Origin of the sequence: Psychrobacter sp. UBA3483 (assembly GCF_002377905.1) — a bacterium.
Classification (GTDB): Bacteria; Pseudomonadota; Gammaproteobacteria; order Pseudomonadales; family Moraxellaceae; genus Psychrobacter.
Window position 1 is genome coordinate 1 of record NZ_DFQS01000005.1, and the last position, 57,671, is coordinate 57,671.

General features: G+C 44.1%; 48 protein-coding genes, 1 other RNA gene and 1 other annotated feature (1 of these 50 running past the window's edge). Of the genes, 25 read left to right on the forward strand and 24 right to left on the reverse strand.

Annotated elements, in window-relative coordinates:
- The first annotated feature begins 165 nt into the window (after window positions 1-165).
- From B2866_RS00775 to B2866_RS00805, 7 genes are all read left to right on the forward strand, one after another.
- A protein-coding gene (locus tag B2866_RS00775) for an IS3 family transposase (RefSeq protein ID WP_409520824.1) occupies window positions 166-1,385 on the forward strand; the annotation gives its coding sequence in 2 pieces (ribosomal slippage) (window positions 166-442 and window positions 442-1,385; 1,221 coding nt in all).
- Window positions 441-557 (forward strand) — a sequence feature (AL1L pseudoknot). Its footprint overlaps the gene before it by 117 nt.
- Window positions 1,386-1,506: 121 nt before the next feature.
- A complete protein-coding gene (locus B2866_RS00780; protein ID WP_296189595.1) occupies window positions 1,507-3,213 on the forward strand; it encodes a phosphoethanolamine transferase in 1,707 nt (568 codons plus the stop codon).
- Window positions 3,214-3,258: 45 nt separating this feature from the next.
- Entirely contained in the window at window positions 3,259-3,942 is a 684-nt protein-coding gene (locus B2866_RS00785) for a response regulator transcription factor (RefSeq protein WP_068406041.1), read from the forward strand.
- A 102-nt stretch (window positions 3,943-4,044) separates the two neighbouring features.
- Window positions 4,045-5,400, forward strand: coding sequence for a sensor histidine kinase (locus tag B2866_RS00790; RefSeq protein ID WP_296189605.1), 1,356 nt, complete (start codon window positions 4,045-4,047; stop codon window positions 5,398-5,400).
- Between the two features lie 184 nt (window positions 5,401-5,584).
- Window positions 5,585-6,052 carry a diacylglycerol kinase gene (locus tag B2866_RS00795; RefSeq protein WP_082894329.1) on the forward strand — a complete coding sequence of 156 codons (468 nt, stop codon included), beginning with the start codon at window positions 5,585-5,587 and terminating at the stop codon, window positions 6,050-6,052.
- 54 nt (window positions 6,053-6,106) lie between these two features.
- Window positions 6,107-6,868, forward strand: coding sequence for a PAP2 family lipid A phosphatase (locus B2866_RS00800; RefSeq protein ID WP_296189610.1), 762 nt, complete (start codon window positions 6,107-6,109; stop codon window positions 6,866-6,868).
- Window positions 6,869-7,088: 220 nt separating this feature from the next.
- Window positions 7,089-8,066 carry a glutathione S-transferase family protein gene (locus tag B2866_RS00805; protein ID WP_296189613.1) on the forward strand — a complete coding sequence of 326 codons (978 nt, stop codon included), beginning with the start codon at window positions 7,089-7,091 and terminating at the stop codon, window positions 8,064-8,066.
- 94 nt (window positions 8,067-8,160) lie between these two features.
- Here the strand turns inward: B2866_RS00805 and hemB are convergent, their stop codons facing one another.
- The 5 genes from hemB to B2866_RS00830 all read right to left on the reverse strand — a co-directional run bounded on the left by hemB (window position 8,161) and on the right by B2866_RS00830 (window position 17,518).
- Window positions 8,161-9,168, reverse strand: coding sequence for a porphobilinogen synthase (hemB, locus tag B2866_RS00810; protein ID WP_296189615.1), 1,008 nt, complete (start codon window positions 9,166-9,168; stop codon window positions 8,161-8,163).
- A gap of 251 nt (window positions 9,169-9,419) precedes the next feature.
- Window positions 9,420-11,231: an efflux transporter outer membrane subunit gene (locus B2866_RS00815; RefSeq protein ID WP_296189618.1), complete on the reverse strand. Its 1,812-nt coding sequence runs from the start codon at window positions 11,229-11,231 to the stop codon at window positions 9,420-9,422.
- Entirely contained in the window at window positions 11,228-14,476 is a 3,249-nt protein-coding gene (locus B2866_RS00820; RefSeq protein ID WP_296189620.1) for an efflux RND transporter permease subunit, read from the reverse strand. Before B2866_RS00820 ends, B2866_RS00815 begins: the two co-directional genes overlap by 4 nt.
- 34 nt (window positions 14,477-14,510) lie before the next feature.
- On the reverse strand, window positions 14,511-15,905 hold the full coding sequence (locus tag B2866_RS00825) for an efflux RND transporter periplasmic adaptor subunit (RefSeq protein WP_296189623.1): 1,395 nt from the start codon (window positions 15,903-15,905) through the stop codon (window positions 14,511-14,513).
- Between the two features lie 683 nt (window positions 15,906-16,588).
- Window positions 16,589-17,518, reverse strand: a complete 930-nt coding sequence (locus B2866_RS00830; protein WP_296189979.1) for a polyprenyl synthetase family protein — start codon at window positions 17,516-17,518, stop codon at window positions 16,589-16,591.
- Window positions 17,519-18,262: 744 nt separating this feature from the next.
- Here B2866_RS00830 and rplU point away from each other — a divergent pair.
- From rplU to lolA, 3 genes are all read left to right on the forward strand, one after another.
- Complete coding sequence (gene rplU, locus B2866_RS00835; RefSeq protein ID WP_144297745.1) at window positions 18,263-18,574, forward strand: 50S ribosomal protein L21; 312 nt, start codon at window positions 18,263-18,265, stop codon at window positions 18,572-18,574.
- Window positions 18,575-18,665: 91 nt separating this feature from the next.
- Window positions 18,666-18,923 carry a 50S ribosomal protein L27 gene (rpmA, locus tag B2866_RS00840; RefSeq protein WP_055123782.1) on the forward strand — a complete coding sequence of 86 codons (258 nt, stop codon included), beginning with the start codon at window positions 18,666-18,668 and terminating at the stop codon, window positions 18,921-18,923.
- A gap of 407 nt (window positions 18,924-19,330) precedes the next feature.
- A complete protein-coding gene (lolA, locus tag B2866_RS00845; protein WP_296189625.1) occupies window positions 19,331-20,017 on the forward strand; it encodes an outer membrane lipoprotein chaperone LolA in 687 nt (228 codons plus the stop codon).
- Window positions 20,018-20,130: 113 nt separating this feature from the next.
- On the opposite strand, the gene scpB is transcribed toward lolA, so the two are convergent.
- The 8 genes from scpB to mrdA all read right to left on the reverse strand — a co-directional run bounded on the left by scpB (window position 20,131) and on the right by mrdA (window position 28,103).
- A complete protein-coding gene (gene scpB / locus B2866_RS00850; RefSeq protein ID WP_296189626.1) occupies window positions 20,131-20,676 on the reverse strand; it encodes an SMC-Scp complex subunit ScpB in 546 nt (181 codons plus the stop codon).
- A gap of 23 nt (window positions 20,677-20,699) precedes the next feature.
- Complete coding sequence (locus tag B2866_RS00855) at window positions 20,700-21,548, reverse strand: segregation and condensation protein A (RefSeq protein ID WP_296189981.1); 849 nt, start codon at window positions 21,546-21,548, stop codon at window positions 20,700-20,702.
- 126 nt (window positions 21,549-21,674) lie between these two features.
- Window positions 21,675-22,754 carry a tryptophan--tRNA ligase gene (locus B2866_RS00860; RefSeq protein WP_296189629.1) on the reverse strand — a complete coding sequence of 360 codons (1,080 nt, stop codon included), beginning with the start codon at window positions 22,752-22,754 and terminating at the stop codon, window positions 21,675-21,677.
- A 164-nt stretch (window positions 22,755-22,918) separates the two neighbouring features.
- The gene (locus B2866_RS00865; RefSeq protein ID WP_296189632.1) at window positions 22,919-24,022 is read right to left on the reverse strand and encodes a lipid A biosynthesis acyltransferase; all 1,104 of its coding nucleotides are present in this window, start codon (window positions 24,020-24,022) and stop codon (window positions 22,919-22,921) included.
- Window positions 24,023-24,308: 286 nt separating this feature from the next.
- Entirely contained in the window at window positions 24,309-24,695 is a 387-nt protein-coding gene (gene rpsI, locus B2866_RS00870) for a 30S ribosomal protein S9 (protein WP_068407462.1), read from the reverse strand.
- Window positions 24,696-24,705: 10 nt separating this feature from the next.
- Entirely contained in the window at window positions 24,706-25,134 is a 429-nt protein-coding gene (rplM, locus tag B2866_RS00875) for a 50S ribosomal protein L13 (RefSeq protein WP_068407459.1), read from the reverse strand.
- Between the two features lie 211 nt (window positions 25,135-25,345).
- Window positions 25,346-26,032, reverse strand: a complete 687-nt coding sequence (rsmD, locus tag B2866_RS00880; RefSeq protein WP_313473802.1) for a 16S rRNA (guanine(966)-N(2))-methyltransferase RsmD — start codon at window positions 26,030-26,032, stop codon at window positions 25,346-25,348.
- Window positions 26,033-26,111: 79 nt separating this feature from the next.
- The gene (gene mrdA / locus B2866_RS00885) at window positions 26,112-28,103 is read right to left on the reverse strand and encodes a penicillin-binding protein 2 (RefSeq protein ID WP_296189643.1); all 1,992 of its coding nucleotides are present in this window, start codon (window positions 28,101-28,103) and stop codon (window positions 26,112-26,114) included.
- Window positions 28,104-28,708: 605 nt separating this feature from the next.
- Between mrdA and B2866_RS00890 the strand changes: the two genes are divergently transcribed.
- The 6 genes from B2866_RS00890 to adk all read left to right on the forward strand — a co-directional run bounded on the left by B2866_RS00890 (window position 28,709) and on the right by adk (window position 35,778).
- Window positions 28,709-30,043 (forward strand): hypothetical protein, encoded by a 1,335-nt coding sequence (locus tag B2866_RS00890; RefSeq protein WP_296189646.1) that lies wholly within the window; start codon window positions 28,709-28,711, stop codon window positions 30,041-30,043.
- A 252-nt stretch (window positions 30,044-30,295) separates the two neighbouring features.
- Window positions 30,296-32,305 (forward strand): heme lyase CcmF/NrfE family subunit, encoded by a 2,010-nt coding sequence (locus B2866_RS00895; protein WP_296189648.1) that lies wholly within the window; start codon window positions 30,296-30,298, stop codon window positions 32,303-32,305.
- 64 nt (window positions 32,306-32,369) lie between these two features.
- Window positions 32,370-32,975 (forward strand): DsbE family thiol:disulfide interchange protein, encoded by a 606-nt coding sequence (locus B2866_RS00900; protein WP_296189983.1) that lies wholly within the window; start codon window positions 32,370-32,372, stop codon window positions 32,973-32,975.
- 65 nt (window positions 32,976-33,040) lie between these two features.
- Window positions 33,041-33,616, forward strand: a complete 576-nt coding sequence (locus tag B2866_RS00905) for a cytochrome c-type biogenesis protein (protein ID WP_409520828.1) — start codon at window positions 33,041-33,043, stop codon at window positions 33,614-33,616.
- Complete coding sequence (gene ccmI, locus B2866_RS00910) at window positions 33,613-34,893, forward strand: c-type cytochrome biogenesis protein CcmI (RefSeq protein ID WP_296189651.1); 1,281 nt, start codon at window positions 33,613-33,615, stop codon at window positions 34,891-34,893. The genes B2866_RS00905 and ccmI overlap by 4 nt, the downstream gene beginning before the upstream one ends.
- A 228-nt stretch (window positions 34,894-35,121) precedes the next feature.
- Window positions 35,122-35,778: an adenylate kinase gene (gene adk, locus B2866_RS00915; RefSeq protein WP_296189652.1), complete on the forward strand. Its 657-nt coding sequence runs from the start codon at window positions 35,122-35,124 to the stop codon at window positions 35,776-35,778.
- A 204-nt stretch (window positions 35,779-35,982) separates the two neighbouring features.
- On the opposite strand, the gene secB is transcribed toward adk, so the two are convergent.
- The 4 genes from secB to rsgA all read right to left on the reverse strand — a co-directional run bounded on the left by secB (window position 35,983) and on the right by rsgA (window position 38,932).
- On the reverse strand, window positions 35,983-36,435 hold the full coding sequence (secB, locus tag B2866_RS00920; RefSeq protein ID WP_068407439.1) for a protein-export chaperone SecB: 453 nt from the start codon (window positions 36,433-36,435) through the stop codon (window positions 35,983-35,985).
- Window positions 36,436-36,642: 207 nt separating this feature from the next.
- Complete coding sequence (gene grxC, locus B2866_RS00925; RefSeq protein WP_296189656.1) at window positions 36,643-36,906, reverse strand: glutaredoxin 3; 264 nt, start codon at window positions 36,904-36,906, stop codon at window positions 36,643-36,645.
- Between the two features lie 319 nt (window positions 36,907-37,225).
- Complete coding sequence (locus B2866_RS00930; protein ID WP_296189659.1) at window positions 37,226-37,681, reverse strand: rhodanese-like domain-containing protein; 456 nt, start codon at window positions 37,679-37,681, stop codon at window positions 37,226-37,228.
- Window positions 37,682-37,828: 147 nt separating this feature from the next.
- Window positions 37,829-38,932 carry a ribosome small subunit-dependent GTPase A gene (gene rsgA, locus B2866_RS00935; RefSeq protein ID WP_296189661.1) on the reverse strand — a complete coding sequence of 368 codons (1,104 nt, stop codon included), beginning with the start codon at window positions 38,930-38,932 and terminating at the stop codon, window positions 37,829-37,831.
- A gap of 229 nt (window positions 38,933-39,161) precedes the next feature.
- Between rsgA and orn the strand changes: the two genes are divergently transcribed.
- A complete protein-coding gene (gene orn, locus B2866_RS00940; RefSeq protein WP_296189665.1) occupies window positions 39,162-39,749 on the forward strand; it encodes an oligoribonuclease in 588 nt (195 codons plus the stop codon).
- A 94-nt stretch (window positions 39,750-39,843) separates the two neighbouring features.
- Here the strand turns inward: orn and B2866_RS00945 are convergent, their stop codons facing one another.
- Together B2866_RS00945 and B2866_RS00950 are read right to left on the reverse strand one after the other, a co-directional pair.
- The gene (locus B2866_RS00945) at window positions 39,844-40,686 is read right to left on the reverse strand and encodes a UDP-2,3-diacylglucosamine diphosphatase (protein WP_296189666.1); all 843 of its coding nucleotides are present in this window, start codon (window positions 40,684-40,686) and stop codon (window positions 39,844-39,846) included.
- Window positions 40,687-40,764: 78 nt separating this feature from the next.
- Complete coding sequence (locus B2866_RS00950) at window positions 40,765-41,271, reverse strand: peptidylprolyl isomerase (protein ID WP_296189988.1); 507 nt, start codon at window positions 41,269-41,271, stop codon at window positions 40,765-40,767.
- Between the two features lie 283 nt (window positions 41,272-41,554).
- On the opposite strand from B2866_RS00950, the gene B2866_RS00955 reads away from it, so the two are divergent.
- From B2866_RS00955 to B2866_RS00970, 4 genes are all read left to right on the forward strand, one after another.
- Complete coding sequence (locus B2866_RS00955) at window positions 41,555-43,294, forward strand: glutamine--tRNA ligase/YqeY domain fusion protein (protein WP_296189669.1); 1,740 nt, start codon at window positions 41,555-41,557, stop codon at window positions 43,292-43,294.
- Window positions 43,295-43,716: 422 nt separating this feature from the next.
- A complete protein-coding gene (locus B2866_RS00960; protein ID WP_296189670.1) occupies window positions 43,717-44,355 on the forward strand; it encodes a peroxiredoxin in 639 nt (212 codons plus the stop codon).
- A gap of 258 nt (window positions 44,356-44,613) precedes the next feature.
- On the forward strand, window positions 44,614-45,273 hold the full coding sequence (locus B2866_RS00965; protein WP_296189673.1) for a glutathione S-transferase family protein: 660 nt from the start codon (window positions 44,614-44,616) through the stop codon (window positions 45,271-45,273).
- Between the two features lie 295 nt (window positions 45,274-45,568).
- Window positions 45,569-46,549 (forward strand): META domain-containing protein, encoded by a 981-nt coding sequence (locus B2866_RS00970; RefSeq protein ID WP_296189674.1) that lies wholly within the window; start codon window positions 45,569-45,571, stop codon window positions 46,547-46,549.
- 165 nt (window positions 46,550-46,714) lie between these two features.
- Here the strand turns inward: B2866_RS00970 and ruvC are convergent, their stop codons facing one another.
- Window positions 46,715-47,299: a crossover junction endodeoxyribonuclease RuvC gene (gene ruvC / locus B2866_RS00975; protein ID WP_296189677.1), complete on the reverse strand. Its 585-nt coding sequence runs from the start codon at window positions 47,297-47,299 to the stop codon at window positions 46,715-46,717.
- A gap of 153 nt (window positions 47,300-47,452) precedes the next feature.
- Between ruvC and B2866_RS00980 the strand changes: the two genes are divergently transcribed.
- On the forward strand, window positions 47,453-48,094 hold the full coding sequence (locus tag B2866_RS00980) for an FxsA family protein (protein ID WP_296189680.1): 642 nt from the start codon (window positions 47,453-47,455) through the stop codon (window positions 48,092-48,094).
- Window positions 48,095-48,211: 117 nt separating this feature from the next.
- Here B2866_RS00980 and ssrS read toward each other — a convergent pair.
- Window positions 48,212-48,407: non-coding RNA, 6S RNA (gene ssrS, locus B2866_RS00985), on the reverse strand.
- Between the two features lie 247 nt (window positions 48,408-48,654).
- Here ssrS and gpmI point away from each other — a divergent pair.
- Together gpmI and B2866_RS00995 are read left to right on the forward strand one after the other, a co-directional pair.
- The gene (gene gpmI / locus B2866_RS00990) at window positions 48,655-50,313 is read left to right on the forward strand and encodes a 2,3-bisphosphoglycerate-independent phosphoglycerate mutase (RefSeq protein WP_296189683.1); all 1,659 of its coding nucleotides are present in this window, start codon (window positions 48,655-48,657) and stop codon (window positions 50,311-50,313) included.
- A gap of 481 nt (window positions 50,314-50,794) precedes the next feature.
- The gene (locus B2866_RS00995) at window positions 50,795-52,276 is read left to right on the forward strand and encodes a S41 family peptidase (RefSeq protein ID WP_296189686.1); all 1,482 of its coding nucleotides are present in this window, start codon (window positions 50,795-50,797) and stop codon (window positions 52,274-52,276) included.
- A 64-nt stretch (window positions 52,277-52,340) separates the two neighbouring features.
- Here the strand turns inward: B2866_RS00995 and B2866_RS01000 are convergent, their stop codons facing one another.
- The 3 genes from B2866_RS01000 to B2866_RS01010 form a co-directional block, all read right to left on the reverse strand.
- Window positions 52,341-54,101: a sigma-54-dependent transcriptional regulator gene (locus B2866_RS01000; protein WP_296189688.1), complete on the reverse strand. Its 1,761-nt coding sequence runs from the start codon at window positions 54,099-54,101 to the stop codon at window positions 52,341-52,343.
- Between the two features lie 82 nt (window positions 54,102-54,183).
- Window positions 54,184-56,043, reverse strand: coding sequence for a sensor histidine kinase (locus B2866_RS01005; protein WP_296189690.1), 1,860 nt, complete (start codon window positions 56,041-56,043; stop codon window positions 54,184-54,186).
- A gap of 87 nt (window positions 56,044-56,130) precedes the next feature.
- Window positions 56,131-56,766, reverse strand: a complete 636-nt coding sequence (locus B2866_RS01010) for a response regulator (RefSeq protein ID WP_102076814.1) — start codon at window positions 56,764-56,766, stop codon at window positions 56,131-56,133.
- A gap of 487 nt (window positions 56,767-57,253) precedes the next feature.
- Between B2866_RS01010 and B2866_RS01015 the strand changes: the two genes are divergently transcribed.
- A protein-coding gene (locus tag B2866_RS01015) for a serine hydrolase (RefSeq protein ID WP_296189695.1) crosses the window boundary here: on the forward strand, window positions 57,254-57,671 show its 5' end (the start). 677 nt of this gene lie beyond the right edge of the window; the window shows 418 of its 1,095 coding nt (coding positions 1-418); the start codon lies at window positions 57,254-57,256; its stop codon lies off the right edge, out of view.

Below are 57,671 nucleotides of genomic sequence, written 5' to 3' on the forward strand. Positions count from 1 at the left end.
ATAATTCTTGTCATAAGTAGAGACATCAACAGCATTGATTAATATTTTCAATATTTTACGCCACACCTATGACTTTGCAATCAGGTGCTTTAACGGGCTCGGTATCTTAGTGAGGTGAACCGCCCCGGGATTGTCGGAGACTTAATATTCTGAGAGAATACGACAATGAAAAGACAAACCTACACTCCTGAGATCAAAGAACGCGCCGTTCGTATGCTGATAGAAGCAGCAAACGAATATCCTTCCACATGGTCAGCTATTCAAGCCATAGCGTCAAAGATTGGCTGTACGCCTGAGACACTGCGATCATGGCATAAAAAACACATTGATCAAACTATTCCTGCCTCAGTGCAAGCGCAAAGCGACAAAGAGCGCATCAAAGAGCTTGAACGCGAGAATAAAGAGCTTAAGCAGGCTAATGAAATCATCAGAAAGGCTGCCGCTTTTTTCGCCCAAGCGGAGCTCGACCGCTGACTAAGACAATGGTTAGGTTTATCGATGAGTATAAATATCAATACGGGATCGAGTCAATTTGTAGAGTCCTACCAATTGCCCCATCAACCTATTATGGTGCTAAAGACTTAGAGGGCTGTCCTGAGAAGCGCTCATTACGAAGTCAGCATGACGACTACTATATCAGTGAAATCAAACATATTTGGCAGGACAGCAAGTGCCGTTACGGTGTTCGTAAAGTCTGGCAGCAGATGAAGGCGGATGGTATTCATGTGGCTCGTTGCACCGTAGAGCGATTAATGAGACAGCATGGCTTACAAGGTGTCTGGCGTGGTAAGGGCAAAATCACCACCAACAGCCGTGACGACCAAAAGCGCGCTGATGACTTGGTGAATCGTAACTTTAATGCACGTCAACCCAATCAGCTATGGGTGGCTGACTTTACCTATATTAAGACATTGAGTGGCTGGGTATATACTGCTTTTATTATTGATGTGTTTGCTCGTGCTATTGTGGGCTGGAAGGTATCGAATCGCATGAACACCGATATGGTGATGGCGGCATTAAACCAAGCAATAGCGGATAGAAACCATCCCAAAGATGTGATTCATCACAGTGATCGTGGCTTTCAGTACTTATCCATTCGCTACACCGATAAGATGGCTGACTGCGGTATGATTGCTTCTGTCGGTACCACAGGCGATTCATACGACAATGCATTGGCTGAACCGGTCAATGGACTCTATAAATCTGAGGTAATTGACTATTTAAAGGAGAACTGGACTGGCGTTAATGATGTTGAACTGGCAACCCTTGAGTGGGTGGATTGGTTTAATAAAACACGACTGCATAGTACAATTGGTTATGTGTCACCTTTTGATTTTGAAAAGCGGTATTATGATAATTTGACCCTGTCGGGCATTGCTGCCTGACTCAAGTAGATCAGCCTCCGATATAGTCGGGGCGGTTCAGAACTGCCTTAACATCTTCTTAACAGCATAATTGGTATGGTAAGAAATCCCATTTCTTATCACCCTGTTGAGAAACCCGTCTATGTTCACTTCACAAGCACTTAGCGCTGACATTACGAAAGCCAAAATCAAGCAAAGATATCTTAGCAATATTGCGCATCATGAGATTAATCTACACTATTTGATGATAGTTGTAGCGCTCTACTTAGTCGCCACTGCCAATGTCAGTTTTTTTGCGCAAGTGCTAAGCATTTATCCTATTCGTAGTGATATAGGCTTTATAATTTCTATCACTGGCTTATTATCAGGTCTAATGTGGCTAGTATTGCAGTTGTTATGTTATCGGCCTATGGCCAAACCCCTGCTCATCACTATGCTGATGATAGCAGCGATATGCGGTTATTTCACTGACGCTTACGGCACGATATTTGATCGTAGTATGCTAATCAATGGTTTACAGACCGATCAACAAGAAGCAATGGGGCTGATGTCGTTAAGTTTTTTTATTCGGTTACTGATATTGGGCGTGATACCTGCTGTTATTATCGCCAAAATTCGTATCAAGCGCACTCCTTTACGTCGTGCTTTATGGCAAAGGGCGGTTGCTCTCTTTCTCTCTGTAGTCTTAATGGCGGTGTGTTTACTGCCATTTGGCGATCAATACGCTACTTTTTTTCGTCAACATAAAATGGTGCGCAGTTACGTCAATCCGATTACCTCTATCTACTCTGTCGTCAAATTAAGTAGCGATTACGTCGATGCATTGCGCCGTCCTGATACGCTATTGCTGCACGCGACAGATGCCAAACGCAGTGCCGCCAGTAGTAAAGCGGCGAAACCTAAGCTTATGGTATTTGTAGTAGGAGAAACCGCACGTGCGGATCATTTTGGTTTAAACGGTTATGTGCGTAACACCACGCCATTATTGGCTAAGCAAGACAACCTTTATAGCTTTAAACAGGCTGCCTCTTGTGGAACTTCAACCGCTTATTCAGTGCCGTGTATGTTCAGCTATGCCAATCGAGATAGTTTTGAGGTAGAGCATGCGGATTATAATGAAAACGTCCTTGATACCTTATATAAACAGGGCGTTAATGTCGTTTGGCGCGACAATAATTCCAGCTCTAAAGGCGTTGCAGATAGAGTCACGTTTGAGGACTTCAAAACCTCTACAACCAATCCAAATTGCGATAGCGAATGCCGCGATATCGGTATGCTTGATGACTTTGATAAGCTGGTAAAGCCAGACGCGCCTACTAAAGGTTCAAATAAAGCCTCTCCTAAAGCGAGAGACACGCTTATTTTATTGCATCAAATGGGTAATCATGGTCCCGCTTACTTTAAGCGTTACCCTGAAGCGTTTGAGGAATTCAAACCTGTGTGTATGACCAACGAGCTATCTAAATGCGACAATCAATCTGTGATTAACGGTTATGATAATGCCATTCGTTATACCGATTATTTTTTACATAACGTGATTGATACGCTAAAAGCATATGAACAAGATTATGATGTGGTCATGGTATATATCAGCGATCACGGCGAGAGTTTAGGCGAAAACAATATCTACTTGCACGGTTTGCCGTATGCTATTGCGCCCGATTCTCAAAAGCAAGTACCCGTTATTATTTGGTCGCCTGCTAGCAACAGCATTGACAAAAACAGCCTTCTTAAGGTAATTAATCAGCCTGTATCACATGATTTTATTACCCCGACGTTACTTAACTTTTTTAATATTACAACGGACGAAGTCGCGGGCGCGCCAACCTTTTTTAAAACCGCTCCTTAAGCGGATTAACCCAAGTAGAGATAGTATTTATGGCTGAGACAGTCTATGTATAAGATACTTATTATTGAAGATAACCCTGATATCGTTGCCAATATCTACGCTTTTTTTGAGCCTAAAGGTTTTGAGCTAGATAACGCCCATAATGGCATTAGCGGCTTGGCGCTGGCCGCGAATAATCGTTATGACGTTATTCTATTAGATGTGATGCTACCGGGGATGGATGGCACAAAACTATGTAAAACCCTACGCGAAGAGTGGCATAATAAAACGCCGATTCTTATGCTTACGGCCCGTGATACGATTTTGGATAAAGTCGCAGGTTTTGATAGTGGGGCTGATGATTATTTGGTCAAGCCTTTTTCACTCGTTGAATTAGAATTACGTATCAAAGCGTTAATCCGCCGACAGCAAGACGAATACTTTGAGCATAGTATAACGGTTGGTGACGTCACGCTTAATGCGAGCGAGCATAAAGTGATACGTGCAGGTAGCGTGCTTAAGCTGACACCCACTGGGTTTAAAATTTTAAATATACTCATGAGCGCGTCGCCACGCGTCGTCAGTAAAAACGAGCTAGAGGAAAAAGTATGGGGTGAGGATATTCCAAGTAGTGATGCCTTGCGCACTCACTTGCATGGCGTGCGCGTCCAAGTCGACAAGCCATTTGTCACACCGGTGATAGTCACGGTACCAGGTGTTGGTTATCAGATTATAGATCCTAATAAGTGATAAATTATTTGAGGATGAGTGAACGGCTTAACTCAATGATAAGCCGCTGGTATTATAGTCATTCTCAGCTTTTCTAACGCCTTCTACGACGAAGTAAACGCTATGTTTAGTATCGACTCAATCACCAATAAATTCCGCCTGTCTTATTTCGTGTTTGCGATATTGCTTTGCAGCGCTTTCGTCAGTATTTTTATGTATGCTGAAGTGAGAATGGAGCAAGAGCTGGTCAAAGCGCGTTTATTACAGCAGTTAGAGCTTAGCCAAGAAAAAGATGGCGAGCAGGGCGTGTATCACGCAGAACCTGGTATCACCATTTATCGCTATGCGAATGCGCCCAACGATTTAAAAGCTTTGGCAACCGACACCCCGCAAGAAAAACCGATGACGATTGAGACGGCGACAGGGACAACCGATACCAATCTGCATTTTTTCTTTTATCAACAAGACCAGCAAGACTACATCCTCACTTATCTCGAAAATGATGAGATGGTGATGGGCAATTACCCTGTGCTTGCTATCTTTGAGCATTTAGAAGATATCTTTGCCAATGCGTTAAGGGTGGCGGTTATTCTCAGTCTACTTATCGCCGCCATATTTTCGCAATTAACCGCCAAGCAAATCACCAAGCCTTTATTAGATTTAAAAAAAGCGGTAGAAACCGATCATCAAAACTTAACCGAGTTGACCCATCTGCCCTCTGAAGTCGGTGTATTGGCACGCACTATTGACGAGAAAAACAAAACATTGGAGCAATACCTAAAACGAGAGCAACTGTTTACCGGCGATGTCAGCCATGAGCTGCGTACACCGTTAACGATTATTATGGGGGCGTCAGAGGTGTTGGCTTCTCAATTAGAAAACGACAGATATTTGAGCGAATTTGCCAATCGTATCAGTAATACCGCAAAAGAAACCTCCGAAATTATTAGTGCGTTATTATTACTGTCGCGTGCGCCTGAAAAACTGGACGCGCCGCAAACTTCTATAAACACCATCGCTATCAGTGAAATTGAGCGGCTAAAATATTTACTCCGTTATAAAACCGTCACTTGCAGCTTAGTCGCTGAGCAAGAATATTTCGCCTACGTCAGACCTGAGCTGCTAAAGATGGCGCTGGGGAATTTAATAAAAAATGCGTTTCAGTATACCGATAATGGCGAAGTGATTATTACTATAGACGCTCAAAAGATAACCGTTAGTGATACGGGTTTGGGCATCGCTGAGGATATGATGCCATTACTGTACGAAAGGTTTGAGCGTTTTGAGCAGCACAATGCAGACAAGCCATGGGACAAAGAAGCGCTGTCAACAGGCTACTCCAGTTATAAAGTAGAAGGCAGTGGCTTAGGACTTAGCATTGTCCAACGTATCATGAGCCATATGGATTGGCAATTAACCCATCAAGCCAATACGTTAAACGGCTCAGACGGTAGTATATTTAGTATTTATTATAGATAACGTTTATTAACCATCTGCTTAATAGTCCCTTTTGCTTATGCAGTCTCTGGTTTATATCCTCTTAACGCTTTCTTAACGTCTCATCACTTATACTCAAACCCTGCTGATTTTGCTAATGGTTGATTGTTTAAGTTTCTAACAATCAGTTCCGTAGTTACACGATAATGAGTATAAAGCCATCAATATGAGCACCATCAAATCTACGTCTCCTGACAATGAACCGCTAAGCCATGACGGCAACGATCCAATAAACGCTTCTGAGTTACTGCCACCTGACAATTTTGCGAGTAAGGTGAAAGGTAAAAAAGGGCTAGCTCGTCTTTTAAAGGCGACGGGCTACTCTATAGAGGGCTTTAAAGCCGCTTATAAGTTTGAAGCCGCCTTTAGACAAGTGGTATGGCTGAATCTTGCATTGCTGATGGTTATTACATTGATACCCTTTGGCGTCGCTAGCAAAATGCTGCTTGTAACCGCCTCTTTTTTATCTCTTATCGTTGAGCTTATCAATACAGCTATTGAAGCGAGTGTCGACCATACGTCAACCGAACAGCATCCGTTGGCCAAAATAGCCAAAGATACCGGCTCCGCTGCCCAGTCTTTAGCGTTACTGCTGCTGGTGATTTTGTGGTTACTGGCGTTATCAAACCTTTAATAATAAAAGATATTGATGCTTTTTTAGGTTTAGCGGTTACGCAGGATGTCTTAAATGATTTTAGAAAACAATACCTCTAAAAACAACGGCCTTAAAAATAATGCCTCTAATTTGGTATGGCTGAAACTATTTTGCTTAACGGTTGTTGCTACTTTGGTGTTTGAGCATAGCCAGCTTGATGTTCGTATTAGTGCGCTTTTTTATGCAAATGGGCAGTGGTTTTTAGAAAAAGGCGCTCAGCCTTATGCGTTTATCTTTTATGATGGCCCAAAAGCGCTATTGATTTTATTGGCTATCTATTTGTTCGCTGTATTAGCCATCAAATCTACAAACCTTTCAAACCATTCTACTATCGTCAATAATGGTCAGTTTAATAAATTTATTATGCCCTTTTCAGTTCGTGAAATCAGCTACCTGTTGACGGTTCTTATCCTCGTCCCTTCTACCATTGGCTTATTAAAAGCTATCACGCATGTTAGTTGCCCCAATCATTTAACGCTATTTGGAGGCAGCTTTGATTATCTTAACCTTTGGCAAAATATAGTGGCGCAAACGCCTGCCAAATGTTTTCCCGCTGCGCATGCTAGTGCTGGGTTTTCTTTATATGGTTTGGCATTTTTGCCTTCTTTGCAGCAGTATCGCTATAGAGTCTTTGAAATAGTAACGGTCTTAGGCTGGACAATGGGATTATATAAAATGCTCTTTGGCGATCATTTTTTTAGTCATACTTTAGTCTCAATGTTACTGTCGTTAACGATTGCGTGTGCGCTTGCCAATGTGTTTTCTAAAAGAGCCACTATAGGCAGTTCAAAATAAGCTCTTTATCTTTAAAGTTTATGACTACTTTTTTCTAAAGAATCCTCCAAAAGCTTTGTTTGAGAAACAAACAAAGCTTAATGGCTAGGCAACATAGAAATGTTACTATAACTCTTAAAGCTAGATAACGATGACGATGGCAATCATTCAAGGTGGATTGTTTGCTAGCAGTCGTTTTTAGTATCCATTCATTTAAAACTAAAATAAATAGGAGCAAAACATGGGCTTACTGGTCGATGGTCAATGGCAAGATAAGTGGTATGACACCGAGGCGAGCGGTGGACGCTTTGTACGCGAAGATGCTGGTTTTAGAAACTGGGTAACAGCGGACGGTAGCGCAGGCCCAACCGGCGTGGGTGGCTTTAAAGCCGAAGCCAATCGCTATCATTTATATGTGTCGCTTGCTTGTCCGTGGGCGCATCGCACCACGATTTATCGCAAATTAAAAGGCTTGGAAGACATGATTTCGCTGTCTGTCGTGCATCCCTTTATGGGCGATAAAGGTTGGACGTTTGCAGAAGGTGCTGGCGTGATTGCTGACCCTATTGCCAATGCGAGCTATTTATATGAAGTATATGTCGCTGCCAAGCCTGATTATACCGGACGCGTCACAGTGCCAATATTATGGGACAAAAAAACCAATACCATCGTCAGCAATGAATCCTCTGAAATCATTCGGATGTTAAATTCTGCTTTCGATGAAGTAGGGGCGACGGACGTTAATTTTTTACCAAAAGCGTTGCTTGCAGAAATCGATACGGTCAATGAGTTTGTTTATTCAGCAGTCAATAACGGCGTGTATAAAGCAGGATTTGCCACGACCGAAGCTGCTTATAAAGAAGCGGTAGTAACGTTATTTAATGCCCTAGATACGTTAGAGGTGCGTTTGGCAGACCAGCGTTACTTGCTTGGCGATACAATTACTGAGGCAGATTGGCGCTTATTTACCACGCTGGTGCGCTTTGATGCAGTATATGTTGGGCATTTTAAATGTAATATCCGCCGTATTGTTGATTATCCCAACCTTTGGGGTTATCTGCGTGATTTGTATCAGGTGCCCGGTATCGCCGAGACGGTCAGTATCGAGCATATCAAGGCGCATTATTACACCAGTCATGCCAATATCAATCCCACGCGTATTATCCCCGTCGGTCCGCTGCTTGACTTTAACGAACCTCATGACCGTACGCGTTTCTAGCTTTTATTGAGCTTTTTAAATTAAGCTAAGAAAAAACCGCGCTAGCTAATATATAAGCTGGCGCGGTTCTTTGTATAAAACGATTTAATCTATATTAAGCGTTATTCAACTGACGCGCAGCTTCTAGGGCGAAATACGTCAAAATGCCATCAGCGCCGGCACGGCGGAAACCAATCAAGGATTCCAAAATTACCGCATCTGTTAGCCAGCCGTTTTGAATAGCAGCCATATGCATTGCGTATTCACCAGACACTTGATACGCAAAAGTCGGTACGCCAAAGGTGTTTTTAACTTCACGAATTAGGTCTAAATATGGCTGACCAGGTTTAATCATCACCATGTCAGCGCCCTCATTGATATCCATGGCAACTTCGTGCAGTGCTTCGGCGCGGTTGCCAAAGTCCATCTGATACTGCTTTTTATGACCGCCTTTTAAGTTGCCAGCACTGCCAACGGCATCACGGAACGGACCGTAGTAAGCAGAAGCATATTTGGCAGAGTAGGCCATGATAGCGGTGTTGACAAAGCCTTCGGCTTCAAAGGCATCACGCATGGCTTTGATACGGCCATCCATCATATCACTTGGCGAGATGATATCAGCGCCTGCGCGGGCATGTACAAGCGCTTGCTTGACCAAGACTTCGACGGTTTCGTCATTGACCACATAGCCGCTGTCATCGAGCAGGCCGTCTTGACCGTGTGAAGTATAAGGGTCTAGCGCCACATCGGTCATCACCACCATTTCTGGTACGGCATCTTTGACTGCTTTGACGGCGCGCGCGCTTAAGCCATTTTCATCATAAGCCGATTTGCCATCAGGGGTTTTTAATGAATTATCAATGACAGGAAAGATATCGATAGTGGTGACACCCTCTGCTAATAATTCTTTGGCATAATGAATCAGCAGATCAATCGATAGGCGCTCAACGCCTGGCATGCTAGCGATTGCTTCACGTTTGTTTTCGCCCTCTAAGACAAAAACAGGGGCGATAAAATGCTTGGGATGCAGCTCAACTTCACGAATCATCGACCGCACGTTATCGTTATAACGCAAACGACGTAGACGGGTTTCAGGGAATTGACGGTTAAAAGTATAAGTCATGACTTTTCCTTATTTGTTGTTAAGCATGGTTATTTATCAGCTTCATGGAAACAGCTGTTTTAAGACTGGTTTTTATAAGATTGGTATGGTTAAGAGAATAAAAAGGTCGTTGGTATAATGTTGTACGATAACTGGCACTACTATAACCAATAGTCGCTATCGAAAGCAAAAAGCCCTACCAAGTCGGTAGGGCTGATTGTTGTTATCGACTATCAAGGTGAGGAAAGGTTTCCCGCAGCCTCTAGAGTTGCTTAACGCTCATTAATCTGCGTGACCGGCACTGGTTCAACCTTGGCTTCTTTCGTAATGGTCTGTTCAGTGACCACGCCTACAGCAGCGTCCGTTTTGCCATCATTATTGACATCGACAACAGCCGTTGGGTTAAAAGTTGCTTTCTCTATTGGTTGTGCCTGCTTAATCGCTTGCGCTTCTTGTGCAGAAGCCACGCGAGCAGAGCTGGCCGCTTCGATGGCATCGACTGCTTTGGCTTTATTGCTATTGGCCGGTAGATTGACCAATTGCACCAAGTTTTTATGCGGTACAGGAATGACGGTTGGCACATCAAGGTTGGCACCGCCGCCTAGCACTTGGTAGAGCTCAACTTGGCTGATGATTTTTTGTAACTCTAAGTCCAAGATACCTTGCTGCGTTGAGAACAATGAGCGTTGCGCATCGAGTACATCTAGGTAGTTGGCAATACCCGCTTTAAAGCGCGCATCGGCAATCTGATACGTTTGTTCAAAGTTATCTTGCAAACGGTACTGCGCGGCCAGTTGGTCGCCCAATGTCGCTCGTGTCGCTAAGACGTCTGATACTTCACGGAACGCGGTTTGGATAGAGCGCTCGTAGTTTGCTAGCGTCTGTTCGCGCTCAATTTTCGCCACATCATAATTGGCATCTAAGCGGCCCGCATCAAAGATAGGCACGCTAATGCTTGGACCAAATGACCAGCCAACTGAACCACTCTTAAATAAATCATCTAAACTGCCGCTACTCACGCCCACGCTACTGGCTAGGCTGATAGACGGGAAGTAAGAGGCGCGCGCCACTTCAATATTGGCACCAGCCGCTTTTAGATTGTATTCTGCTTCCAATACATCAGGGCGATAGCGGAGCAATTCACTTGGTAAGCCGGCGCTGAATATCTGCTGGCTTGTGATATTGCTAACAGCAGGGGCTGGAATAAGATTGGTTGGAATGGGGCCACCGACCAAAAACTGCAGCGCATTACGCGATCTTAAAATACTGCTCTGTGCCTGTAAAACGGCAAGTCTGGCATTTTCTAATGACGCACTGGCTTGCAGCGATGGCAGTTTAGGGTCAATACCAGCTTCAAAGCGTTTATCAGCGATAAATAGAGACTTTTCACGGCTTTCGACCGTCGCTTCAGCCAGTTTTAACTGCGCAAGGCTATAGCTTAAATTGGCATAGCTTTGAGCGATATTACTAATCAGGCTGATTTGAGTGGTGTCTTTGGCTGCGGTAGTCGCTAAAAAGTTTTGTAACGCCTGCTCTTTTAGACTAGAAATTTTACCCCAAAAATCTAACTCATAGTTAGCAAGACCAAGGTTGACGTTATATGAGCTGTTAGGGTTTTTATCGCGACTATTTTGCGCTTGGCGCGTGTAACCACCGCTACCATCAATTCTAGGCAGATCATTAAGATCGGTAATTTGATACTGCGCGCGTGCTTTCTCAATGGCCAAACGTGCACTTTCAAAGTCTTTGTTATTCTCTAAGCCTAACGCAATCAGACCTTTTAAGCGTTCGTCGCTGTAAAACTCCTGCCAGCGCTGCCCAGCAATACTGGCTTGATTGGCGCTACTGACGGTTTCTTTATCGAACGCGCCGTAGGTTTGTTCAATAGGAACGTTTGGCTCAGCAAGGACAGGGCGCATATCCGCTTTTGGAATGGTATTACAAGCTGCCATGCTTAATGCTAAAGCGGTGAGGCCGATTAAACGACCGCCATTTTTACGCAGGACTGCAAGCGCTGGTTGGGCAGTGGTAGCTATAGTGGCTACCGCTGCTGAGTTTAAGGTAAAGGTTTTTTGAGCACTCATTGTATATTATCTCCAAAGCTTGCAGGCTGATAACTATCAGAAGGCATTGGGTCAGAAGGCGTTGGGTTTTGCGGGCCAGGTGTGCCGTCGTTACCATCATCTCTATCGTTTGGTTTGTTATTCTCATATTTATGCGGGAACATACTACGTACCCAAATATAGAACATCGGAATAAAGAAGATACCTAAAATAGTTGCGGTGACAACACCACCAACCACGCTGGTACCGATGGCGTTTTGACTACCTGAGCCCGGACCTGTGGCGATGAATAATGGCACAACACCGAGTCCAAAGGCAAGTGAGGTCATAATAATCGGACGCAGACGTTGTCGCGCTGCGGTCATAACTGCCTCTTTTAGGCTATAGCCTTCTTCTTGGTGTTCCTTTGCAAACTCGATAATCAAGATGGCGTTTTTAGCCGATAGACCAACCACCGTCAGTAGACCAACCTGCAAGTAGATATCGTTATTAAAGCCGCGTAGCCACGTAAATATCACCGCACCTAGTACCCCAAGTGGGATGACCAATAGCACAGAGAAGGGGATAGACCAGCTTTCATACAAAGCGGCTAGACATAAGAATACCACTAAGATTGATAGGGCATAAAGCATCGGCGCTTGGGCACCTGACTTTTGCTCTTCAAGTGACATACCTGTCCACTCATAGCCGACACCTTCAGGTAGCTTTTGCATCATCGCTTCCATGGAGCTCATTGCTTCACCCGTACTCAAACCAGGCGCTGCGCTTCCTTGGATATTCATCGATGGTAAGCTGTTATAACGGGTCAGACGCGGAGAGCCTGATTCCCATTCGCTACTAGAGAAAGCATCAAATGAAATCATGTCACCCGAATCATTACGGACATACCATTTACCAATATCATCAGGATTGGTTCGGCTACTTGGCTCACCTTGGACAAACACCCGCTTAATACGACCACGGTCGACGAAGTCATTGATATAGCTTGAGCCCCACGCGGTAGAGATAACGCTATTGATATTACCCAATGAAAGCCCATAAGCAGCAGCTTGTTCTTGATTGATATTAATTTTTAACTGCGGGGCATCTTCTTGACCGTTTGGACGGACGCCTGCGACTTTGTCGTTTTGTGCCGCCATACCGAGGAGCATATTACGCGCTTCAAGTAGCCCATCATGCCCAAGGTTGCCGGTATCCTGAATCATTAAATCAAAACCACTGGCGTTACCAAGTTCGGTAATCGCAGGCGGTACAATCGCGAATACTTGGGCTTCATTTAACTGGGTAAAGAAGTAACCCATGGCGCGGTCGGCCACCGCTTTTGCCGTGTTTTCTGCACCAGGACGATCAGCCCAGTCAGATAAACGTACGAATGCCAGTCCCATATTCTGCCCTTGTCCAGCAAAACTGAAACCTGCAATGGTAAAGACGGAGGCAATATTATCACCTTCTTGGGTATCATAATAATTACTGACTTTATCGAGTACATCTTGCGTTTCATTTAGCGTCGCACCAGCAGGAAGCTGAACTAAGGTAAACATAATACCTTGGTCTTCTTCTGGTAAGAACGAGCCGGGGATACGTAAGAATACCACTGCCATAATACCGATGATGGCAGCATAGCCAATTAAATATAACCATTTAAACTTAAAGCTTTTACCAACCGAATTTTCATAGTTACGGCTGACTTTATAAAAAGAGCGGTTAAACCAACCAAAGAAGCCTTTTTGTTCTTCGGTAGAGGCTTTGTCATGGCTTTTGCTACGTTTGAGCAAGGTCACACACAGAGCAGGGGTAAAGATAAGGGCGACCAGTGCCGACAATACCATGGCAGTAATCAAGGTGATTGAGAACTGACGATAAATCACACCAGTTGAGCCACCAAAGAAGGCCATCGGTACGAATACCGCCGATAGAATCAAGGCAATACCGATAACGATTTTACTAATCTCGCGCATCGATTGTAGGGTAGCGTCTTTAATGGAGATATGAGGGTCTTCCTCCAAAATACGCTCGACGTTTTCTACCACCACAATGGCGTCATCGACCAGTAGACCAATGGACAGTACCATGGCAAACATGGTTAAGACGTTGATACTAAAGCCTGCAATATAGAGTACCGCAAAGGTACCTAATAAAACCACAGGAACGGCAAGGGTCGGAATGATGGTCGCACGCCAGTTCTGTAAGAAAATGAACATGACGATAAATACCAAGACAATTGCTTCAATCAGCGTCTTGACCACTTGCTCGATAGACAAACGTACAAACGGCGTGGTGTCATAAGGGACGACTGATACCAGACCCGCTGGGAAGTTTGCTTCCAGCTCGGCCATACGTGCGCCAACCGCTTCGCGAGTTTCCAGCGCGTTTGCACCACCGGCCAATGAGATACCCAGACCGGCTGCTTCATTACCGTTATATAGTGAAATAACACTATAGTTTTCACTACCAATTTCAACTTTTGCAACATCACCTAAGCGAACTTTTGCGCCAGAGGTATCGGTTTTTAAGAGAATGTTTTCAAATTCTTCAGGGGTTTGTAGATAGCTTTGCACCGTAACAGTAGCGTTGATAACCTGTTGGTCGGTATCAGCAGGCGCTTGTCCTAGCTGACCGGCAGACACCTGCGCGTTTTGCGAGCGTACAGCGTTCACCACATCAGATGGCACCATGTTATAGCTACGCAACAGAGAAGGGTCAAGCCAGATACGCATCGCATAAGCCGAACCAAACACCTGCACTTCACCCACACCTTCGACACGGCTCAACTGGTCAACAACGTTTGAGTTGACATAATCGGCGATATCCGCGCGATCCATGCTGCCGTCTTCAGAAATAAAACCTTGCACCATTAAAAAGCTGCTAGAGGATTTATTGACGTTGACGCCTTGACGCTGTACCGACTCAGGTAATGAGCTCATGGCGGCTTGAAGTTTATTCTGTACCTGTACCTGTGCGGTATCAGAATCAGTACCGTTTTCAAAGGTCAAGGTTACTGATGCGCCACCGTTTGAGGAACTCGACGATGACATATACATCAGACCGTCAAGACCTTTCATACGTTGTTCAATAATCTGCACAACGGAATCTTCAACAGTTTGAGCGTTAGCACCAGGATAGCTTGCGCTAACCGAAATCGTTGGTGGTGCAATACGTGGATACTGCTCAATCGGCAAATTAATGACCGATATCACCCCGATGAGCATGACCAAAATAGCCATCACCCATGCAAAAATAGGGCGATTAATAAAAAAACGTGACATAGTATATCCCTAGTCTTCCTATCTTTGAATGGAATTAGTTAGCGGTAGATTCTGCAGGTTTTTTAGCAGCGGCATCTTTACTAGCTGGCTTATCCATCGCTTTTGCAGCTTGCTGCGGCGTTTGGGCAGTAGGTGCATCTGGCTTAGCAGGCGCTGCATTGGCATCTGGTAATGGTTTGGCGACTACCTCTTGCTCAGGCTTCACTTTTGCACCACCGATAACCACCACTTTATCCCCTGCTTGTAGGCCGTCTGTGACCACCCATTGCCCTTTATAGGTACCATTAATAGTGACAGGACGTACTTGGATTTTGTTATTCTCGTCAACGATATAAACTTGCGTTTCACTTTTTGGTGTCCGCATGACGGCGCTTTGTGGTACCAAAGCGGCGTTAGTTATGACGCTTTGGGTTAAGCGCGCACTGACATACATACCAGGCAACAAGATATTGTTTTTATTAGGGAAGACCGCACGTAAGGTCACCGCACCCGTTGACTCATCAACTTTTGCTTCTGATAACGCAAGCTCGCCGCGTACCGGATAAGTTGAGCCATCTTCTAACACCAGCTCAACCGAGTTCATGCCCGCTTGTGCTTTACCAGCAGAGATTTGCTGGCGTAATTTAAGCAGCTCAGATGAAGACTGGCTGATATCGACGTAGATAGGATCTAGGCGCGCGATAGTCACTAAAGGATCTGGTTGACCGGCGCTGACCAAGGTACCGGCCGTCACGCTAGAGCGATCAGTACGACCTGCAAGCGGCGCACGGACGATAGTACGATTAAGATCTAGTGTACTGGCTTGTAAACCTGCCTTGGCAGTTTGGATGCCAGCTTTGGCACTCTCAATACCGGCTTCGGTTTGTCCGATAGCTGCACGCGCACTTTCGACTGCTGCTTGCGCCGTACGAACTTGGGTAACCGCTTGGTCGTATTGCTGTTTTGAGATTGCGTCAATTTCAATCAAACCCTGCAAGCGATTTAAGTCATTTTGTGCTTGCGATAAAGACGCTTGGCGACTGACCAGCTCAGCTTTGGCATTGGCATTATTTGCTAACGCCGTCTGATAGTTGGCTTCAGCTTGTTGAATCGCCGCCTGCCCACTGGTGATAGACGTCGCGTAGTTATCGGTATTGATACGATATAAAGGCTGATCTTTTTTGACGTTGCTGCCTTCACGGAACAACACCTCATCAATAATACCATTCACCTGTGGGCGAACGTCGGCAGTTTGGTAGGCGGCCGTACGACCAGCGAAGGTTTGTACTTGAGGTACGGTATCTAGAGTGACAGTCTGAACGTTGACGACGGCAGGTGGCATTTGCTGCTGCGCTGCTGCCCCAGCTGCGTCCTCATTTTTATCACAGCCGACCAATACAGCGCCAGATAGTACAGATGCTATTACAAGCGCAAGAGTAGAGTGCTTCATCAATGTCCTCGGCAATATAAATATCATATAATAATTACAGTTTAAAAAAGTTTATGGATAAATCTTAACGGAGTAAATATGAAACGTAATATGTCTTTACCGCTGCTAATGGGTTTATTACTAAATAAATAACATAATAACTAAACACATAACAATCGGATAAGCAGATTTAAAGTAATGCATGATTATAAACTATAGGGTATACCCCACAGTCAAGACACAAAAAGGCGCTTATCAAGCTTGTAAATGTCTTGTATCTCGATAAAGGTCTAACAACCATTGATAATACAAGCGTAACGTTCTAAATACCTTGTAAGATTCGTAATGAATACGGCGCCAAAATATTGTTAAATTTTGTTTTTTTAAATAGATTGAGAGATAGTAGCAAGAAAACCATATAAAAATACAGTAGAAAATGGCATGCACAGAAAAACGATGTTTTAGCAATACTTAAGCGTGAACGCTAAAATTTCAGGGAAAAGTAAGAGATATGAAACGAAAAAAAGCGCTAGACAATGACAGAAAATGACAGAGCTGTACCTATCACAGCCCTCATTTTCTGATTTCATTTATTTTGTTATTATAAAGTAAAACTTAACTACAAATTAAACAGTAAAATATTTCTGAGCCACAACATGCTGCGTAAACAGGTTAAGCAGCCATAATATATTAAATAGCAATATTTACACTAAACGCGCGCTAGCAAGTTCCGTCAGCTGATATAGCCCTTGGCGATAGCGGTTATCAGGTAAGCTGCTAAGCGCTTGCTGCGCCAGTTTGGTTTCCTCCAAGGCGCGCTGTTTACAATACTCAAGTGAGCCTGATTGACGGACGAGCTCAATAAGCTGCTCAGCGTTTGGGGTTTTACCCGTTTGCACCGCAAGGCGTAATTGCTCATAGCCTGCTTTATCGCTTTCTTTTAACAACTCAAGCGCTTTAATAGTAGGCAGTGTTGGTTTGCCTTCGGCAAGGTCATCGCCAAGGTTTTTACCCATCACATCGCTATCGCCACTATAATCAAGTACATCGTCGACGATTTGAAAAGCGTTACCGAAATGCTGACCAAAATCAGCCAGCGCTTGCAGGTGCTCGGTTTTATTTTGCAAGATAGCAGCGCCTTGGGTCGCCATCATAAATAAGCGTGAGGTTTTGCCATCGATGATATTTAGGTAGTCTTGCTCCGTCGCTGCAGGATTATGCTGATGTTGGAGTTGTAAGACTTCGCCCTCGGCAATATCACAGGTGCCATCGGAGAATACTTGTAATAAGGGCAGGCTCTGAAAACCAACCAATAGATTAAAAGCGCGGGCAATTAAATAGTCACCGACCAGCACGGCAGTGGCATTGTCCCAAGTGGCATTGGCCGTTGGCTTACCACGGCGCTGACCTGATTCATCAATCACATCATCGTGTACCAAAGTTGCTGTATGGAGCATCTCAGTAATCGCTGCCAAATGCATCGCTTGCTGTGAAGGCTCATCATTAAACATACGCGCGCACAATAAAGTAATCAGCGGGCGCATACGTTTGCCGCCAGCATTGATTACATGCTGTGAGACGCTCATCACCAGTTTCACTTTGGAGTTCAAACTACCAAAGACTTGCTTGTCCATAATCTCAAAATCGTCAGCAACGATGCTTTGGATGTCGGCATAGCTTAGCGTATCGGTAGAGCTTGGCGTAGTGGTTAAAACGTTTAAGGGAGTAGTCGATGTTACAGTGGCGTTAGATAAAGAGTTACTGGTCATAATAAGTCGTCATACCAATGAAAAATGAGTTTGGATAGCGGTCTATTTATAATAATGCTTAAAGCAAATAATAGTTAAGCTAGCGTTTGACGCATAATAGCATAGCTGTCTGGGTCAATGGTTGATTTAAGTATAGCAAAAAGTAAGCCAGTGCTTATCATATAGCAGTGCATTGCTTATTTTATTTCTGGCTTTTTTAGAAGTTAATTGGTTAGATTTCTTTAATGAGGCGCTTATGTTAGAAATATTTTATTGATAATAGTGGTTAATAAGGTTTATATTTAAAAAAAACTGTAAGTCACTGATTATATAAGCTATAATAACCGCTGTTGGATTTTAACCCATTCGCGTTTGATATAACATGCTTAAATAGAGAAAGTTGGTCTTAGCATCGGTAGCCGTTAGCTTTGTCAATTAAATTGATCGCTTTTTTAGAGAAGTATATCAACCGATATGATTGTTATTACCACCTCGCAAAAACAAGAGGCGCGGCTTGCTTTTATGAGCAAAAAGCCGTAAAATCTTGCCTTTAATTTTTCCCTGTCGTGTTCGTTATCGAAGCGTTGATATAACATCAGCCACGGCACACGGGTTAAACGGAGTCAGACAATGTACGCAGTAATCAAAACTGGTGGTAAACAGCACCGTGTTGTGGTCGATGAGCTTTTAAAAGTTGAATTACTAAAAGCAGAAAAAGGCGAAACAATCAAATTTGAAGACGTATTGATGGTTGTTGACGGTGAAACTGTCAAAATCGGTCAACCTGTCGTTGAAGGCGCTAGCGTAGAAGTTGAAGTGGTTGAGCATGGTCGCGGCGAAAAAATCCGTATCATCAAACACAACCGTCGTAAGCATTATCACAAAGAGCAAGGTCACCGCCAATGGTATACCTTGTTAAAAATCAAAGCCATTAATGCCTAATTATTTACTTAGCAATGACTGCTAAATAGCGCACTAAATGCTTAAGAGTTGTCGCATTAGCGATAAGTCACATTAACAAGGAGATTTTCTCATGGCACATAAAAAAGCTGCCGGTTCGAGCCGTAACGGTCGTGATTCAAACCCAAAAATGCTAGGCGTAAAAATCTTTGGTGGCCAAGCTATCACAGCTGGTAACATCATCGTTCGTCAACGTGGTACAGAATTCCACGCAGGCGAAGGCGTTGGTATGGGTCGTGACCATACTTTATTTGCACTAAATGACGGTGTGGTAAAGTTTGCGACCAAAGGTAAATTCAACCGTCGTTATGTTATGGTTGAAAGCGCATAATTGCCCATCTAGATTATTTAGTTATTAACTAATATAATCCGATGACTAAAAAAAGCCCTTATTACCGTTTGGTAGTAAGGGTTTTTTTATGGTGCTAGGCTATTATTAAAAGCAGATTATTATATTAGCAATAGCTCGCAAACTGCTTTTAGATAACACTAATTTATATATAAAACAGACAACAAATAACAGTGAATGCTATGTAACGCTACTGGTTACAAGCGTGTATGGCAGCGGTAGTAATGATTGCAAATCATGACTAGGCGCGTAATAAAAAAACTGGCACACTGTCTGCATTGTTTACTGACGCCGAATTTATGGCGCGAGATAAGCACTTACTCGAAAACAAAAATTTTAATTAGAACATATTGTTTTTATGCTATTTTGCATTTAAAAGAGGAATTATAATGACTGTATCAACGAAAAAGACCACTTTAAAACAAAAATTAATGGGCGGCGCTTTAACGGGCGTATTGATGACTGCACTTGGAGTGGCAGCGCCGATGGTAGCATTGACCCAAACAGCAAGCGCTGCTCCTGCGGATAACTTAACGGCTGCTAAACGCTTAAATAAGCTATTAAGTAATACCAAAAGTATGACGGCTAATTTTAGTCAAACCACCAAAGGCGCTAATAGTGGCACTTTTAGCGGTACCATGAGTGTTCAGCGTCCAAATAACTTCCGCTGGGAAACCAAATCACCGTCAGAGCAGCTGATTGTGGCGAATGGTAGCTCAATGTGGGTTTATGACAAAGATTTGGAACAAGCGACCAAGCAAAATGTCGATAGTCAAGTAGGTAACACCCCAGCGTTATTGTTATCAGGTGACCCAAGTAAGATTGATAAAAACTTTAAAATTACCCAGCCTTATGCCAATAAAAACTACTATGTGCTCTATCCAAAATCAGATAGCGCCAGTTTTAAGAGCTTATCGATGAGCTTTAGTGGTGGCAAACCTGTCATGATGGTATTGAATGATACGCTAGGACAAACCACGACGATTAAGTTTAGTGGTATTAAAATGAACCCAAGTATCAATAGCAGTCAGTTTAAATTCACGCCGCCAAAAGGCGTTGATATTATTAATCAATAATTCTTTTACCGATCAACCCTATAAAAAAGGACACGCTTATAAAGCGTGTCCTTTTTTACTGCTATAAGTATATACAGATTTTACTGTAATAGATTTAAGATAATGACTTGGTACTAAGACAAAGCTTTGATAGCTTCCATATCAGGCAGTGGCGGCAGCTCATCTAAATTGGTCAATCCAAACGCATCTAAAAATTGCGCTGTAGTATGTAGCAGTGCAGGGCGCCCCAAGGTTTCTTTATAACCTTTCTCTTCAATCCATCCCTTATCAAACAGTTGACGCAAGATATTACTCGATAGTGTCACACCGCGCACGTGCTCGATGTCACTGCGGGTCACTGGCTGCTTATAAGCAATCACACTCAGTGTCTCAAGTAAGGCTTGGCTAAGGCGCTCTTGACGCTGCGGGAATACGCGCTGAATTAACGGACTATAGCTATCTGCGATTTGTAGCCGATAACCACTGGCCGTCTGATGCAAGCTTAATACACCCGTATCCAAGCGCTGCTGTAATAATGCCAAAGCTTGTTTGAGATCTTTGCTAGACACAGACAAGTGCTTCTTTAAATCATGAGCGGTGAGTGGTGCTTCAGAGGCATGCAGCAGCACTTCAATATGTTTACTCATTTCTTCTAAATCTTGATGCTGCGTATCTGTCATTGTACTGTTCTCTATTAAAACCCTTAAGCCAACCACTGTAACGTTAATTGTCCTATATGGCAGTCTACTGTAGACTGATTGTCAGCAGCTGGTTGGCGCTCTGAATGATTATTTACGACACCAACCAACTGCCGTTTCATCAGCTCAAGTACCGCGACAAAACTGACTACAACGCCTATCTTACCTTGGGATTTATCCAGCAGCTCATAAAACGAGCGCGCACCATCCGTGCTTAGCTGTCTGCTAATACTGGCGATACGATCAGAAAGGGGCACGGCATCAACTTTGATATTATGCATTTGATAATCAGGCTGCAGCTGCATTTTAAATAGGCTATCAATCAATAAGTTTGGCGAGTAATTAGGCAGTTCGGCACTCATAATCTCTTGGCTGGGCATACTAACCAGCGCCAAAAACACATCGCGCTCAAGACGCACCAGATTGTCCAAACGTTGACTGGCCACTTTGATTTGCGCATATTCTTCAAGGCGTTCAATCAGCTCAGCTTTTGGGTCACGCTCATCGCTTGGCGTTTCGGGCTTTGGTAGTAGCAGCTCGGTCTTAATGGCAATCAAGGTCGACGCCATCAGCAGATAGTCACCCGCCAATTCAAAATGTTCGGTATCCAGCTCACCGATATAAGCCAAATACTGCTCAGTAATCGGCAATATCGGCATTTGGGTGAGATCGACATTGTTCTTTTTGACCAGATATAATAAGAAATCTAAGGGTCCAGCAAATTGCTCAAGCCAAATGGCAAAGGCTTGCGGTGGTACATAGAGATCTTCTGGTAGATGCTGCACCGGCGTCTGATAAATACGCAGCGCCATATCATTATTGATTGAAATACGATGTTTGCCATTGCTATTCATAAATTTAGCGTTTTCATGCGCGCTTACGGAAAACGCGGCCTTTGGTAAAGCCGCTGTTTTATTTTTCAATACTGTCTGCACCTTTAGCGGCCGCCCTGATTACTGTGAGTAAAAGCAATCAAAGACTTACTTAAGCTTAGCAAGGGGGCGAATACCAATAGCGCGGCGCGTCTTATCGAGCTGTTTACGGCTATGGCGACGGGCCTTTTCTGCGCCCATTTGTAAGATTTCTTCTAGCTCTTTTGGATTGGCCATCAGTTCCTCATAACGAGCACGGAATGGGGCAATCTCGCTATTGATTTTATCAAACAATGCTTGCTTGGCATCGCCCCAGCCAATACCAGCTGTATATTGATCACGCATATCAGCAACCTCCGCAGACGTTGCAAAGGCTTTATAAATCTCAAAGAGTGCAGAATCATCAGGGTCTTTTGGTTCAGCAGGCAACTGCGAGTTAGTCACAATTTTCATGATGGCCTTATGCATCTGCTTTTCAGGGCTGACTTGCGGATTAGGCTCACCAAATAAAGGAATGGTGTTGCCATAGCTCTTGCTCATTTTGCGACCATCAAGACCAGTGAGCAGCGGGATATCTTCATCAACAACCGCTGATGGTAAGGTAAAGAGAGGTTTGTAGCGATGGTTAAATGTACCAGCGATATCACGGGCCATCTCGATATGCTGTACTTGGTCACGTCCGACAGGCACATGGGTGGCATTAAACATCAAGATATCGGCTGCCATGAGCACTGGATAGCCGAATAGACCCATATTGATCCCTTGATCTGGATCAACGTCGGCTTTTTCGGTATTGATATCGACTGCCGCCTTATAAGCGTGCGCGCGGTTCATTAGACCTTTTGCGCATGAGCAATTTAAAATCCACGCCAGCTCTGGAATCTCTGGTACATCAGATTGACGATAAAAGGTCACGCGCTCAGGGTCAAGGCCACAGGCAATCCATGTCGCGGCAATAATTTTGGTCGATTCATGAATAACAGCAGGGTCATAACAGCCGATAATGCCATGATAATCTGCCAAAAAGAAAAACGCCTCATCATCACTGTCTTCAATCGATTGAATGGCTGGGCGAATAGCACCAACGTAATTACCTAAATGCGGAATGCCCGTTGGTTTGATGCCGGTTAGGATACGTTTACTTTCTTGTTTAGAACTGTCTACAGCTGCGTCAGTTTGAGTACTCATGAAAAATCCGTTATTTTATTTCTCACATCGTTATTTATGCAGGTGAGTTATTGATATGAGTGAGTTATTAAAATAGATAAGTTATCGAGGTAAATAATAGAGCTGATAAAATATCAGCTGCAAAGTATAGCAAATTTTGTAGCTATTTTTTGGGTAATCAAAACCTACTTATAAATATCGGTACGACCGTTAGGGCCATTTTTGAAGCGACGATGGAACCACATCCACTGGGTAGGATCGATACGAATCAATCCTTCTAGCACCTCATTAACGCGTGTTGCATCGGCAATCTCGTCATCGCTCGGATAGTTCTCCAGCTCTGGCGTAATGGTCAGATGATAATGCGGACGTTTGCCTCGCGGCAGGTTATCAGGTGTTTGCCGATAAGTATGCAGCGCCATGAGTGCTGGTGGGTTTTGCTTGTTACCCAACTTTGCCATCCGCCGAGAAGCGGTAATAGTAGCGGCGGGCACACCAAAGAACGGCGCCATGACACCTTGCTTGAGACCATAATCTTGGTCAGGTGAGTACCAAATCACGTGCTTAGCTTTAATAGAATTAACAAGGCTACGCATGTCACGGCTGGCAATCTGCTTACCAAAAATCTTAGTACGTCCGTTATAAATGAACCAATCAAGAAGCGGGTTATTTTGCGGGCGGTACATACAATCGGTGGCAAAAAACTGCGTGCAGAGCATGCCGCCAAGATCGAGCATCGTATAATGGGCCCCAAGTAAAATCACAGGTCGACCTTGGTTTTGGGCATTTACTAGGTGCTGTAAGCCCGAGATAGACACCGTACGGGTAAAAATATTAGGACGATACCAAGCGCATAAGGTTTCAAACACCCCAATACCTTGATTGACAAACACTTGCTTTGCCATCAACTCGCGCTCAGCTTCGGGCTTTTCTGGAAAAGCCAGTCTTAAGTTAATCAAGGTATCACGCCTGCGCGAGCCGGCTAGTTTATAGATTGAAATACCCAGTTTACGACCCAGCCAAAACTGCCAACGCAGTGGCAGATATATCATCGGCATGATAATTGCCAATAACAGCCAGATACCCCAATATTGCGGCAATAAAAACTGCCATTGAAAGGGTTTTTTTTCTGCTTGCGCTGTTTGCTTATGCGTTTGCGTAATTGTAGGCATACCAGCAGGAATGGCGGGCGACTTAGCCATCTCGCTCTGTTTATTATGCTTACCTACAGGCGGTGGCATATCCGTTTTCGGTGGTTTACTAGGATCGTATTGTTCGGGGGCTTTCATAATGAGGACAGGGTAATAAAAGTTACTATTATGATGGGGGAGCGCGGCTAAGTTTGCAAGCAGGTTTTAATAAAGTAACGACAACAAAAACTAAGCGTTTTTAAACGACGCGGCAGATTAGCGAATTATCTTCCATTTAAACAATAGCACTAAAAAATAGCCATAAAAAAACCTTATAAACTGAGACCAGCTTATAAGGTTTTGCAAATCTACTCTTTTGCTTAATACTGCTGCAGCGACTCTGAGAAAAAGAAGACAACAGTAAAAAGGGAAGAGATAGCTTTGATTAACGTTTTGAGAATTGTGGACGTTTACGTGCTTTACGTAGACCCAATTTCTTACGTTCAACTTGACGTGAGTCACGAGTAACAAAGCCAGCTGCTTTTAGAGCAGGTTTGTTGGCTTCGTCAAGCTCAATCAATGCACGCGTGATGCCGTGACGGATTGCGCCTGCTTGACCACTGATACCGCCACCTTTTACAGTGATATATAAGTCATAAGCAGTAGGTGATTCAAGTAGTTCTAAAGGCTGACGAACAACCATGCGCGATGTTTCGCGGCTGAAGTATTCATCAAGTGGTTTGCCGTTAACAACAATGCTACCAGTACCTTTCGCTAGAAAGACACGAGCGGTAGAAGTTTTGCGACGACCAGTTCCGTAATTGCGTTCCATAAGTATATCCTTAGATGTCTAGTTCTTTAGGTTGCTGAGCTTCATGTGGATGTTCTGTACCCGCATATAGTTTCAGCTTTTTGATCATCGCGTAGCCAAGAGGACCTTTTGGAAGCATACCCTTAACCGCTTTATGTAGAACATCTTCAGGCTTATGTGCAATCAGCTTGGTGAAGTTGGTTTCTTTAATACCGCCTGGGTAACCACTGTGACGATAGTACTTTTTATCTTGCGCTTTTTTGCCCGTTACCGCGATTTTTTCTGCGTTGATAACAACGATAAAATCACCAGTATCTACGTGCGGCGTATAACAAGTCTTGTGCTTGCCACGTAAGCGACTAGCGATTTCAGTAGCTAAGCGACCAAGGGTTTTGCCGTCAGCATCTACGACATACCAGTCATGGGTCACTTCAGCTGGTTTTGCACTAAGTGTTTTCATGATAAAACCTTAAAATTAGAATTCGTTGAGAGTTTAGCTGGGAACGGGGCTCTCAAAAAACAGACTGCACATTATAAGCAGTAGCGCCTACGCTTGCAAGCTGCATTGGGGTTTATTTTCGCCTTATATACATTAAACTGCAGCGTTGGCCAGTTTTTTAGCGGTTTTAAACATTTGTAAATTTTGTTAATGGCTTTCGTTAACCCGACAATTATGACGCTGAAAGCTGATAAAGTCCAGCGACAACTTGCCCAACTTTGTTCTGTTTTAGGCACTCAAAACTTATCAAGCTTTGCATTATCTCTGCTGGCGGCTCAGCGCTTTCGTTGATACTTGCTACCAATTGATCCAGTTGTAGGGTTAAATCTTTATCCGCCTCTAAATAAATCAGCGTTTCTGTGCTGATTAGAGACTGATTAATGAGCGCTGTCAAAATCGGCTGCCACAAATCTTGCGCATAGGGCGGATCGATAAAGACGATATCAAAATGCCGCTGTATTGTTTGATTTTGCGTCAAAACCTGCTCAGCTGTGCCTTGAATAATTTGATACATAGGAGGCTCTAAGCGTAAGTTCTCAGCACTTTTGCGCAGCATAGTGACTTGCGCCGGATTTACTTCGATAAAGGTAGTATGAGCCGCGCCACGTGATAAGGCTTCAAAGCCTAAAACGCCGCTACCAGCGCAGCTATCAAGTACTTTAGCGTCATGAATATCGCCAATCAACCAATTAAATAAAGTCTCACGCAGGCGATCTGGTGTCGGGCGCAAACCTTCGGCATCGATGAAACTCACAATACGGCGTTTATACTGCCCGCCGATAATACGTACGTCACCCGCTGCGGCCTGTTTCGCATGATGGTTGTTATTTTGCCAACGACTTTTCAAAGATTTTTTCATAGTGTTTTTTAGGTATTGCCTTTCGTTCATTTATTCTGAAATATTTTATTGCTGAACTTTTTACTGTTTAGCTTTGTTATTACTCAGCAGTGGCAGCGCTGGTTGTGGTTTCAGCATTTTGAGCTTCTTTTTGCTCGGCGAGCGCTTGCTCTTTATCACGTACGGCATCGCGCATAGCTTTTTCAAAGGCCTTTTGGCGCCTGATAGCTCTTAGCTCATCGGCAGTTGGTGGCAAAATAGGGTCGGTTTTACGCTGTAGCATCCAATAATCAAATAAGGCGCGACCAATAGGCGCTGCAACGGCACTACCGCCGCCGCCATTTTCGACCAGTACCGAAAGGGCGATTTCTGGTTCTTCTACAGGCGCGAAACCATTAAACCAAGCATGATCCCAGTGACGTTTATCGAGTGCCGCTTTATTATAGCTTTTACCTTGAGCGATCGATTTGACCTGTGCCGTTCCGGTTTTACCAGCGATGCGATAGCGCGGTGTATAAATGCCACGCGCTGTACCCGCCTTAACCGTTTGTTCCATCGCATCGTGCATACGCGTCCAATCTGACGGTTTGCCATTATAGTCAATTTTGCCATCAGGCTTGGTAATCAAGTTGACGGCCGCCGCACCGTCGCTGCTTTTTAATAAATGCGGCGTGATGTGATGGCCTTTATTCGCGGTCATGGCGGTGGCATTGGCAATCTGTAATGGCGTGGCTAAAAAATACCCTTGACCGATACTGACTGAGATGGTTTCACCCGGTAACCAGCCTTTATCATAGGTGTCTCTTTTCCATTTTGGTGACGGCATAACGCCTGATTTTTCATTGGGTAAGTCAATACCAGTTTGTTCACCAAAACCGAAGCGCACCATCCAGTCATGAAGGCGCTGAATACCCATTTCATACGCCAATTTATAATAATAGGTATCGACCGACATCATGATGGATTTCTTTAAATCTACCGTGCCGTGACCACCGCGTTTCCAGTCGCGAAAACGATGCGAATCGCCGGGCAAACTGAAATAACCGGGGTCATAAATAGTCGTTTCCCAATCTCGTAGGCCATAATGAATACCGCCTAAACCTTCAAAAGGTTTAATGGTTGAGCCGGGAGGATACGTCCCTTGCAGCGCGCGGTTATAGAGTGGCTGATCGACATCATCACGCAGAGCGCCGTAGTCCTTAAAAGAGATACCTGAGATAAAAGGATTGGGGTCGTAGCTTGGGTTACTAACAAAAGCCAAAACATCGCCGTTTTTTGGGTCGATAGCGACGATAGCGCCGCGGCGACCATCAAGCTGCTGCTGCGCAATGGTTTGCAAGCCATAATCTAGACTAAGCGTGATGTCATTGCCCGCAATGGGCGCTTTGGTATCAAGTTGACGTAGGATATTGCCATGAGCATCGGTTTCTACCGACTGATAACCTGGCTGTCCGAGCAGGATGTCTTCATAAAAATCTTCAATACCAATCTTACCGATAAGATCGGTACCCGCGTAGCGATCTTTATTAATTTGCTTGGATTCTTTATCGTTAATACGTCCGACATAGCCAATTACATGGGCAAATAGCTCGTCATAAGGGTACGAGCGTGTGAGTTTGCTTTGAATACTGATGCCACGAAAAAAAGGCTGACGCTCACTAAACTGCGCCAATTGTGCTTCGGTCAAATCAATCTTGATGGTCACTGGGTCATTTTTGGTTTTGCTAACGCGGGCCAAAATATCGGTAATGTCTTTTTCGCTAAGATCAAAAATGGGCGCCAGCAGATTTAGCGTGCGCTCTGGGTCTTCGACTTCGTCAGGGCTTAGCATAGCGGTAAATACGGGCTGATTGTCAGCGAGAATCACGCCGTTACGATCGTAAATATAACCGCGACTGGGCGGCGCAGAGATAAGCTTAATGCGATTGTTATCGGCTTGGGTAGTGTACTTATCATGGGCATACACTTGCAGATAACCGTAACGCGCGATCAAACCCAACAAGCCCATAAACATGAACAGCCCAAGGATAATAATACGGCTGGTAAAAATACGATTGACCTGTTCGGTATCGGACGCGAGCGGTTTGTTCATATAAAGTCAGTACCCAGACAGTCAGTGAATCGGTCGTTGATAAAATGGTAATTATTAAACAGGGATAAATTAAGCAAGGATAAATAAAGCAAAGAGAGAGACAGCTATTGGCTCGTTTATCTAAAGCGAGGTGAGCATAAAGGATAAACTAAAGTATTTCAATAACATAGCGCGGTGATTTATCAATAAAAGGTCAAATATTTTACTTGCTGTCATCAGCTAACCAGTAGCGTTAGACAACCGTAGATTATAACAGAACAAAAGCTTGCGCGCAGTAAGCAGTCGTTTGTTTTATGAGGATTGTCATTGCCATGATCGACATTGTTTTTTAGCTATTTTTAGCATCAATTAATGATATTAAAGGTTTAGGATAGAGAGTAGGGCGCAAAACGTGTCACCGCTAGTCACAACTTGCCAAGGCTTGATATGTGCTAATAAATAGCAAGTATGCTAAAATCAGGCGATTTATTTTAGCCATTGACATCATAGAGAGCATTAGTTAATGCAGTGGTTATTGAGGATAGAGCGTTTTTATTGAGCGTTCTTAATCGACTAAGGATATTTGCTTAACAACGACCATCATCACCTCAAGGATAATTAGAGTCATGGATGCAAATTCATTGTGGCAGACGATAGCGGAACACCCCGAGTTTTTTGCTATGTTGACCATTCCACCAGTGACGGCATTGGTCACTTGGATACACGTGTGGATGGCACTCAAGATGCTATTTTATCCGATTAAATTTTGGGGTATTCGGATTCCAAACTTCCCATTTTTTGGTTTGCCGGGATTGGGTTGGCAAGGGATTGTGCCGCGCAAAGCGGGCAAGATATCGGGCGTCATCGTTGATCAGACGCTATCAAAGCTGGGTTCGCTCGATGAGTTCTTTCAAGCGATGGAGCCTGCGCAAATGGCGGTATTTATCACCGACACGGTCGATGAAAACCTCGAAACCTTGATCGACGAAATTATGCTCGACCATTCGCCAGCATTGTGGGGTAATCTGCCTTATGCATTAAAGCGACGCGTCTATGCCCAAGCGCATCAAGAGTTGCCGAGTATCATGCAATCCTTGGTGACGGATTTGACCTATCACGTCGAAGATTTGGTCGATATGCGCAAGATGATTGTCAATAAAATGGAAAGTGACCGTCGTTTGATGGTCAATATGTTTTTAAAAGTTGGGCAAAAAGAAATTGATTTTATCTGGCATATCAGTGCTTTGATTGGCCTCGTATTCGGTATTATCCAAATGTTCATATTTTTGGTGGTGCCGCAACATTGGACCGTACCGTTTTTTGCTGCTATTTGGGGGTTTTTGACTAACTGGATTGCCATTTGGATGGTGTTTAACCCCGTTGAGCCGCATTTTGTTCCCTATGTGAAGTTTTTTGCGCTACAAAGCCGTTTCCCATTTATTAAGCCGCAACTGCCGCATATTGCCCAGTACCGTTTCCAAGGCGGCTTTATGAAGCGCCAAGAAGAAGTTTCTGAAGTTTTTGCTGAGATTGTGGTCAAAGATTTGGTCACATTAGAAAACATCATGAATGAGATGATGTACGGTGACCGCGCTGCCCAAACGCGTGAGCTGATGAAATCGCACTTATATAAAGTGTTAGAATCGCCAGTGATTAGTACCACATTGCGCGTTGGGCTGGGTCGCCGCGAGTTTGGGCAATTGAAGAATACCATTATCGACAAATCCATCGTCGCGACCATGGTGCCACTGCGTGACCCTGAGCTTAATAAAAGCCGTGCCAGTAAAATATTTGGGTTATTTCGCGATCGTATCCGCGCGCTATCCCCTGATGAGTTTCAAAACCTATTGCGCCCCGCTTTTCGTGAAGATGAGATGACGCTTATTATACTCGGTGGTTTGACAGGTTTCTTGGCAGGTTGGTTGCATCTGGTCCTAGTGTTTTTCCCTGCCACGCAGTGATAAAAGGTTTTTATGTTCTTTACACATATCGCCTACAGAGTGGATACAGAAACGTGACAAGTTGACGCTAATGTACCATGCTGTAAGTCTCCTAAGCTGCAATGGCTAATAGGTATACAGATGCAAATAACAGCATGACAATGGCAGCTAGAAGTAACGACAGTAGTGACTACTGACTATTATCAACTATCTTAAAAACACTGCTTTCTAAAATAAACAATGACCGTATTAAGGTAAACAAGGTTAGACCGTATGTTAATCACAGAATTGGGTTATTTTGCCTTGCTGGCCGCCTTTGTATTGGCGATTTTGCAGGTGGTATTACCGACCATTGGTGTCATGAACGACCACGTTGCTTGGCAGCGCCTGGCACCGAGTTTAGCGTGGGCGCAGTTTGCGGCCATGATTATCTCGTTTGGCTCATTGATGGCAGGCTTTTATTTTAATGATTTTAGCTTGGTTTATGTCACCCAGCATTCTAATACCTTATTACCTTGGTATTATAAACTGTCGGCGACGTGGGGCGGACATGAAGGCTCACTGTTGCTATGGATGACTATTATGGCCACTTGGTGTGCCTTGGTCTCTTACTTTAGTCGTGGCTTGCCGTTAACCATGCGCGCCCGCGTACTGGTGATATTGGCTGGTGTGCAGGTGATGATGCTGGCGATGTTAATCTTTACTTCATCACCGTTTGATCGCACTTTACCAAACTTACCCGTTGATGGCGCAGACTTAAATCCTCTGCTACAAGATTTTGGTTTGGTTATCCATCCACCGATGCTTTATATGGGCTATGTGGGTATGGCCGTGCCATTTGCGTTTTGTATGGCAGCACTTTGGGAAGGACGTTTGGATGCTGTTTGGACCCGCTGGTCGCGTCCATGGGCACTGGCTGCGTGGGGATTTTTGACCATTGGTATCGCCCTTGGTTCTTGGTGGGCTTATTATGAGCTTGGCTGGGGCGGTTGGTGGTTCTGGGATCCGGTAGAGAACGCCTCACTGATGCCTTGGCTGGCAGGCCTAGCTTTGCTGCATTCGTTGGCCGTAACCGAAAAGCGCGGGGTTTTTAAAGCTTGGACCATCATGCTGGCCATCTTTGCTTTTGCCTTGAGTCTTTTAGGCACGTTCCTGGTGCGTTCAGGTGTCATTACTTCGGTGCATTCGTTCGCTGCCGACCCAACGCGTGGTCTGGTTATTTTAGTCATTCTGGGTATTATCGTCGGTGGCGGGCTCTTAATGTTTGCTGTACGCGGTTGGCGTTTGACGGTTGAAAGTCAGTATCAGCTGATATCGCGCGAATCATTTTTAGTCATTAATAACGTGATTATCTTAATCTCAACCTTAGTTGTCTTGCTTGGTACGCTGTATCCTATTATTGCCGACTCCTTTAATTTAGGTCAGGTTTCTGTTGGGCCTCCGTACTTTAATGCGCTATTTGTACCCTTGGCATGGCTACTGTTAGTAGCGATGGGTATGGGCTCTAATATTCGCTGGAAAAAAGACAGCCGTCCATTATTGGGCGTCGGTATGGTCATCGCGGTCAGCAGTATGGTATTGGCAGCGATCATTGCCTATTTTGTCAGCCCATCTGCCATGCTAAATATTGGCGTGACGCTGGCGGTTAGCTTTTGGGTCTTACTGTGGATGGCTGTCGATTTTAAAGACAAAACCAAAAATGCACCAAGTTTCTTTAAAGGCCTAGGTCAGCTACGGCTAAGCTACTGGGGACAGCAAACTGCTCATATTGGTGTAATCGTGGCTGTCATCGGAGTGGCGTTTACCAGCACCTTGAGTGTCGAGCGCGATGTGGCATTAGGCGAAAATGAAAGCGTGCACGTACAAGGCTACGACTTTGAAGTCAAAGATTTCCATGAAGTCAGAGGCAGTAACTTTGATGGTATGCAAGCACAGGTCGAGGTGACCAAAGACGGTCGCGAGGTGGCAACTTTATACCCTGAAAAACGCACTTATATCATTAGTATGATGCCAATGACCGAGGCGGCAATTGATGCTAGCCTCATGCGTGATGTCTATGTGGCGCTGGGCGAGCCTATCGCTGAAGACAGTAATAAGTGGGCGGTACGCATCTATGTTAAGCCGCTGATTCGCTGGATATGGCTTGGTGCGATTATCATGGCCTTAGGCGGTCTGCTAAGTATGCTAGATAGCCGTTATCGTCTTAAAAAGACTAAAACATCGCCGCCAATGGCCGCTAATAAAGTAGGGTTTATTACCGAAGCTACAGTAGGGGAGAAGTAACATGAGTCCAGAAAATAATTCTTCCCCAAAAGCGCCTCACAATAAAGATGATGCAAACCACAAAATGACCAAGACCATGAAAAAAAGTCAAATAAAGATATGGTTTTTGATTCCACTGATTGTGTTTGTCGGTTTTATTATCATGCTGTACCTGCGCTTGGGTCAGCCGACGGATATCGTCACCAACACTGCGCTTGAGCGTCCGGTACCGACCTTTGAGTTGCCACTACTGTCTGATACAAGCCGTATAATGACCAATGACAATTTGCCTAGGCAGCCGTTTTTGATGAATGTTTGGGGCTCTTGGTGTCCAACTTGTATCGTTGAGCATCCTTTTTTAATGCAACTAGAGGAACGCGGTGTCAATTTGGTTGGCGTTAATTACAAAGATGACATCGGTGATGCGCTAGGATATCTAAATCGTGGCGGCGATCCATTCTCCATGTCTATTCAGGACTTATCTGGGCAGTTTGCTTTAGATTTAGGCTTAACTGGTGCCCCTGAAACCTTTGTGGTTGATGGGCAAGGTATCATTCGTCAGCATATTATTGGTGAGATTAGCGAGAGTAACTGGCAAAGCCGCATTATGCCATGTTTGATGGTGCTCAATGAAGCGGATAAGAAAAATATCAGTCCCGATCCTAGTCAGGTTCAGGAGGTGTGTAAATGAACGCCATGCCTTTAACAGTGATGTCATTAAAAAGCACGTCATTAAAAAACCTACAACCAAAAGCCATGCAAGCAACGAACCGCACCATAAAGTTAGCCGGCTTAATGCTTGCTTGCTTACTGAGTTTTATCCTAAGTTTCAGTGCGCATGCCGCAATTGATGTTTATGACTTTGATTCGCCGCAACAAGAAGCGCAGTATCGCGGGCTTATCGAGGAGCTGCGTTGCCCAAAGTGCCAGAACCAAAATTTGGCTGGCTCTGATGCGCCCATCGCGCAAGATTTAAAGCAAAAAACGTACGACATGATTAAAGAGGGTCGTAGTGATGCGGAAATACGCGCATATATGCAAGAGCGTTATGGAGACTTTATTACTTATAAGCCGCCTGTGCGCCCATCGACCTGGATACTGTGGTTTTTTCCGCCATTATTATTGATTGTACTAATCATTGGCTGGTTTTGGCAAAGTAAACGTAGCCAGCGTGTGGCGCGCGGCGAAAGTGCGGTTAATGTAGACAGCGCCGCCGCCTTATCGTCGGCAGAAAAAGCAGAGCTTGATCGTTTATTGTCGCGTAGCAGTAACGACAACAATAGCAATGCTAAGAGCGAACACGCCACCACCAGTACAGAGGACAAAAAATGACCCTATTCTCTACTTTTGGCTTATTTATTGCCCTAAGCTTATTTATTGCGCTGCTACTGGCGATTATCGCTATCATGCCATGGCTACGAGCGTCACGCTTGCGCGACAAGCCCGTTGACAATCAACTACTAGACATCAATGTTGCCGTATTCCGTGAGCGCCTAGCAGAGCTGCAAACCGATAAAGACAGCGGCACCATCGATGACGTACATTATCGCAATCAAAAGTTGGAGCTTGAGCGCCAATTACTGGACGCGCAGCGCACAGTCACACCCATGGTAGCGCCAAGTTTCAAAAGTCGTTTGATTATTATGATATGGGTGCCTGTATTGGCAGGATTGGCCTATTTCTTAATCAGTGACCGTACGTCAGTATTCGATTTGTGGGCAGCGGAAGATAAAGTCGGACAAGTGGCAGATGACTTATTGACTGGTAAAATCGATCAGCCACCTGCTTGGGCGATTGAAGATGGTACGCAGCTAATCAGTGCGATGCAGACCAATGTCTACCGTCATGCTGATGACCCTGATCGCTGGATGCGTTTATCTGAGCTGTTTTTATCATTAGAAGCCACCGATTCAGCACTTGAAGCTCTATCACGCGCTTATCGTTTGTCGCCAGGCAATGAAGAGATCGCCACCACTTATGCGCAAATCAGCTTTTTTGCCAATAAAGGTCAGCTCGATGCCAATAGCCGCCGCGTCTTACAAGACGTACTAGCAAAAAATCCACAGCATGAAGGCGCTCAGATGTTGATGGCAATGGGCGAGGCGCGTAGTAATAACTTTGAGCAAGCACAAGGCTGGATTAAGCGTTTGCGTGCCAGTATTGCTGCCAAACCGGGCGACCATAGCCAAGCGCTGACAAGCCTTGATGAATTGAGTGCCAATGTTAGCGCGCAGCAGCAGCAGGCATCTGAGGGTGTTGAGGTCACCGTTTCTATTAATGCGAGTTTGCTACCATTAGTTAAAGCAGATGATGTGCTGTTTGTCGCTATCCGTGATGTCAAAGGTGGGCCACCGTTTGCTGCCAAGCGTTTACCGATTAGCGTCATTAAACAGGGAGAGGCAACTATTAGCCTAAGTGATTTAGACGCCATGATGCCTGAACGTACGCTTGCCGCTGCTCGCGGTGATAAAGTCCAGCTTGCTGTGATTGCACGTATCAGCCATAGTGGCACTGCCGATGCTGAATCCGGTGACTTAACCGGTAATCCTGTGGTGATTAGCGCCGACCAAAATCAGGTCAGTGTTGCGATTAATCAACAAGTTCCTTGATAAAAGTAGTTTAAAAATTAAACGCTCAATACATGCGTGCCGTCATACTTTTGGCGGCGCACAACCCATACAATCTTATCTCATGAACAGATAAGTCATCGTAACTTGCCGCATCCAGACTAAAAATACTTGAGCTTTTGAAAGCCACAAGGTAAGGTAAGCTCTGCAACCCACCAATCCCTAAGTTTTATTAGTCCCAAAATCCTATCTATTAAGGAGAGTCGTATAATGATGCGTATTATTTTGCTAGGTCCACCAGGCGCCGGTAAAGGTACCCAAGCCCAGTTCATCTCTAAAGAGTATGATATCCCGCAAATCTCAACAGGTGATATGCTGCGTGCCGCCATCAAAGAAGGTACTGAACTTGGCAAACAAGCAAAAGATGTAATGAACGCTGGTGGTTTGGTTTCTGATGATCTTATCATTAACCTCGTGCAAGAACGCATCGCCAAGCCTGATTGTGTCAACGGCTGTATTTTAGATGGTTTCCCGCGTACCATTCCACAAGCCCAAGCGCTTGCTGATGCCAACGTGGCAATCGACCATGTGATTGAAATTAGCGTGCCTGATGATGAAATCGTTAAGCGCCTATCAGGTCGTCGTCAGCATGCTGGTTCTGGTCGTGTTTATCATATCGACCACAATCCACCTAAGGTCGATGGTATCGATGATGTGACGGGTGAGCCATTGATTCAACGTGAAGATGATAAAGAAGCGACCATTCGCGATCGTTTAGCGACCTATCATCAGCAGACTTCTGCTTTGGTTGGTTACTATCAAGAAAAAGCAGCTGAAGGCGGCGATGCTCCTAAATATGACAAATTCGATGGCACCCAAGGCATTGATGATGTTAAACAGCAAATCTTATCGGCACTAAAAGGCTAATACTTTTTTAGAGGTGCTGATAGGACTTGTTTATTAACAGTCATGTTCAAAACCCTGCTGCTTGTAATCACAAGCAGCAGGGTTTTTTAGTGCGTAAAAGCAAATACCAAAAAACGTCCATAAAAAAGCCGCTTACTTAAATTTAGTAAACGGCTTTTAGCTACTATTGGTTAAATGTAGATTAGCTAATGCTTCAGCTAAAAGTTACGCGTTACCTTGCGCATCAACTTGTGCTTGCTGCTGGCTTTGCGCGTATGCTTGGTCAAAGTTGACTGGTGCAAGCAATAGCTGCGGGAAGCTACCACGCGTAACGATGTCGCTGATCACTTCACGCGCATACGGGAACAACACATTCGGGCAATAAGCACCCAAGATTTGACCGATTTGATCTTCTGGGATGTCTTTTAATAAGAAAATACCTGCTTGATGCACTTCGGCGATAAATGCCGCTTCTTCAGCGTTTTTGGCGTTGACACTGACCGTCAATACCACTTGATAATGATCGTCATCAAGCTTTTCAGCGTTGCTCGATAGATTGATATCAAGCTCAGGGTTCCATTCTTTAGTAAATACAGCGGCGCCTGGAACTTCAAGTGACATGTCTTTTACATAAATGCGTTCTAGTGCCAATTGTGGTTGTGCTTGTTCTTCAGCCATGGTCATTCCTCTAAAAATTAATCAAATAATGGGACAGATTGTCATTGTAACAATATATCATTGTAATATAAATGCAGACTAAGGTTTGAGATTTATCTCAAGATCTTTTACTCAGTTTTTTAAAAACTGTTTTTTATCACAAAGCCCTATTCTTAATACTGTCTATTTTTACACCAATAAAAATAAACAGAAAAGTACAATAGCAAATTAACCGGCTAATAGCTCGTCAAGTTTGCCTTGTTGGTTCATTTGGTTAAGCTCGTCGAAACCACCGACAAAGGTGTCACCAATAAAAATTTGCGGCACAGTGCGATAGTTATTGGTCTTTTGCATCAAGGCCTGGCGCTCTTCGCGGCTGATGTCGTGCATGCCGATTTCTTCATAATCAACGCCCTTAGATTGCAATAGTTTTTTAGCGTTTGAGCAGTATGGGCACATTGGAGTGGTATAAACTTGCACAGGTACAGTCATGGTCATTCCTTATTTATAAATTTATGGGTGAGCAATTTTGTTATAAGTAATATGATAAATAATAAGATAAAAAAATTATAGGGTAGTCATTAATACAAACCGTTATCAATACGTAAATAACCGCTATATTTGCTGCTGCTCCGTATAAAGTGGGGATGACTATGGCAAATTCAAGCAGTTTTGGTTAAAAAGCGCTGGCGGTAGCATCATTAGCGCATAAAAAAAGACACCTTTTAAAGGTGTCTTTTTAATTAACGCTGCAAGCTTCTAAAACTATATGGCTGTTAATCTTATGAAATTTGCAGCTTTATCGGTTGTCTTACTTATGCAAACTTGGCTTGGCTTTGCCTTTATTTTTAGCTTTAGCATCTTTTATGCCAACCAATGGCATACCAGCGCCTTGCCAGCCGCCGATACCGCCCTCTAGGCGATAGACATTATCTTTACCAATCATTTGTACCGCAGCGCCTGCCTGAATACCCATATCACAGACGATGATAACTGGCTGCTCAATTGCACGAATTTCCTCAATGCGGTCTTTGAGCTCAGTGAAAGGTATGTTGCGGCTGCCTTGGATATAACCGGTTTCAAATTTCTTTTTGGCGCGAATATCGATGAGCTGCGCATTTTGCGAGTTAACCATCATACCCAAGGTGTTGGGCGATATTTTTCTGCCACTACGTTTGTTTTCAATGGCAAAAAACAGCACGGCAAGCACGGCTAATATACCAAATAAAAACGGGTGGTTGCCCACAAATTCCAGCGCACGATCCAAACCATACCTCCAAAAATATAAGTGTTCAGTCAAACTGAGAAGACAGCCCAACGATGGTGAACAAGGCGCTATTATACCGATAAGGTCATCTATAGTAAACGGGCGATGACTTGGTCGTTACTTTAACAATAACCTTAGACACATCTGCTAATAAGGCTTAGTATCCGCCTCTTCGGTTAGCGTCACAAGGTTTTCAACACGGCGCTGCAATACTTCGCCGTCCGCAACCGCTTGCCATAAGGCGCAGCCTTTACTGTTATGGGTATGGCGACAATCGCGGAACTGGCAATCACCTGCCAGTGGCGCAAGCTCGATAAAGCCTGAGATGATATCATCAGGGGTCAGATGCCAAATACCGTACTCGCGAATACCGGGGGTGTCGACGATGCCACCTTGGGTTAAGTCGTCGGGGTTAAAGGGCAGTAAGCGACTGGTGGTAGTGGTATGTTGACCAAGTTTTGAGTTCTCAGAGATAATATTGACGTTTTGTGCTGATTCAGGTAATAAGGCATTAATTAAGCTGCTTTTACCAACACCAGATTGTCCCGCAAAAATGACCAGTTTCTGATCGATATAGCGCTTTAGCTCATCAAGACCTTTTTGCTCGTCGCTATCAGCGATGTTTTCAGGGCACGCAACCGAAGTAAGCACGCTCTCGTAACCAAGCGCCGCGTATTGTGCCAATAATTCACTGGTATCGACGCCATTTTCTTGCGCCAGTAGATCAGCTTTATTAAGTACCAATAGTGGCTTTACGCCTGCATGATGACAAACGACCAAATAGCGATCAATCAATGTCGGCGCAGCGGCAGGCAACGGCGCAAATACAATGGCCAAAATATCAACATTGGCGGCGACGGGCTTGAGCTTATGATAACGGTCAGGACGCGAAACGAGCGAGGTGCGGGGCTTGACTGATTCGATACGTCCAAAGCCAGTATTAGGGTCGGCGCTCCAGCGTACTTTATCGCCAGCGGCTAGCATAGGCAGATTGGTACGCACATGACAGCGCCAAATATCGCCTAACGTTAGTTCCTGCCAAAACGGCTCAGGATCATCAGGCGCAATCTCTGGCTGCACGGGAATTACTGCCGGTAAGCTGGTCACTTGTACTTCTAGCTGCTTACCATAATGCGCCATGACCACGCCATCCATCAAACTGTCATCGATGCTGTCTTGGCTATCAAGCTGTTGTTTGTCGATGCGACGAATCTGTTGTTTAGTCAGTTTGCGTTGCCGGATTAATGCCATGGGTTATGACCTATTAAAAAATATTGCTAAGTGTAGCGTGAAAATTTGCTAACATACAGCCTAAAGCGCCGCTAGCAGATAGTGGTTTTGTAATATTTTCGTTTTACTAGGCATTATAGCCAACCAAGTACAAAGTATATGATTTTAGCCTGACCATTTAGAGTCAGTTTAATTGATTAACATTATGGCTCGTAAGCTGTGCCAAACTTTATTGACCATAGGATATTTTATGAGTACCGACGACCATCCCAATAAAATTAAAATCAAAAGCCAAGGTAAAAAAGGGTTGGTATGGATTGACCTAGAAATGACTGGGCTTGATACCTTAAATGATGAGATTATCGAGATTGCGACCGTGGTGACTGATGAGGATTTAAACGTCCTTGCCGAAGGACCTGTTTTTGCGATCAAGGTATCCGATCAAGTGTTAAATAAAATGGATGACTGGAATACCAAGCAGCATGGCCAGTCAGGCTTGGTCGACCGCGTGCGCCGTAGTACGGTGACCTTAGCAGAGGCGGAAGCGGAAACCATTAAGTTTTTGAATAAATGGGTCGATAGTGGCAAGTCGCCGATGTGTGGTAACTCAATCTGCCAAGATCGCCGCTTTTTGGCACGGCAGATGCCAGAGCTTGAGCGCTTTTTTCATTATCGCAACCTTGATGTGTCATCGATTAAAGAGCTGTGCTTCCGCTGGCGTCCTGATATTTTAAGAAATTTTGAAAAAGGCGGCAGCCATTTAGCCCTAGATGATATTCGCGACTCTATTCGCGAGTTAAAACATTATCGTCAGCATTTCTTTAAATTGATGCCTTAGGATTAATCAGCCATGGGTTTGAGTAGATAAGTTAACCGCCAAATATAGAAAGGGTTAGTTCATGGCAACCCTTTTTTATTCAGAATGATATGTTTCAAACCAATATCTTAAACTCAACCAACTCAAACTCAGCCGCATTATCGCCTGAATTGTCATCTGCCGTTACCGCCCCAATCACCGCACTGACTTTTGGCTGGCGTAACTCTTTATCAAGCAAGCGCCAATCGCCAAGTACGTAGCGTTTTTTATCTATCGTTGCCTGATGAATGGCCGGGCGATGGGTATGACCATGTAGTAACGCATCGTTATCAGCTACGGCTTGTATTACTGCATTTTCATTGACATCCATGATATAAGCGGCTTTGTTGGCATTATTTTGCTGACTTTTTTGCCGTAATTTATCGGCAATCGCTAAGCGCTTGGTAAGCGATTTATTGAGCAAATACCACTGGGTCAAACGGTTACGCATCATTTTGCGAAAGAACTGATACTTTTTATCATCAGTACATAAGGCATCGCCGTGTTCTAAGCGATAGCTGTGCTGTCCAACGGTTAAATAATACGGCTCATAAATCAGCTCACCACCGAATAAATTACAAAATGGCTGACCCAACAGAAAATCACGGTTGCCATGCATGACCAATATCTCACACCCAGCTATCCGTAGTTTTTTTAGTTTAACGATAAGCGGCGTAAGCCAATGGCTTTGGCGCGCGTCTTCTGCTAAGGTCAAATAAGCGTCATCACCAATCCAAACCTCAAACCAATCGCCTAAGATAAATAAACGTTTAAGCTGAGGCAGGGCAAGGCAATCGTCAAGCAGTACCAAAAAAGCCTGCACTAAGGCAGGCTCTTCTGGCGATAAATGCAAATCGCTAATCAATACTTGCCGCACCTCATAAGGGCGGGTCGTGATTAAATGATTAAAGCTTTGCATGTATCTTTATCCTCATGAGGTAAGATAAGCCGCTGTCAATAACGAACCGCTTATCTTATACCGTTTCTTAAAAAACGATTATTGAGTAATGATGGTCGCAGAGTTGATGACCACGGGCTCTTTTGGCACATCAGCATGCATGCCAAAACGACCGGTTGGTACGCCGCGCATTTTGTCGATGACGTCCATACCGCTGGTGACTTTACCAAATACCGTGTAACCCCAACCTTGCATGTTTTTGCCAGAGTGGTTTAGGAAGTCGTTGTCTTTTACGTTAATAAAAAACTGGCTGGTTGCTGAATGTGGGTCTTGCGTACGGGCCATCGCAATCGTACCTTTGTCATTTTTCAAGCCATTGTCCGCTTCGTTTTCAACGGGTGCATTGGTCGCTTTTTCATTCATCTCAGCGTCCATACCGCCGCCTTGAATCATAAAGCCGTCAATGATGCGATGGAAAATCGTCCCGTCATAATGACCAGATTTAACATAGTTTAAAAAGTTTTCGACCGTTTTCGGCGCTTTTTCTTCATTGAGTTCGATAACGATCGCACCCATATTGGTGTCAAGTTCTACTACTGGTGGCATGTCTACCATGTGATATTCCTTTTTTGATTGTAGCGTCTAAAATGACGCCGTTAAGTGGTGGCTAAAAAGTTGCTGACTAAAAGTTATGGCTAGTCTAACGGCTTTTTTGTCGTCTGTCATGTATCAGGCTGTTAATGCCTTTGCAAAAGCTGATAGAATAACGCAACGTTATCTTTTATCAGCGATTTTTGATTGATTATTTTAAATTTTCTTATTTTGAACCTTTTATAAAGCGTAATGACACGTGTTATAGACTGAAACCTTGCGCTAGGAGCAATGAGTAATGAGTGAGCACTCAAGCAACAATGTACAAAAAGACGAACAAAAAAACGACTTTATTCGTAATATCATTCGCGATGATGTCAAAGCGCAAAAATACCCGCAAATTGTGACGCGCTTTCCGCCTGAGCCAAACGGCTATTTGCACTTAGGTCATGTCAAATCTATCTGCTTAAACTTTGGTATCGCCGAAGAGTTTGGCGGCGTTTGTAACTTACGCTTTGATGACACCAACCCAACCGCAGAAAAGCAAGACTATATTGATAATATTGAAAATGATGTGAAATGGCTTGGCTTTGAGTGGGCGGGCAACGCGCACCATGCGTCAGGCTACTTTGACCAGTTGTACGCATGGGCCGTGCAATTGATTGAGCAAGGCGATGCTTATGTGGATTTGCAGTCCCCTGAGCAAATTCGCGATAATCGTGGCTCATTTAATGAAGCTGGTACGCCGTCGCCGCAGCGTGATGCCAGTGTCGAAGAAAACTTAAAACTCTTTAATGATATGAAAGAAGGCAAGTTTGCCGAAGGCAAAGCCGTGCTGCGCGCCAAGATTGATATGGCAAGCCCAAACATGAATATGCGCGACCCTGTCATCTACCGCGTCATGCACCAAGCCCATCATCAAACCGGTGATAAGTGGTGTATTTATCCGATGTATGATTTTGCTCATCCGCTCTCTGATGCGCTTGAAGGTATCACCCATTCTTTATGTACGCTGGAGTTTGAAGACCATCGTCCCTTTTATGATTGGGCGGTTAAAAAAATTGGCTTTGATGTGCCGCCGCACCAGTATGAGTTTAGCCGTTTAAATGTCGATTATACCTTGACCAGTAAACGCAAATTAAAGCAGTTGGTTGATGAAGGTATTGTTAGCGGTTGGGATGATCCACGGATGCCGACCATCGCTGGCATGCGCCGCCGCGGTTATACGCCTGAAGGTTTACGCGATTTTAGTGAGCGTGTCGGCGTGACCAAAGTAGACAGCGTCGTTGATTTTCGTCTATTAGAATTTAGTATTCGTCAGTCATTAGAGACGACGACCGCGCGCGGTATGGCGGTGCTTAAGCCGTTAAAGGTAACGATTACTAACTTTAGCGATGCGGTTAGCAGTTGGGAGTCGCAAAAAGCCGATAGCGTCAATGCACGCTGGGATGAAGGCGCACAGACTTTATGGCTCACGCAGCAAAACCATCCAAATGTCTATATGGGCGAGCGTGAGATTCCGTTTACCGAAACCCTTTATATTGACCAAGGCGACTATGAGATTGAACCGCCAGCAGGCTATAAGCGTTTATCTCCAGAAAAGAATGAGATTCGCCTGCGCAACACTTATGTGCTGGCAGTGACTGAGCATGTGCTAGATGACGCAGGTAACGTGGTTGAGCTAAAAGCAACGATTGATCCAGCAACCTTAGGCAACAACCCTGAGGGCCGTAAGGTTAAGGGCGTGATTCATTGGGTGTCGGCTAGCCAAGGCGTGCCTGCAATCGTACGCATGTATGAGCAGCTATTTAGCGCTGAAGACCCAAGTAGCGCCGCCGATGTTCATCAAGCGCTAAATCCTAACTCATTGACTGAGCTTAGTGCCGTGGTTGAGCCGTCATTAGCAAATGCAGCAGCTGGCACGCGTTTCCAGTTTGAGCGTGAAGGTTACTTTATTGCGGACAGTAAAGACCACACGAGCGATAAGCCAGTGTTTAATCAAATCGTAAGCTTACGTGACAGCTATAAACCGGCTTAAATTATAGATATTGGCTTTACTAATAGTGCTTACAACGCTACTGAACAATAGTAGTTTTCAAAATTGCCCATTTCTAGTACGCTAGAGATGGGCTTTTTTTATGAGCATGGATTATCTTCAGGGCTTCAGACATAGTAATTTGGTTAAGGCTTTAAATGCAAACTTACGCGCTTAGTAATAAATGGCATAAGCGCATTACAATCCATCACAAGACATTCATAACCAGTTTGCTAAGATAGAAGAGAATTCTTGCTGACGTACTTTGAGTTATTGTGTAGTATTGACCAAGTACGTTGATAGCTAAGTACGTTTATAACTAGGAATATTTATAACTAAGTACGTTTATAACAATAGAGCGCATAGATACCTTTAGGTGTGAACAAATACTAACGCTCATTACTCATATAAATAAGGAATAAAGCATGGCAAATTTACGTTTAGGTGATACCGCCCCAAATTTTGACGCGAGCACCACAGAAGGTGATATCAACTTTTATGATTGGGCAGGCGACAGTTGGGTAGTATTATTTTCGCATCCTGCTGATTATACGCCAGTATGTACCACTGAGCTTGGTCGTACGGCAGCATTAGGCGGCGAGTTTCAAAAGCGCAATGTGAAAGCAATCGCCCTATCAGTTGATGGTTTAGAAGATCATAAAGGCTGGTCCAAAGATATTGAAGAAACCCAAGGTACCGCTGTTAACTTCCCTATCATTGCCGATTCAGATCGCAAAGTGGCCGATCTTTATGACATGATTCATCCAAATGCCGACAATACCGCGACGGTCAGAAGCGTGTTTATTATTGACCCAAATAAAAAAGTACGTTTAACCCTGACTTATCCAGCCAGCTGTGGCCGTAACTTCGATGAGATCGTCCGAGTTATCGATGCGATGCAATTGTCTGATGAGTATAATGTTGCAACACCAGTTGATTGGAAAGAAGGCGATGACGTTATCATTCCGCCAAGCGTGAAAAACGAAGATATTCCAGCCAATTATCCAAAAGGCCATACCGAAATTAAGCCTTATCTACGTACCACGCCTGCGCCTAACAAATAAGTTAAGCATATTAGGCGGTTGGCCAAGCAGTTATGTTAAGTTAATAAGCCCTATGACGTCATGTCATGGGGCTTTTACTTTTTCAGATTTTCAGCATTTTATTAAAACAGCATATTGCATAAGGTTTTGCTATGATAATAACAGGCTGGAGTGTCTAAACATGATATTTATAATTTTATCCATAACCCATAATGCAGTAACCATAATAAAACCAAAGGGCGCTGAGTCGCTTTAAAACCATTTTACAAGGAGTTTGCCATGAAAAAACTATACCTTACCCGTACCGCCCCAAATCCACGTAAGGCGCTTATCTTATTGGCGTCAAAAGGTATCGATGTCGATGATATGGATGATCTTGATGTGGTCGATATCGACTTCGCTACCAATGAGCAGATGTCCGAGGAGTTTACCAAAATCAATCCCATGCAGACGGTGCCGGTATTAACCTTGGATGATGGTACGGTGCTAAATGACTCGCAGGCGGTATGCGAGTATCTCGACCGCGTCTATGGAGAGCGCTCGGTGATGGGTAATGACGTCGTACAGCGGGCGCAAGTATGCTCGATGCGCCGTATTGCCGAGTTTGAAGTGCTATATAACTTTATGCTTGCGTTTCAGCATAGCCATCCGTCCAAAGCGCAGCGTGTCGAGCAAGTACCTGAGTTTGTCGCGCCTTCTATCGCTCGCGCGGTAAAAGCCTTACAGTATTTTGAAAATGCCCTAAACGGTCATGATTATTTGGTCGGTGATCAGTTAAGTTTTGCCGATATCGTACTGTATTTAGGTTTAGACTTTGGCAAGATTTTAAAAGTCAATCCAAACCAGCAGGGCGAAAATCTAGCGCGTTTTTATCAAATGATGAATGAGCGCTTTAGTATTAAAAATATGGCCAAAGCCAAACCAGCTTATGAGGAATAATAAGCTAAAAGACGGTTTATAAATTGAGTTTTATATAGCTAAAAGCCTTAATGCGCTAACAATCATATTAGCCAGTTAAGGCTTTTTTTATGGCAAAATCAGAAAAACTATCGAAAACAGTTACTATCAATCTATAAAATTAAACACTTCGTAACAATAATAGGCAGTAACGGCGCTATAGTGGTCAAATTATGAACACTTTACAAAAATAGATACAATTACGGTTTGTACGACAGAAACTTCGTATGCTAAAAAGCGTATTATGGCAAAGGTTTACTCACAAGGTATGATTGTTATGACCTCATCTTTTGACACCCAATGTTTTACGGAATCATCTTTTATAAAATCTTTGGCTAGATTTGCTGTATTGCCTAGCATTCTAGCGGTAAGTCTGGCATTAACTGCCTGCCAAGAAACGTCGGTACCGAGCGAAAATGACGCACAGGAAGAAAGTGCTAGCGAAGTCGATGTTAATGCGGCCACGCCTGACGCTACGCTAAAAAACGATGAGTCCAAGGCGGGTGAGATGAGTGATGAAGAACAAATGATAGCCAATCTTACCAATTATCGCTGGACACTGATGTCTGCAAGCGATAAAGGTGCACAGCCACTAAATATGTTGCTTGATATCAAAGATCAAGTGCGCTTATCCTTTAGCCAATACCAAGGTGAGAATAGCTTAAATTATAGTGTGGGCTGCAATACCATGAGCGCAGGCTATCAGCTTCAAGGTCAGACGTTGACCATCGAAGACGGTATGAGCACCAAAATGTCATGCGGTGAACTTGATAAGGCTGAAAACCAATTGAACCAGCTAATGCAAGGTGAAAATCAATTGACCTTAGTATTAGATAGCAATGTCAAAAACGGTAGTACTGATAGCGCAACGGCTGAAAGTCATCAACCTGTCTTAACGCAAATCACAAGCGACGCGGCGACGTTAGTTTGGGAAGGTAAACTGACCTCACAAGCGAAATATAACAGTAAAGGTGAAACGGTATTTTGGGCGGTAAATGCTAAGAAAATCGCCTGCGCTGATAAGAGCTCAGAGTTGTGCTTACAAGTAAAACCCATTACTTATGATGACCAAGGTATCAAGGTTAGCGAAGGTGTCTGGACAGCCTTTAACGGTGAAATCGATGGCTATCAGCCTGATGGTATGCATGACGAAGTATTACGTCTTCAGCGCTATCAGTTAGACGGTAATGAGACTGCAGAAGCGCAAGAATATGCGTATGTACTCGATGCAGTGATTGAGAGTAGCGTGGTCGAGTAGGGCTGCTAGAGTAAGTTGGTTGATGGTTTCTATTACTGATATTATTCTTAATATTATTTAAAACGACGGCTTAAATAGCCGAGATGATTTAAACAAAACACGCGCCGTTTGGACGCGTGTTTTTTTATGAGCGTTTGCTTTATTTTATGAATATCTTTTTTTACATTAACGCAGATTGCCTAAGTCTTCTTCGGTCAAACGCCAGCGGCCTTTTTTCTTCGAAGCACCGCGTCCGCGCATGGCGCTGTTTAATATCAGCTTGTTCATTGAATGACTTGAGTGCGCATGACAAATGGCGCAGGCAAGACCATCGGCGGCATCTTGTTGTGGCACCACATCTAAAGACAGTATACGGCAGACCATCTCTTGTACCTGCTCTTTTGCCGCTGCACCATAGCCGCAAACGGCTTGTTTAATTTGACGGGCGGTATATTCCGATACTTCTAAATCAAGAGCGACCATGGCAGCAATAGCTGCGCCGCGAGCTTGCCCAAGTTTAAGCGCGGAGTCAGGGTTTTCTGCCATAAACACCTGCTCGATAGCCGTATAAATGGGCTCGTCACCATATTTTAGATGATGCTGGGTGATACGCGTTAGGCCATTAAAAATGCGCTTTAGGCGTTCAGGCATCTCTTTGGTATCTGTACGAATTGTGCCTGCGTCTATATAAGTCAGTTTGTCGCCCGTTTGCTGAATAATGCCATAACCGGTCATGCGCGAACCCGGGTCAATCCCGATAATAATTGCCATAGTATTCCGTCTTGCTTACATTTTGTTTTATGGCTTAAAAATAAGCCGTAAGTTTGATAGTATAGCAATCAATCCCCATATACATCATATGCTAGCCATTTAAATTTACATGGCGCTTAATTTTTTAGATTTTATCTTATAGGACGACACTTTATGGGTCAGATAGTTGGTATTGCCATTGTTTGGTTTATTATCGAGATGCTGCTTTGGTATTTACTTGCGCAGTTTATGAGCGGCTGGTGGGTGTTTATGTGGTTTATTATTGCCGCCGTTATCGGTATCTCACTCCTGCGTAAGGGGATGGCAGCACTCAATCCAATGGCACAGCAGATGAAAGCGGGCGGTATGATGAATCCTGCGATGCGTCCACAAGAATCAACCATGATTAAAAGTGTCGCCATGGCAGCGGCCGGTCTTTTGTTATTGATTCCGGGTGTGCTGAGTGATCTATTAGCTTTATTGGTGATATTGCCACCAGTACAGAAAAAGCTCAAAGACTTTGCTAATAACTACGTTATGAACAATCAGCAAAAAATGATGGAGATGATGGCAAAACAGATGGGTGGACAAATGGGCGGACAAAACCCATTCGGTGGCATGGGTGGTCAGAATCCGTTTGGCGGTGCAGGTGGCATGAATGGCCAGAACCCATTTGGTCAACAACAAAATCCGTTTGGTCAGCAACAGCAAAACCCCTTTGGCGATGTGTTCAAACAACACACGACGGTCGATGGGACGGCTAAAAACATCCCCAAAGATGTGAAGAAAATCACCAAGTCTGCCAATGACGAGTAATCGATTGATGCTTGAGCAAGCATAAAAAGAGCCCCTTTCGTTATTAACGAAAGGGGCTCTTTAGTGGTCTTTATTTATCATAAGCATATTTGCAAACAAATAAAATAATGACCGAATAGAACAACCGAAGTGCCGCCGTAAGATGGTGTCCCATGAACCGTGAAGTTCAGGGCGGATGCGTCACTGCCTCTGCAGGTTTCCTGAGACACCGCAAGCGGTGCAGGCATACACAATGAGACAATAGGTACCACATCCTGGTAAAGCATTATCGGCTCAGGGAATAAACATCTACTAGCCAACACTTCAGAATATAATTATCTTAACCAATGACTTGAGTGATTGCAAGTACGATTTACAGATTGCTACGTCGGGTTAATAAGCAGCATGAATGATGTTGAGTGTTCACTGTATTTACTATGAAATTAAAGACCCTCTACGCGCTTAATTTTTACCTTAAAAGGGCGATTTTTCAGCTATTTTGAGATATGTGTTAATATAGAGGGCTGTAAACATCCTAAGATAGCATTCTAGGCGTTCATTCACTTGAGGAGCGGTAATCCATGACCCATAACCAGCAACAAGCAGAATTTATCGACGATAGTCAGGCTCAGCTCAATAATAAGCAAGATAGCGAGCAAAATAAGAAAGTGCCGCATGTCTTAATGATATTAGATGGTTTTGGGCATCGTGAAGACGATAAGGATAATGCGATTGCTGCCGCCCATATGCCAAATTTGGATAAGATTTACCAGCAATATCCGCATGGATTGATATCGGCCTCAGGAGAAGATGTCGGCCTGCCAGATGGTCAGTTCGGTAACTCTGAAGTTGGCCATATGAATTTGGGCGCAGGCCGCGTGCTTTTTCAAGACTCAACCCGTATTTCAAATGAAGTCGCCAATCGTGAGTTTTATAAAAACGAAGCATTGGTTAATGCGGTGAAAGCGGCAAATAAGCTCGGTGGTAACGTCCATATTATGGGACTGTTGTCAGATGGCGGCGTCCACTCGCATCAAGACCATATCGAGGCTATGTGTCATTCGGCATTGGTGCACGGTGCCAAAAATGTCTTTGTGCATTGTTTTTTAGACGGTCGTGATACGCCGCCAAAATCTGCTGATAAGTATATCAACCGCTTACGTGACCATATTGCCAAGCTCAATGACCATTACGAAGGTGGCCGCGTGCAAATTGCCAGTATTATCGGGCGCTATTATGCGATGGATCGTGACAATCGCTGGGATCGCGTGCAAAAAGCCTATGAGCTTATCACCGAGGGTAAAGCCGACCGCTTAGCCACGCGCGCCGATGGCGCAATACAAGCGGCGTATAAAGCACGCGAAACCGATGAATTTATCAATCCAACGATTGTGATTGGTCGCGACGAAGTGCCTTATACCGTCGATGACAATGATGCGCTTATCTTTATGAACTTCCGCGCTGACCGTGCCCGTGAGCTTGCGCAAGCGTTTGTACTGCCAGATCATGAGTTTTCTGGTTTTGCGCGTCATAAGCAACCAAAGCTTGCCGCTTTTGTAATGTTGACCAAATACTCTGACGTGCTAGCGGACAATCCAAAGACCAACACCGCTTATTATCCAGCGTCTTTGACCAATACGCTTGGGGAATACTTACAAGATAAAGGTAAGACCCAGCTACGTATCGCTGAAACTGAAAAATATGCGCATGTGACCTTTTTCTTTAGCGGCGGCCGCGAAGAAGAATATGAAGGTGAGACACGTATTTTAGTGCCATCGCCTGATGTCGCCACTTATGATTTACAGCCAGAAATGAGCGCGCCTGAAGTGACCGATGAGCTGGTCGCTGCCATCGAGTCGGGTAAATACGATGTGTTGGTGGTCAACTATGCCAACGGCGATATGGTCGGGCATACAGGCGTCTTTGAAGCGGCTGTTAAGGCGGTAGAGGCATTGGACGTGTGTATCGGTCGTTTAGAGCAGGCGGTACGCGCTGCGGGCGGCGATATGCTGATCACCGCTGACCATGGCAACTGTGAGCAGATGCAAGACTACGAAAGCGGTCAGGTACATACGCAGCATACTACTGAGCTGGTGCCACTGATTTATATTGGTGAGCAAGCGGTAAAAGTACGTAGCGGCGGCAAGCTCAGTGATATCGCGCCTACTATTTTGGCGTTGATGAACATCGAGCAGCCAGATGAGATGACCGGAAAAAACTTATTGCTTTCAGCGACCTAAACCCGTCATTTAAGATGCTGGCTTGGCAGCGTATCATTACTGCTAAACCTATTAAATTTCATAGAAGAGGGAAAGATATCGATTATCTTTCCTTTTTTTTATTTACTTTTTTTAATATTCTGCCCTCTCTTTTACGTTACATTGCACCTGATACATATTGTTTAAGTTACTTGCAATACTATCCTAGTCTTAGATAGATGCTCGGTGTTATTTTAGACGACATTATTCATGAATAACTTTATAATCATAAATATCCATATACTCCAAAAGTTATAAAAATAATAACCAAACCCATTTTTGAGTGATTTTTTTTATGCGTCCAATTTCCCCTTTATTCTTATTGCGGTCTAAAAGCTTGAGACATATCACCATGCCACTGTCTTTTGGTTCTAAATGTTTGAAAATCAGGTTTTTCAGTGTTAAATCCATAAGCTGTCAGCTATTAAACCCCGTCCTTATTAGCGGTGTAGTGGGATTGGGTATGATTAATATGCCAACACAGGCTGCTACCAACAATAACGGTAAAATCAATAATAATGGCAAAAGTCCCACCGCAAGCTTGCAATTAATTAGTCTTAATAATGATAAGTCTTTAAACAATGACGAGGAAAACACCGGTACGGACGATTTATCAGATATCGCAGATATGCTTGAATCTGCTGATCAAGTCGATGACTCGATAGATGCCATCGCTGATGAAAGTGCGCTAAATGACGAGTCAGACGTTATAAACACCGATATTCCCGCCGAAGTTGCGCAAGTCTCGTTAAATGCCATTTCGCCTGAAACGCTCAAAACCTTTGTGGCTGTCGTTGATTTGGTGCGCCGCGAATATGTGGATACGGTGAATGATGAGGAGTTGTTCAGCAATGCTATGAGCGGTATGTTGACCAAGCTTGATAGCCACGCTGAGTTTTTGGATGCCGAAGCTTATGAGAATTTGCGCGCTTTTACTGAAGGCGACGTCGGTGATATTGGTATCAAGGTACAGTATCAACCAAAAGAAGGTTATTGGGTAATCACTGAGGTTGTTGATGGCTCACCTGCCGATAAAAAAGGCATTGCCGTTGGCGATTATTTGCACCAAGTGGATGAGTTTAAACTTGGTGAAGAGGAAGAAAGTAATGATATTGAGCAGCTATTAACGGGAATTGCGGGCACCCAAGTAGATGTGGTGACGTCAAAAGCAGGTCGCCGTAAGCACACCACGACTTTACAGCGTAATCACAATCATCCGCAAATTATTGAAACCCGGCTAGTAGATGGTATAGCCATTGTTAGATTGCCCGCCTTTCAAAACAACAGCCGTGAAAAGCTGTTACAAGGGTTAATCGATTTGGACGCGCCGGTTAGAGGTGTTTTATTGGATATGCGTGACAACCCAGGCGGCGTACTGGCGTCAGCTGTGAGCGTTGCCAGCTTGTTTATGACCGATACCGATGTGGTCCAAGTCAAAGGTCGCCAAAGTGACTCGCGCACCCTATCGACGCAAGGTGCCGCGCTATTAGATGCTATGCCTGTGGTAGTTTTGCAAAATCGTTATTCAGCTTCAGCAGCTGAAGTCCTAGCCAGTAGTTTGCAAGCGCAAAAACGCGCGACTATCTTGGGCGAGGTCAGTTATGGTAAAGGTTCAGTGCAGTCCGTGATACCGCTGAATGACGAGCAGGCGGTTAAGCTGACGGTTGCTCATTATATGACCGCTACGGGTAAAAAAATAGATGGGGTCGGGGTAGAGCCTGATGTGGCTTTAAAAGGAAGTGAGAGCACATGGGAGCAACAGGCGCTTGATTTACTCAGACAAAAATCCCTGCCATCGGGTATACGCTTTGTACGTAAACCTCAAGCGGCGAATAATTCTCATCAAGATGACACTAAGACTAAAGCGATTAAAAATAAAGTGACTCAAAACAATACAGTCATCGAGCACGTGACTGAAAAACCGACTGTTAAAGCCACGCCTTAATTTAATTAGCGTTTAAAGCTAGCATTAGCATTCATTTAACTTTTGTCTACATATGAGTACTTATTTATTGCTCAGATTGATTTTCAGCAATCTCAAGCTTTGACATGCGATAGCGTAACGAGCGGAAAGTGGTGCCCAACAATTCAGCAGCTTGGGTCTTGTTCCAGTTTGTCTGTTTAAGGGCGGTAATAATCAGTTGTCTTTCCTGTTCTTGTAGATAATGCTCTAAGCCTTGAGCGGGTAATTGACCCGCGCTAATATTTTCTTGATTTACGGATGGTTTTGAATCTTCTGGCTTCTTAATCTCATTTGTTAATGGTTCTGATATAGCGCTGGCTGCTGCTTTATCAGGTTTTGCTACGGGACTGGTCACCGCGCGCGCATTCATTGAAGGATAGTGCTGAGTAATCGTGCGATAAGGAGATACAGTGGCTTTTGCTTGTTGCAGGCTGTCTTTTTCTACGGCTTCTACGTCTTTTTTTACCGCATTATCTTTGATAGCTTCTACTACTAGGCTTTTATCTTTATCCAAAGTAGCAGTAGGTAAAATAGTTGATTTATCAGCGCTCTGATTTTGCTCTACTGCTGTCATATCTTTTTGGTCGTTCTCTACACGCTGTTTATCTAATTGTTGGTTTTCTAACTGTTGGTTGTCAAAATCAGCCAAGCCTAAATGACTCGCATCAATAGTGGAGGTTTCTGCTAAGGTTATCGCGCGCTCAAGGATGTTACGTAACTCGCGAACGTTCCCAGCAAAGTCGTGATGTTGTAGGCGCGCGCACGCAGCCTCAGTCAGCGTTGGCGGCGACTCCAATTGCCATTCATCGGCAATCAGGGTCAAAAAGTGCTTGGCTAATACTGGTATATCGTCACGTCTTGCGTTTAGGGTTGGCAGTTTAAGCTCAATAACATTGATGCGGTAATATAAATCTTGGCGAAAGCTACCTGCTTGTACCAGCTGATTTAAATCCTTATGCGTCGCTGATAGGATACGGATGTCAACCGGTACTTCTTTGGTATCACCGATTGCGCGCACGGTTTTTTCTTGAATAGCGCGCAGTAATTTGACCTGCATCGCTAGTGGTAAGTCGGCGACCTCATCTAAAAATAGCGTGCCGCCATTAGCCTGTTGAAACAGTCCTTGTTTATCAGCCACAGCGCCAGTAAAGCTGCCTTTTTTGTGACCAAAAAATTCTGACTCCATCAGCTCTGATGGAATCGCGCCGCAGTTGACTGGTACAAAGCTACCATCGCGGCGCGGGCTTAAATCATGGATTAAGCGCGCAACCACTTCTTTACCAGTGCCTGATGCCCCCGATAAAAAAACTGGTGCTTGTGAGCGCGCTAATTTTAAAATGGTGTTTTTTAGCGGATGCATGACGGCTGAATCGCCAATCAGACGGCTATCGAGCATTTGCTGCTCAGGTGAACGCTCAGGCGTTGACTTTGCGGCGTTATCTTGATGAATAACCTTGAGTGCATTTTCAACCAATTGACGCAGGCGCGGCAGCTCAAGCGGCTTATTAACAAAGTCAAAAGCGCCCAGCTTCAGTGCCTCAATTGCTAAGTCCATACTGCCATGCGCGGTAATCACGGCAATGGGCGTACTTGAACTGCTGCTAATATGTTTAACCAGCTCTAAGCCTGAACCATCAGGGAGTTTTAAGTCGGTTAAACAAAAATCATAGTCGTTTTCTTGCCAATAGGCTCTGGCCTGCGACAAGGTATAAGCCACATCGCTTTTGATGCCCATCTTGGTTAGGGTAATTTGCATCAAGCGGCATAAATCTACTTCATCATCAACGACTAGCGCGGTTGTGGTCATACATTATCTCATTGTCTTAAAATACTACAAGGCATTAAAAATACGTTTTATTTAAACGATTAATTGTTCCATTATTAATCGTTTAATTATCAATGGCCGCGTTATCAATAGCAGGGGCAATCAAACGGAAACAGGTTTTTTTGTGTTCTGGAATATAGAGCAGGCGCGCGTGATTGGCCTCACAAAATGCTTGCGATAAATACAAGCCTAAACCCGTACCCGCCTTATCAGTGGTAAAAAATGGATTGAACAAGTGGTCTAAATCCGCCGTACTCACCCCTGTGCCATCGTCTAACACATCAATTATAACATCGTTATCGGCACAATAAATCTCGATTTCCACAACAGCATGAGGGTGAGCGTAGCTACTATAGCGTAAGCCGTTGTTAATCAAATTAATAAAAATTTGCTCTAATTGATGCGGATCAAACGAGATGGTCGGCTGCGCATGGCTATGTAAAAAAACATCGTGCCCTTGAAAGTAGTTTGCCAAAAATTCTGGCATCCAATCGGCAAGGGCAATCATTTGCTGATTGGCGGTCTGCTGACGAGAGAGTTTTAAGACGTCTTCAATAATACGATTAACACGCTTTGTTTGCGTAAATATCATTTTATAAAGCTCATGATTGCCAGCCAAGACCTCGTTTGTATTTACATCTTCTGCTGTCTGATTTTCTTCAACATCTTCTATTAGTAGTTGACTGGCTTGCGAGATAGCGGCTAAAGGGTTTCTTATTTCATGAGCAATACTGGCGGTCAGTTGCCCCAAAGAGGCCAGTTTTAATTGTTGGGCGCTGGCTTGTTCGCGGCGTAAGTCTTCCAATATGACAAGCTTACTATCGTCTTTTAGTGGGATGATTTCGACGCGCAGCTTACCGAAGACAGACGCATTGGCAGTAGATGGCAACTCATAGATAAAACTACGAGATTGTCCCGTTTCTATCGACAAGCAAGCCTCAAATAATTGCAAATGTTGCGCGCGAAGCTGCTGCTGAAAGTCGGCGAGTGGCTTATTTATAATATTATTTTTAATATTATTTGTAGTGTTTTTTGCAAGACTGTTTGAAGAGTTGCTTAAAGTTCCGTTTAACGAGCTGTTTAACGGATTATTTGGTGAGCTGCTGAGCGTAGCATTTGTCTCAACATACTCTGCCTCCATTGCCGTAGCATTTGGAATACTCAGTAATTGATAAGCCGCAAGGTTGGCTAAAACCACTTGTTCACAATCGATGACGATGACGCCATTGGCCATTTGGGTGATGACCTCTTGATTGATAACGTTTAAGCGTTCGACTTCTTTGGCATGGCGTGCCGCTACTTTCTCAACTTGTACCAAGCGCTGCGAGATTGACCAACTTAAACCGCCGACTGCCAAAAAGCTGGCTGACATAAGGAGTGCATCACCTAAATTTGCCAAATTCATACTATTGGCAATCGCATAAAAAAACTGCTGATAGATAACGAAAATAATCGCCAGTAAGGTAATGATCAGCGCTTGCGAGCTATGAAGCAGCATAAAGCTGGCGGCAACCACCACCATATACAGCATGGTCAACTGCAAATCAGGCGCGCCAGCGGTATAGAGCAGTAAGCTTAAAATAATGACGTCTACTGCCAAACCAAACGCCAGCTGTTGCCGTGGATGCTTGGTTACTACATAAAATAAACCCAATAAAATTAAGCTTAAAAGTACATAGAAACTGAGCGCGGTCTGCTGCAAAAAACTTGGCAATGAAGTGCCATCGCTAGCGCGTGCTGTGATATACACCATCAACATCGAAAATAGGCTGACGACAAAGCGATAGCTGCTATAAATCAAACCTAGCCTGCGCAGCTGCGGCAAAGGCAAGGTGTCATCGCGCTGAAAATAATCAATCACAGTCGCGACGACGCTACTAATAGAGTTCACAGGTTTCGACGGCGCAGGCTTTAGAGATTTCATAGGCTTTAAGGGTTTCAGTATTTCTACAGGCTTTACAAATCAACCGTCATAAAAGAAAAGACACCTAAAATGCATGCGCATAGCGACTTACGGTTGGATAAGCCCGTGACGAATGGCCAAATGGGTCAATTTTACATCACTATCGACACCGACTTTTTCATAAATACGATAACGATAGGTATTGATGGTTTTGACGCTGACAAATAATTGGTCAGCGATTTGCTGCGGGCTTTGGCAATTCACCACCATCATGGCGACCTGTTTTTCACGGTCACTTAATAAGTCAAAAGGTGAGCTGGCGTTATCAGATAACAAAACATCCGCCAATTGCTCAGCAACGTCTTGGCTAAAATAGCGCCCGCCTTGATAGACTTTTTTCACCGCGCGTATCATCTCATCAAGCGGCGTCCCTTTGGTAATATAACCATTGACACCCGCTTTGATAAGCATCGATGGGTAAGGCTGCGCTGACATGCTGCTTACGGCCAAAATCTTAAAACCCATATCAAGCTGAATGAGGCGTTTGGTGGCTTCAAGGCCGCCAATATTTGGCATATTGACATCGAGCAATATCACATCCGGACGCAGCTGTTTTGCCAATTTAATCGCCATATCGCCGCTATCTGCCTCGCCGACGACTTCGATATCGGCACTATCTGCCAGCATGCGGCTAATGCCCATTCGCACCAAATCATGATCATCTACTACTAGTACTCGAATCATAGTTATACTCTTTTCTACTGGTCAGAATAAAGGGTGCACTGCTAATTTTAAACTACTTAAATAATGTTATTGAACGGTTATCCTAGTTGCTATTAATTATTAGCGACTAACTATTAGCGACTAACTATGAGTTACTATAAATGTATGAACTCACTATGACCTAACAAAGGCTCTTAGATTAAACATCCTATCTTTATATAAACTTTGCAATTATGCCCTCAGCAGCTTAAATGTAATGCTATATTGCGCCATTGTTAATTAATATTGCTGTAATATAAAGTAAATGTAGTAAAATTTGAATGTGGTCAAAAAATGACATCTAATTGATTTAGTAGATTAAACTTAAATGCAAACCATGATACACTAAAAATACAAAAACTCTATGTGAGTATCTACAAACACAACCACAAACGCTACGTACGTTGTTGGTGTTAGTTAGTATGTAACCCATTTTCTAACTAATGGCAGCGCGGCTGCAGGAGGCATAATGAAGCAACTACCATTAACCAAACAGCAATTAATCGCTGCTCTGATTTCATTGAGTTTGGGCAGTGTTGCACAAGCGGCACTTACCATTAATGGTAGTTCTGGCTCTGAGTCTAGTGCTCGTGTGAGCTGGGGCGGTGCCGACAGCTTATCTGAAGCGCGCAAGATCATGTACAACAGTAGTAATAGTTCGGCGATTAAAAAAGTAGACAATGGCTACGGCGCGACCAATATTACTAATACCCCCAGTTTTGGTAGTAGCAATAATAATAGCTTTAATAATACCAACAGCTATAACACCGCCTATCGCGGCGGTTTTAACAGCGGTAGTATGATTCCAATCAGTACCGATTCGCGCAGTGTCGCGGTCATCGATGCTGAAACCGGTGAATCTATCTACGAAAAAGACGCAGACATTG

What these genes read in the sequence shown, in the direction of transcription:
- B2866_RS00780 (WP_296189595.1), top strand. Translation starts at nt 1,507, where the DNA reads ATGTTCACTTCACAAGCACTTAGCGCTGACATTACGAAAGCCAAAATC.
- B2866_RS00785 (WP_068406041.1), top strand. Translation starts at nt 3,259, where the DNA reads ATGTATAAGATACTTATTATTGAAGATAACCCTGATATCGTTGCCAAT.
- B2866_RS00790 (WP_296189605.1), top strand. Translation starts at nt 4,045, where the DNA reads ATGTTTAGTATCGACTCAATCACCAATAAATTCCGCCTGTCTTATTTC.
- B2866_RS00795 (WP_082894329.1), top strand. Translation starts at nt 5,585, where the DNA reads ATGAGCACCATCAAATCTACGTCTCCTGACAATGAACCGCTAAGCCAT.
- B2866_RS00800 (WP_296189610.1), top strand. Translation starts at nt 6,107, where the DNA reads ATGATTTTAGAAAACAATACCTCTAAAAACAACGGCCTTAAAAATAAT.
- B2866_RS00805 (WP_296189613.1), top strand. Translation starts at nt 7,089, where the DNA reads ATGGGCTTACTGGTCGATGGTCAATGGCAAGATAAGTGGTATGACACC.
- hemB (WP_296189615.1), bottom strand. Translation starts at nt 9,168, where the DNA reads ATGACTTATACTTTTAACCGTCAATTCCCTGAAACCCGTCTACGTCGT.
- B2866_RS00815 (WP_296189618.1), bottom strand. Translation starts at nt 11,231, where the DNA reads ATGAGTGCTCAAAAAACCTTTACCTTAAACTCAGCAGCGGTAGCCACT.
- B2866_RS00820 (WP_296189620.1), bottom strand. Translation starts at nt 14,476, where the DNA reads ATGTCACGTTTTTTTATTAATCGCCCTATTTTTGCATGGGTGATGGCT.
- B2866_RS00825 (WP_296189623.1), bottom strand. Translation starts at nt 15,905, where the DNA reads ATGAAGCACTCTACTCTTGCGCTTGTAATAGCATCTGTACTATCTGGC.
- B2866_RS00830 (WP_296189979.1), bottom strand. Translation starts at nt 17,518, where the DNA reads ATGGACAAGCAAGTCTTTGGTAGTTTGAACTCCAAAGTGAAACTGGTG.
- rplU (WP_144297745.1), top strand. Translation starts at nt 18,263, where the DNA reads ATGTACGCAGTAATCAAAACTGGTGGTAAACAGCACCGTGTTGTGGTC.
- rpmA (WP_055123782.1), top strand. Translation starts at nt 18,666, where the DNA reads ATGGCACATAAAAAAGCTGCCGGTTCGAGCCGTAACGGTCGTGATTCA.
- lolA (WP_296189625.1), top strand. Translation starts at nt 19,331, where the DNA reads ATGACTGTATCAACGAAAAAGACCACTTTAAAACAAAAATTAATGGGC.
- scpB (WP_296189626.1), bottom strand. Translation starts at nt 20,676, where the DNA reads ATGACAGATACGCAGCATCAAGATTTAGAAGAAATGAGTAAACATATT.
- B2866_RS00855 (WP_296189981.1), bottom strand. Translation starts at nt 21,548, where the DNA reads ATGAATAGCAATGGCAAACATCGTATTTCAATCAATAATGATATGGCG.
- B2866_RS00860 (WP_296189629.1), bottom strand. Translation starts at nt 22,754, where the DNA reads ATGAGTACTCAAACTGACGCAGCTGTAGACAGTTCTAAACAAGAAAGT.
- B2866_RS00865 (WP_296189632.1), bottom strand. Translation starts at nt 24,022, where the DNA reads ATGAAAGCCCCCGAACAATACGATCCTAGTAAACCACCGAAAACGGAT.
- rpsI (WP_068407462.1), bottom strand. Translation starts at nt 24,695, where the DNA reads ATGGAACGCAATTACGGAACTGGTCGTCGCAAAACTTCTACCGCTCGT.
- rplM (WP_068407459.1), bottom strand. Translation starts at nt 25,134, where the DNA reads ATGAAAACACTTAGTGCAAAACCAGCTGAAGTGACCCATGACTGGTAT.
- rsmD (WP_313473802.1), bottom strand. Translation starts at nt 26,032, where the DNA reads ATGAAAAAATCTTTGAAAAGTCGTTGGCAAAATAACAACCATCATGCG.
- mrdA (WP_296189643.1), bottom strand. Translation starts at nt 28,103, where the DNA reads ATGAACAAACCGCTCGCGTCCGATACCGAACAGGTCAATCGTATTTTT.
- B2866_RS00890 (WP_296189646.1), top strand. Translation starts at nt 28,709, where the DNA reads ATGGATGCAAATTCATTGTGGCAGACGATAGCGGAACACCCCGAGTTT.
- B2866_RS00895 (WP_296189648.1), top strand. Translation starts at nt 30,296, where the DNA reads ATGTTAATCACAGAATTGGGTTATTTTGCCTTGCTGGCCGCCTTTGTA.
- B2866_RS00900 (WP_296189983.1), top strand. Translation starts at nt 32,370, where the DNA reads ATGACCAAGACCATGAAAAAAAGTCAAATAAAGATATGGTTTTTGATT.
- B2866_RS00905 (WP_409520828.1), top strand. Translation starts at nt 33,041, where the DNA reads ATGCAAGCAACGAACCGCACCATAAAGTTAGCCGGCTTAATGCTTGCT.
- ccmI (WP_296189651.1), top strand. Translation starts at nt 33,613, where the DNA reads ATGACCCTATTCTCTACTTTTGGCTTATTTATTGCCCTAAGCTTATTT.
- adk (WP_296189652.1), top strand. Translation starts at nt 35,122, where the DNA reads ATGATGCGTATTATTTTGCTAGGTCCACCAGGCGCCGGTAAAGGTACC.
- secB (WP_068407439.1), bottom strand. Translation starts at nt 36,435, where the DNA reads ATGGCTGAAGAACAAGCACAACCACAATTGGCACTAGAACGCATTTAT.
- grxC (WP_296189656.1), bottom strand. Translation starts at nt 36,906, where the DNA reads ATGACTGTACCTGTGCAAGTTTATACCACTCCAATGTGCCCATACTGC.
- rsgA (WP_296189661.1), bottom strand. Translation starts at nt 38,932, where the DNA reads ATGGCATTAATCCGGCAACGCAAACTGACTAAACAACAGATTCGTCGC.
- orn (WP_296189665.1), top strand. Translation starts at nt 39,162, where the DNA reads ATGAGTACCGACGACCATCCCAATAAAATTAAAATCAAAAGCCAAGGT.
- B2866_RS00945 (WP_296189666.1), bottom strand. Translation starts at nt 40,686, where the DNA reads ATGCAAAGCTTTAATCATTTAATCACGACCCGCCCTTATGAGGTGCGG.
- B2866_RS00950 (WP_296189988.1), bottom strand. Translation starts at nt 41,271, where the DNA reads ATGCCACCAGTAGTAGAACTTGACACCAATATGGGTGCGATCGTTATC.
- B2866_RS00955 (WP_296189669.1), top strand. Translation starts at nt 41,555, where the DNA reads ATGAGTGAGCACTCAAGCAACAATGTACAAAAAGACGAACAAAAAAAC.
- B2866_RS00960 (WP_296189670.1), top strand. Translation starts at nt 43,717, where the DNA reads ATGGCAAATTTACGTTTAGGTGATACCGCCCCAAATTTTGACGCGAGC.
- B2866_RS00965 (WP_296189673.1), top strand. Translation starts at nt 44,614, where the DNA reads ATGAAAAAACTATACCTTACCCGTACCGCCCCAAATCCACGTAAGGCG.
- B2866_RS00970 (WP_296189674.1), top strand. Translation starts at nt 45,569, where the DNA reads ATGACCTCATCTTTTGACACCCAATGTTTTACGGAATCATCTTTTATA.
- ruvC (WP_296189677.1), bottom strand. Translation starts at nt 47,299, where the DNA reads ATGGCAATTATTATCGGGATTGACCCGGGTTCGCGCATGACCGGTTAT.
- B2866_RS00980 (WP_296189680.1), top strand. Translation starts at nt 47,453, where the DNA reads ATGGGTCAGATAGTTGGTATTGCCATTGTTTGGTTTATTATCGAGATG.
- gpmI (WP_296189683.1), top strand. Translation starts at nt 48,655, where the DNA reads ATGACCCATAACCAGCAACAAGCAGAATTTATCGACGATAGTCAGGCT.
- B2866_RS00995 (WP_296189686.1), top strand. Translation starts at nt 50,795, where the DNA reads ATGATTAATATGCCAACACAGGCTGCTACCAACAATAACGGTAAAATC.
- B2866_RS01000 (WP_296189688.1), bottom strand. Translation starts at nt 54,101, where the DNA reads ATGACCACAACCGCGCTAGTCGTTGATGATGAAGTAGATTTATGCCGC.
- B2866_RS01005 (WP_296189690.1), bottom strand. Translation starts at nt 56,043, where the DNA reads ATGAAATCTCTAAAGCCTGCGCCGTCGAAACCTGTGAACTCTATTAGT.
- B2866_RS01010 (WP_102076814.1), bottom strand. Translation starts at nt 56,766, where the DNA reads ATGATTCGAGTACTAGTAGTAGATGATCATGATTTGGTGCGAATGGGC.